47 protein-coding genes and 1 pseudogene (2 of these 48 cut by a window edge) are annotated in these 57,671 nt (G+C 56.4%); 24 read left to right on the forward strand and 24 right to left on the reverse strand.

From position 1 onward, the window contains the following. Together ACT3TC_RS09195 and ACT3TC_RS09200 are read right to left on the reverse strand one after the other, a co-directional pair. On the reverse strand, positions 1-242 hold the 5' portion of the coding sequence (locus ACT3TC_RS09195; protein WP_172116917.1) for a Na+/H+ antiporter subunit C. Its footprint begins 100 nt before the window's first position; 242 of the gene's 342 nt are visible here — the first part of the coding sequence; its start codon is at positions 240-242; the stop codon falls past the left edge of the window. Beyond that, positions 242-3,148: a monovalent cation/H+ antiporter subunit A gene (locus tag ACT3TC_RS09200; RefSeq protein ID WP_444639809.1), complete on the reverse strand. Its 2,907-nt coding sequence runs from the start codon at positions 3,146-3,148 to the stop codon at positions 242-244. The genes ACT3TC_RS09195 and ACT3TC_RS09200 overlap by 1 nt, the downstream gene beginning before the upstream one ends. 260 nt (positions 3,149-3,408) lie before the next feature. Between ACT3TC_RS09200 and ribA the strand changes: the two genes are divergently transcribed. The 4 genes from ribA (at position 3,409) to trhA (ending at position 6,737) form a co-directional block, all read left to right on the forward strand. Continuing rightward, positions 3,409-4,044: a GTP cyclohydrolase II gene (gene ribA / locus ACT3TC_RS09205; protein WP_172116919.1), complete on the forward strand. Its 636-nt coding sequence runs from the start codon at positions 3,409-3,411 to the stop codon at positions 4,042-4,044. Positions 4,045-4,203: 159 nt separating this feature from the next. After that, on the forward strand, positions 4,204-5,373 hold the full coding sequence (locus tag ACT3TC_RS09210) for a zinc-dependent alcohol dehydrogenase (RefSeq protein WP_444639810.1): 1,170 nt from the start codon (positions 4,204-4,206) through the stop codon (positions 5,371-5,373). A 22-nt stretch (positions 5,374-5,395) separates the two neighbouring features. Then, positions 5,396-5,932 carry a hypothetical protein gene (locus ACT3TC_RS09215; protein WP_444639812.1) on the forward strand — a complete coding sequence of 179 codons (537 nt, stop codon included), beginning with the start codon at positions 5,396-5,398 and terminating at the stop codon, positions 5,930-5,932. 133 nt (positions 5,933-6,065) lie between these two features. Then, positions 6,066-6,737: a PAQR family membrane homeostasis protein TrhA gene (gene trhA / locus ACT3TC_RS09220; RefSeq protein ID WP_444631472.1), complete on the forward strand. Its 672-nt coding sequence runs from the start codon at positions 6,066-6,068 to the stop codon at positions 6,735-6,737. A gap of 14 nt (positions 6,738-6,751) precedes the next feature. Here trhA and ACT3TC_RS09225 read toward each other — a convergent pair whose 3' ends face one another. After that, positions 6,752-7,372: a glutathione S-transferase family protein gene (locus ACT3TC_RS09225; protein WP_172116921.1), complete on the reverse strand. Its 621-nt coding sequence runs from the start codon at positions 7,370-7,372 to the stop codon at positions 6,752-6,754. 153 nt (positions 7,373-7,525) lie between these two features. After that, positions 7,526-8,293, reverse strand: coding sequence for a co-chaperone DjlA (gene djlA / locus ACT3TC_RS09230; protein ID WP_172116922.1), 768 nt, complete (start codon positions 8,291-8,293; stop codon positions 7,526-7,528). A gap of 660 nt (positions 8,294-8,953) precedes the next feature. Here djlA and cheZ point away from each other — a divergent pair. Then, positions 8,954-9,637, forward strand: coding sequence for a protein phosphatase CheZ (cheZ, locus tag ACT3TC_RS09235; RefSeq protein ID WP_192527760.1), 684 nt, complete (start codon positions 8,954-8,956; stop codon positions 9,635-9,637). Between the two features lie 125 nt (positions 9,638-9,762). On the opposite strand, the gene dxs is transcribed toward cheZ, so the two are convergent. From dxs to ACT3TC_RS09250, 3 genes are read right to left on the reverse strand one after another with little or no spacing between them, the layout of a single operon-like run. Further along, complete coding sequence (gene dxs / locus ACT3TC_RS09240; RefSeq protein WP_172116924.1) at positions 9,763-11,685, reverse strand: 1-deoxy-D-xylulose-5-phosphate synthase; 1,923 nt, start codon at positions 11,683-11,685, stop codon at positions 9,763-9,765. After that, positions 11,686-12,576, reverse strand: coding sequence for a (2E,6E)-farnesyl diphosphate synthase (gene ispA, locus ACT3TC_RS09245; protein ID WP_192527759.1), 891 nt, complete (start codon positions 12,574-12,576; stop codon positions 11,686-11,688). It lies immediately after the preceding gene. After that, complete coding sequence (locus ACT3TC_RS09250; RefSeq protein ID WP_172116926.1) at positions 12,570-12,857, reverse strand: exodeoxyribonuclease VII small subunit; 288 nt, start codon at positions 12,855-12,857, stop codon at positions 12,570-12,572. The genes ispA and ACT3TC_RS09250 overlap by 7 nt, the downstream gene beginning before the upstream one ends. Positions 12,858-13,120: 263 nt before the next feature. Between ACT3TC_RS09250 and serA the strand changes: the two genes are divergently transcribed. Next, complete coding sequence (serA, locus tag ACT3TC_RS09255; protein ID WP_192527758.1) at positions 13,121-14,365, forward strand: phosphoglycerate dehydrogenase; 1,245 nt, start codon at positions 13,121-13,123, stop codon at positions 14,363-14,365. A gap of 120 nt (positions 14,366-14,485) precedes the next feature. Here serA and ACT3TC_RS09260 read toward each other — a convergent pair whose 3' ends face one another. Continuing rightward, positions 14,486-15,175 (reverse strand): pirin family protein, encoded by a 690-nt coding sequence (locus tag ACT3TC_RS09260; RefSeq protein ID WP_172116928.1) that lies wholly within the window; start codon positions 15,173-15,175, stop codon positions 14,486-14,488. Between the two features lie 240 nt (positions 15,176-15,415). Between ACT3TC_RS09260 and trhO the strand changes: the two genes are divergently transcribed. The 4 genes from trhO (at position 15,416) to ybiO (ending at position 20,389) form a co-directional block, all read left to right on the forward strand. After that, positions 15,416-16,375: an oxygen-dependent tRNA uridine(34) hydroxylase TrhO gene (trhO, locus tag ACT3TC_RS09265; protein ID WP_172116929.1), complete on the forward strand. Its 960-nt coding sequence runs from the start codon at positions 15,416-15,418 to the stop codon at positions 16,373-16,375. 177 nt (positions 16,376-16,552) lie between these two features. After that, positions 16,553-17,374, forward strand: a complete 822-nt coding sequence (locus tag ACT3TC_RS09270) for an IclR family transcriptional regulator (protein WP_172116930.1) — start codon at positions 16,553-16,555, stop codon at positions 17,372-17,374. Positions 17,375-17,392: 18 nt separating this feature from the next. Next, positions 17,393-17,827 carry a YqaA family protein gene (locus ACT3TC_RS09275; protein WP_172116931.1) on the forward strand — a complete coding sequence of 145 codons (435 nt, stop codon included), beginning with the start codon at positions 17,393-17,395 and terminating at the stop codon, positions 17,825-17,827. A gap of 216 nt (positions 17,828-18,043) precedes the next feature. Continuing rightward, positions 18,044-20,389 carry a mechanosensitive channel protein gene (gene ybiO / locus ACT3TC_RS09280; protein ID WP_216657992.1) on the forward strand — a complete coding sequence of 782 codons (2,346 nt, stop codon included), beginning with the start codon at positions 18,044-18,046 and terminating at the stop codon, positions 20,387-20,389. A gap of 107 nt (positions 20,390-20,496) precedes the next feature. Here the strand turns inward: ybiO and ACT3TC_RS09285 are convergent, their stop codons facing one another. Beyond that, positions 20,497-21,243, reverse strand: coding sequence for an SDR family oxidoreductase (locus ACT3TC_RS09285; RefSeq protein ID WP_192527757.1), 747 nt, complete (start codon positions 21,241-21,243; stop codon positions 20,497-20,499). A gap of 160 nt (positions 21,244-21,403) precedes the next feature. Here ACT3TC_RS09285 and folK point away from each other — a divergent pair, with 160 nt between their 5' ends. The 3 genes and pseudogenes from folK to hglS all read left to right on the forward strand — a co-directional run bounded on the left by folK (position 21,404) and on the right by hglS (position 23,771). Then, positions 21,404-21,850, forward strand: coding sequence for a 2-amino-4-hydroxy-6-hydroxymethyldihydropteridine diphosphokinase (gene folK / locus ACT3TC_RS09290; protein ID WP_192527756.1), 447 nt, complete (start codon positions 21,404-21,406; stop codon positions 21,848-21,850). Positions 21,851-21,920: 70 nt separating this feature from the next. Then, positions 21,921-22,151, forward strand: a pseudogene (locus ACT3TC_RS09295) (flagellin); the annotation flags it as partial. A 258-nt stretch (positions 22,152-22,409) separates the two neighbouring features. Next, the gene (gene hglS, locus ACT3TC_RS09300; protein ID WP_192527755.1) at positions 22,410-23,771 is read left to right on the forward strand and encodes a 2-oxoadipate dioxygenase/decarboxylase HglS; all 1,362 of its coding nucleotides are present in this window, start codon (positions 22,410-22,412) and stop codon (positions 23,769-23,771) included. Between the two features lie 56 nt (positions 23,772-23,827). Here the strand turns inward: hglS and ACT3TC_RS09305 are convergent, their stop codons facing one another. From ACT3TC_RS09305 to ACT3TC_RS09315, 3 genes are all read right to left on the reverse strand, one after another. Beyond that, positions 23,828-24,724: a LysR substrate-binding domain-containing protein gene (locus ACT3TC_RS09305; protein ID WP_441678046.1), complete on the reverse strand. Its 897-nt coding sequence runs from the start codon at positions 24,722-24,724 to the stop codon at positions 23,828-23,830. 92 nt (positions 24,725-24,816) lie between these two features. Then, complete coding sequence (locus tag ACT3TC_RS09310) at positions 24,817-26,370, reverse strand: BCCT family transporter (protein WP_444639814.1); 1,554 nt, start codon at positions 26,368-26,370, stop codon at positions 24,817-24,819. A 259-nt stretch (positions 26,371-26,629) separates the two neighbouring features. Then, positions 26,630-27,364: a DUF481 domain-containing protein gene (locus tag ACT3TC_RS09315; protein WP_087111262.1), complete on the reverse strand. Its 735-nt coding sequence runs from the start codon at positions 27,362-27,364 to the stop codon at positions 26,630-26,632. A gap of 133 nt (positions 27,365-27,497) precedes the next feature. Between ACT3TC_RS09315 and ACT3TC_RS09320 the strand changes: the two genes are divergently transcribed. The 5 genes from ACT3TC_RS09320 (at position 27,498) to ACT3TC_RS09340 (ending at position 33,280) form a co-directional block, all read left to right on the forward strand. Continuing rightward, positions 27,498-29,189, forward strand: coding sequence for an ATP-binding protein (locus tag ACT3TC_RS09320; protein ID WP_087110665.1), 1,692 nt, complete (start codon positions 27,498-27,500; stop codon positions 29,187-29,189). A 26-nt stretch (positions 29,190-29,215) separates the two neighbouring features. Further along, entirely contained in the window at positions 29,216-29,947 is a 732-nt protein-coding gene (locus ACT3TC_RS09325; RefSeq protein WP_087110667.1) for a response regulator, read from the forward strand. A gap of 173 nt (positions 29,948-30,120) precedes the next feature. Continuing rightward, positions 30,121-31,119: a Bug family tripartite tricarboxylate transporter substrate binding protein gene (locus ACT3TC_RS09330; protein ID WP_087110669.1), complete on the forward strand. Its 999-nt coding sequence runs from the start codon at positions 30,121-30,123 to the stop codon at positions 31,117-31,119. 100 nt (positions 31,120-31,219) lie between these two features. After that, positions 31,220-31,702 carry a tripartite tricarboxylate transporter TctB family protein gene (locus tag ACT3TC_RS09335; RefSeq protein WP_087110671.1) on the forward strand — a complete coding sequence of 161 codons (483 nt, stop codon included), beginning with the start codon at positions 31,220-31,222 and terminating at the stop codon, positions 31,700-31,702. Positions 31,703-31,786: 84 nt separating this feature from the next. Next, entirely contained in the window at positions 31,787-33,280 is a 1,494-nt protein-coding gene (locus tag ACT3TC_RS09340) for a tripartite tricarboxylate transporter permease (protein ID WP_087110673.1), read from the forward strand. 65 nt (positions 33,281-33,345) lie between these two features. On the opposite strand, the gene ACT3TC_RS09345 is transcribed toward ACT3TC_RS09340, so the two are convergent. The 3 genes from ACT3TC_RS09345 to atzF all read right to left on the reverse strand — a co-directional run bounded on the left by ACT3TC_RS09345 (position 33,346) and on the right by atzF (position 39,597). Next, positions 33,346-34,041: a GntR family transcriptional regulator gene (locus tag ACT3TC_RS09345; RefSeq protein WP_087110675.1), complete on the reverse strand. Its 696-nt coding sequence runs from the start codon at positions 34,039-34,041 to the stop codon at positions 33,346-33,348. 67 nt (positions 34,042-34,108) lie between these two features. Further along, entirely contained in the window at positions 34,109-37,741 is a 3,633-nt protein-coding gene (uca, locus tag ACT3TC_RS09350; protein ID WP_087110677.1) for an urea carboxylase, read from the reverse strand. 14 nt (positions 37,742-37,755) lie between these two features. Beyond that, positions 37,756-39,597 (reverse strand): allophanate hydrolase, encoded by a 1,842-nt coding sequence (gene atzF, locus ACT3TC_RS09355; RefSeq protein WP_087110679.1) that lies wholly within the window; start codon positions 39,595-39,597, stop codon positions 37,756-37,758. A 371-nt stretch (positions 39,598-39,968) separates the two neighbouring features. On the opposite strand from atzF, the gene urtA reads away from it, so the two are divergent. The 5 genes from urtA to urtE all read left to right on the forward strand — a co-directional run bounded on the left by urtA (position 39,969) and on the right by urtE (position 45,675). After that, a complete protein-coding gene (urtA, locus tag ACT3TC_RS09360; RefSeq protein WP_140398999.1) occupies positions 39,969-41,288 on the forward strand; it encodes an urea ABC transporter substrate-binding protein in 1,320 nt (439 codons plus the stop codon). Between the two features lie 84 nt (positions 41,289-41,372). Continuing rightward, entirely contained in the window at positions 41,373-42,983 is a 1,611-nt protein-coding gene (gene urtB / locus ACT3TC_RS09365; protein WP_087110683.1) for an urea ABC transporter permease subunit UrtB, read from the forward strand. 3 nt (positions 42,984-42,986) lie between these two features. Beyond that, positions 42,987-44,135, forward strand: coding sequence for an urea ABC transporter permease subunit UrtC (gene urtC / locus ACT3TC_RS09370; RefSeq protein WP_444639816.1), 1,149 nt, complete (start codon positions 42,987-42,989; stop codon positions 44,133-44,135). After that, on the forward strand, positions 44,132-44,968 hold the full coding sequence (urtD, locus tag ACT3TC_RS09375; RefSeq protein WP_087110687.1) for an urea ABC transporter ATP-binding protein UrtD: 837 nt from the start codon (positions 44,132-44,134) through the stop codon (positions 44,966-44,968). Before urtC ends, urtD begins: the two co-directional genes overlap by 4 nt. Next, positions 44,968-45,675: an urea ABC transporter ATP-binding subunit UrtE gene (gene urtE, locus ACT3TC_RS09380; protein ID WP_087110689.1), complete on the forward strand. Its 708-nt coding sequence runs from the start codon at positions 44,968-44,970 to the stop codon at positions 45,673-45,675. Before urtD ends, urtE begins: the two co-directional genes overlap by 1 nt. A 107-nt stretch (positions 45,676-45,782) precedes the next feature. On the opposite strand, the gene ACT3TC_RS09385 is transcribed toward urtE, so the two are convergent. From ACT3TC_RS09385 to ACT3TC_RS09415, 7 genes are all read right to left on the reverse strand, one after another. Then, entirely contained in the window at positions 45,783-47,885 is a 2,103-nt protein-coding gene (locus ACT3TC_RS09385; protein WP_303393867.1) for a TonB-dependent receptor, read from the reverse strand. Positions 47,886-48,133: 248 nt separating this feature from the next. Continuing rightward, positions 48,134-49,105 carry a siderophore ABC transporter substrate-binding protein gene (locus tag ACT3TC_RS09390; protein WP_172116955.1) on the reverse strand — a complete coding sequence of 324 codons (972 nt, stop codon included), beginning with the start codon at positions 49,103-49,105 and terminating at the stop codon, positions 48,134-48,136. After that, a complete protein-coding gene (locus ACT3TC_RS09395; RefSeq protein ID WP_087110694.1) occupies positions 49,102-49,878 on the reverse strand; it encodes an iron ABC transporter ATP-binding protein in 777 nt (258 codons plus the stop codon). Before ACT3TC_RS09395 ends, ACT3TC_RS09390 begins: the two co-directional genes overlap by 4 nt. Continuing rightward, a complete protein-coding gene (locus ACT3TC_RS09400; RefSeq protein WP_087110697.1) occupies positions 49,875-50,822 on the reverse strand; it encodes an iron chelate uptake ABC transporter family permease subunit in 948 nt (315 codons plus the stop codon). The genes ACT3TC_RS09395 and ACT3TC_RS09400 overlap by 4 nt, the downstream gene beginning before the upstream one ends. Next, positions 50,822-51,763, reverse strand: coding sequence for an ABC transporter permease (locus ACT3TC_RS09405; protein WP_087110699.1), 942 nt, complete (start codon positions 51,761-51,763; stop codon positions 50,822-50,824). The genes ACT3TC_RS09400 and ACT3TC_RS09405 overlap by 1 nt, the downstream gene beginning before the upstream one ends. Continuing rightward, positions 51,763-53,523: an ABC transporter ATP-binding protein gene (locus tag ACT3TC_RS09410; protein ID WP_225733845.1), complete on the reverse strand. Its 1,761-nt coding sequence runs from the start codon at positions 53,521-53,523 to the stop codon at positions 51,763-51,765. Before ACT3TC_RS09410 ends, ACT3TC_RS09405 begins: the two co-directional genes overlap by 1 nt. Before the next feature lie 2 nt (positions 53,524-53,525). Beyond that, positions 53,526-55,328: an ABC transporter ATP-binding protein gene (locus ACT3TC_RS09415; RefSeq protein ID WP_087110703.1), complete on the reverse strand. Its 1,803-nt coding sequence runs from the start codon at positions 55,326-55,328 to the stop codon at positions 53,526-53,528. 201 nt (positions 55,329-55,529) lie between these two features. On the opposite strand from ACT3TC_RS09415, the gene ACT3TC_RS09420 reads away from it, so the two are divergent. Further along, positions 55,530-56,147: a TetR/AcrR family transcriptional regulator gene (locus ACT3TC_RS09420; RefSeq protein WP_087110705.1), complete on the forward strand. Its 618-nt coding sequence runs from the start codon at positions 55,530-55,532 to the stop codon at positions 56,145-56,147. A gap of 63 nt (positions 56,148-56,210) precedes the next feature. On the opposite strand, the gene ACT3TC_RS09425 is transcribed toward ACT3TC_RS09420, so the two are convergent. Further along, positions 56,211-57,131 carry a metal ABC transporter permease gene (locus ACT3TC_RS09425; RefSeq protein ID WP_087110707.1) on the reverse strand — a complete coding sequence of 307 codons (921 nt, stop codon included), beginning with the start codon at positions 57,129-57,131 and terminating at the stop codon, positions 56,211-56,213. Further along, positions 57,128-57,671, reverse strand: the end of a protein-coding gene (locus ACT3TC_RS09430; RefSeq protein ID WP_087110709.1) for a metal ABC transporter permease. The gene runs 548 nt beyond the window's last position; only the last 544 of its 1,092 coding nucleotides appear in the window; the start codon falls outside the window, past its right edge — the gene reads right to left on this strand; its stop codon occupies positions 57,128-57,130. The genes ACT3TC_RS09425 and ACT3TC_RS09430 overlap by 4 nt, the downstream gene beginning before the upstream one ends.

The following is a 57,671-nucleotide window of genomic DNA, read 5'->3' on the forward strand; positions in this document are numbered from 1 at the left end:
ATAGCCGTTAAGACCAGCGCCTGGGGCATCGGGTCGGCATACAAAGCGGGGTCAATAGTGCCCTCGGCAAGCGTTAAGGGGGGCTGGTTGATGGAGAGACGCCCCATGATGAAGATAAATAGATTAACGGCATACGAAATAAGCAATAAGCCCGTAATGACCTGAAAGGTACGTGGACGCAGCAGCAGCCACACCCCGGAGCCAAACATGATGCCCATTGCCATGGCCATAACAGCTTCCATTAGCGGGTCTCCTGTTGAGGGTTGAGGGGCGTTGGCGCCGTGGTAGCGGGTAAGCGGTGGCTGCGTACAGATTGGTGTGCCAGCGCCACAAGCATCAGTATCGAGGAACCAACGACCACGCCAAAGACGCCTAAATCAAACAGGAATGCACTCGGCAGGTGTACCTCGCCAAGCACAGGAAGCGTGAAGTGTGCGGTGTGGGTGGTCAGGAAAGGATAACCCAGCAGCCACGCGCCCAGGCCCGTTGCGCAGGCCGTCAGTAGGCCAAATGCAATCCAGCGGTGAGGGCGAAGGCGTAGATGCGTTTCCACCCACTGCGTACCGGCCAGCATGTATTGAACAATAATCGCAACCGCAAAGATCAAACCGGCAACGAAACCGCCGCCGGGCAGGTTATGGCCCCGAATAAAGAAGTAGGCCGCGATGACGCCCATCACGGGCAGCAGCAAGCGTAAATAAACGCTGGGGATTTTGAGGTAACCTGTTGTCACTTGCTGGATAGGTGTTTGTCCTGCCGCAGGATCAACGCTGTTGGTCTGCTGAGCGGGAATGGGCAGGCTTTCAGGCGCGGGTCGAAAGCGCCGCAGCAGTGCGTAAACGGTCAAGGCGACAATGGCCAACACCGCAATTTCGCCCAGCGTATCGAAATTACGGAAGTCGACCAGCAGCACATTGACCACGTTACTTCCCCCGCCTTCACTTAAGGCATGGGTAAGGAAAAAGTCAGAAATACCGCCTTCTGAAGGCGTGCGTAGCAGTGCCGTATAGCTGATTAAGGCCATTGCCAGCCCCGCACACACCGCAATGACGATATCGCGTGAGCGACGAAATAGTGCGCGTTTAGTGGCGGTAATGTTCAATTCTCGCGGCGTGATACGCGGGGGAAGCCAGCGTAGTCCCAGCAGGATCAGCACCGTGGTAATGGTTTCCACCATTAGTTGGGTAAGCGCCAGGTCGGGCGCCGATAGCCACAAAAACGACAGGCTGGTAATAATGCCCACACCGCCCACTAGGCTAAGTGCTGCCAGGCGATGGTATTTTGCCTGCCAGGCCGCCGCGACAGCGCAAATCGCCCCCATCAGCCATAGCCCGGCAAAGAGCCAGGAGAATTCCCCATTGGCAGGCAGAGCAAGCAGCGAGATAGGGCGTATCAGCAAAATGGGCACCGCCAGAAGCATCACCACCATAAGCAAGAGCTGAGGCTGCAAGCGCCGTGTGCTGAGTATTTTTTCCAGCAAAGAGGCGATGGATGAGATCCGCAGCATGGTGTTTTCGTAGGCTTGCTTGCCGTTAAAGCGCCCCAGCAACGGAACATGGGTGGCTTGAATTAGCCCATAGCGGACACGCAGCCAAATATACAACGCCACACCGCCGATTAACGCGACGAAACTCATTGCCAAAGGTAGGTTGAAACCGTGCCAAACGGCGAGACTGTAGTAGGGCGTTGCCTCGCCTAATACCGAGGTGACGGCAGCGTGCAAGAAGGGGCCGATACTCAGGCCTGGAATAATGCCCACCACCAGGCAGCAAAGCACTAAAAACTCAACAGGAAAGCGCATCCAGCGTGGTGGCTCATGCGGTTGGCGAGGCAAGTCATCAGGCAGCTTGCCGAAGAAGACGTAGGTAAAACGAAGCGAATACGTAACGCCAAAGACCCCCATCAACACCGCCGCAATGGACATCCCCCAGTTTTGCGCGGAGCCAACGCTTAGCGCTTCGGCAAAGAACATCTCCTTGGAAATAAACCCGTTAAGAAACGGGACGCCGGCCATCGCCGCACTGGCGACGATTGCCAGCGTGGACGTGTAGGGTAGCGCTTTATAAAGGCCGCGCAGGTGGCGCATATCTCGGGTGCCCGTCTCATGGTCAATAATGCCTGCGGCCATGAAAAGCGAGGCTTTAAACGTGGCATGGTTAACGGTATGGAAAATCGCGGCTACCAGTGCCAAGGGGGTGCCAATGCCCAGCAGTACGGTAATCAACCCCAGATGGCTGATGGTTGAGTAGGCCAGCAGGCCTTTCAAATCGTGTTGGAAAATAGCGGTGAAGGCACCAATCAACATGGTGCATACGCCAGCCCCCATGATGATCCAGCTCCACTCAGGCGTTCCTGACAGCGATGGCCAAAGCCGCATGAGTAAAAAAAGGCCCGCCTTGACCATGGTGGCGGAGTGCAAAAACGCCGATACCGGTGTTGGCGCTGCCATGGCATGCGGCAACCAGAAGTGAAAAGGGAACTGCGCGCTTTTGGTCAGCGCCCCTAACGCGACCAATAGCAGCATGGGCCGATAAAGCGCGTGATTACGGATGAGGTCACCCGAGGCCAACACAACATCAAGCGAGTAGCTGCCTACCATATGGCCAAGCATCAAGACACCGACCAGCAGACAAAGCCCCCCGGTTGCTGTCACGGTGAACGCCATGCGTGCGCCGCGGCGGGCGTCGGCGCGATGATGCCAATAGCCAATCAACAAAAACGAGGTGATGCTGGTTAACTCCCAGAACAGCACCAGCTGTATGAGGTTGCCCGATAGCACCACCCCCAGCATTGAACCCATAAACGCGAGCAGAAACGAAAAAAAGCGAGGTACGGGATCAGCAGGCGACATGTAGTAGCGGGCATAGATAATCACCAGCAAACCGATACCCTGGATCAGCATGGCAAATAACCAGGCCAGGCCATCCATACGCAATACGACGTTTAGGCCGACACTGGGTAGCCAGCCAAATTCACTCCGTACAACCTCCCCGGCGCCTACCTGGGTATAGAGAAAACCGGTAATCAGCAGCCCTAAAAGCGTTACGCCACCCGCCAGCCACGCTTCCCGATTACGGGCATTGGCGGGCATTAATGCGGCCATTATGCTGGCGATAAAAGGCGCTGTGATAAGTATAAGTAGCAGCATAATGTTCCGTCAGATGGTGAAAATTCTGGTGTCTCAGCGGTTATCACGCTGCGGGTAAACGGCTTGTCTGTGGAGTAGTACTATCTTAATCCACGCGCGGTAAATGTATATGCCTGAACAGGGTGAGCCACGCTTGCTCTTCTCTGCTTTAATTTTAGCGAGTAACAGCCGTGAGGCATAGCTCGCTTCCTGATAAACTACCCGCCCACTTTGCTCATACTGTTGTGGTTAACTGGTTTGGTTAATCTGCGAGGTAACCTGTGACCATTCGCTTCATTGCTGCTTCCCAACTGCCCACTCCCTGGGCCACGTTCACCATGCACGGTTTCGAAGACAACGCGACCGGTAAGGATCATATCGCCCTGACGCTGGGCGACCTCACGGGGGACGCGCCGGTACTGGGGCGTGTTCATTCCGAATGCCTGACCGGTGATGCGCTGTTCTCCATGCGTTGCGACTGTGGCTATCAACTGCAGGAAGCGCTTAAGCGTATCGCCGAAGAGGGCCGCGGCGTACTGCTTTACCTGCGCCAGGAAGGCCGCGGCATCGGGCTGCTCAACAAGATTCGCGCCTACCACCTACAAGACCAAGGGGCGGATACGGTAGAAGCCAACGAACAGCTCGGGTTTGGCGCTGATATGCGCCGCTATGACCTGTGCGTACCGATGCTCAACCACCTGGGCGTCACCGCGCTTAAGCTGATGACCAATAATCCGCGTAAAGTGGATGCGCTGACCCGGGATGGCGTTAATGTGGTCGAACGGCTGCCCATCACTACCGGTTTAAATCCACACAATGAACAGTACCTTGCCACCAAGGCAGGCAAGCTTGGCCATATGATGGCGCTGGGTGATTTTACTCAGGCAAGCGATGTCGATATTGAAAGAAAGGGCTGAAATAACGCTTTATTGCCGCTAAAACCTCGAAAAATTGCTTTTTCTTAAACTTTTTTGCCTAGCGTCTGAGCTATGTTGATACAAACCGATATTGGTACAGATCGGTGTTGATACATAGCAGGATGCTAATTATCTGTAAAAGAGTAAGGAGGAGCAATCATGAAAGCACTTTGCTGGCACGGCAAAAACGACGTGCGCTACGACACAGTTCCTGATCCCGAAATAGAACACCCCCGCGACGCGATTATCAATGTAAGCAGCTGCGCCATCTGCGGCTCCGACCTTCATCTTTACGATCACTTTATCCCCGGTATGCAATGTGGTGACGTGCTTGGTCATGAGTTTATGGGCGAAGTCATGGAGGTGGGCAGCGCTAACAAGAAGCTTAAAGTTGGCGACCGCGTGGTGGTGCCGTTTACTATTTTCTGCGGCGAATGCGAGCAGTGCCAGCGCGGCAACTACTCGGTTTGCGAGCGCTCTAACCGTAATAAATCCTTGGCTGATAAGGCTTTTGGCCACGGCGGTGCCGGGCTGTTTGGTTACTCACATTTAACCGGCGGCTACGCAGGCGGCCAGGCGGAGTTTGTCCGCGTGCCGTTTGCCGATACCACGCATATCAAGGTTCCCGATACGCTCACCGACGAGCAGGTACTGTTTTTAGGGGATATTTTCCCGACCGGTTGGCAGGCGGCCGTACAGTGCGATATTCAGCCCACTGATACGGTCGTTATTTGGGGAGTGGGGCCGGTTGGCCAGTTCTGTATTCGCAGTGCCGTTTTGCTGGGCGCCCGCCAGGTCGTGGTCATCGACAATGTGCCTGAACGTCTCTCCATGGCCCAAGCGGGCGGGGCAATCGTCATTAATTTTGATCATGAGAGCGTGCTTGGCCGCCTGCAGGAACTTACCAACGGCAAAGGCCCGGAAAAGTGTATTGATGCGGTCGGCCTTGAAGCGCATACCACGCGCTCGCTGGACTCCGCCTATGACCGAGTCAAACAAACGCTGATGATGGAGACGGACCGCGCCCACGTGTTGCGTGAAATGATCTATGTATGCCGCCCGGCGGGCACTCTCTCTATCCCCGGTGTATACGGCGGCCTGGTCGATAAAATTCCCATGGGCGCGCTGATGAACAAGGGGCTCACCGTGCGGACTGGCCAGACCCACGTCAAACGCTGGACGGATGATCTGCTGCGGCGAATCGATGAGGGGCAAGTTGATCCCTCTTTTGTGATTACGCACTCAATGAGCCTGGACCAGGGCCCCGAAATGTATAAAACCTTCCGCGATAAACAGGATGGTTGCGTCAAGGTGATTCTCAAGCCTTGAACAACACGCCATGGAGGTAGCCATGCATCATCAATATCATCAATCAAACAACATGACCCGCTCACTCAGCACGGCCGACAAGGTCGCCCGTGGAATTGGCTGGCTCAGCTTGGGCTTGGGCCTTTACCAGCTGTTGGCACCGCATAAGCTAGGTGAACAGTTGGGGTTGCGCGGGCATGAAAATAAAATGCGCGCCTGTGGCGCTCGGGAAGTGATCAGCGCCATAGGCGCACTTTCCGACAACCCCGCACCGTCGATCTGGAGCCGGGTAGGCGGTGATATACTTGACCTTGCCGCACTCACCTATGTCTTGCAGGATCGGCATAATCCCAAGCGCGCCAACGTTTGTTGGGCATTGACAGCCGTCGGCATGATGACCACCGTGGATATCTGCTGCGCCCAAGCCTTAACCAAGCGGCATGCCTACCAGGCGGGTATCACGCCGGATTACAGCCACCGTAGCGGCTTTCCCCAAGGCTTGGAAAGCGCTCGTGGAGCCGCCGCAGGGTTTGAAGCGCCCCGTGGAATTGAAAACGCGCTGCCCTATCCACCTATTTGACATGCTCCATACAAACCCCAAGCGCTCTATTTTCTGCGTTTGGGTTTTGTCATATTTCAGCGCTATGGTGATTATCCAGGTTAGCTGCGTTGTTCGCTGCTACTCATGACCGTTAACACTCGGTGGAGGGGATATGAGCCACACAGCCAGCGTCAAGTCTGAAGAGTTCAGCGCGTTAGAAGAGCGCTTACACAGTATTAGCCACGGGGTGGGCGCATTGTTAAGCGTCGTTGGGGCAGTGGTGCTGCTGGTCATGGCGAGTATTGCCGCTCAGGTAGACCCATGGAAACTGACAAGCCTTGGCTTGTACGGCATGACGCTGGTATTGCTATATACCGCCTCTACGCTTTATCACGGCATCCCGCATCGGCTGTGGAAGCAGCGCTTTCAGCTGTTGGATCACTGCGCGATTTACTTGCTGATTGCAGGTACCTATACGCCTTTCTTACTGGTGAATATGCGTGGCCCGACGGGCTGGACACTGTTTGCCGCCGTGTGGTCGCTGGCGCTGATAGGTATTACCTGCAAGCTGCTATGGCCACAGCGGCTGTCGATTTTCCGCGTGGTTATTTATTTGCTGATGGGGTGGATGATCCTGCTGGCATCAGAAGAAATGGCGGCGAAGCTCTCGGTAACCGGCATCGCCTTGCTGGCCGCGGGCGGCATCACGTATACGGTGGGCGTCATCTTCTATGCCGTGCGTGCGATTCCCTACAATCACGCTATTTGGCATCTCTTTGTGGTGGGAGGAAGCATCTGCCACTACTTTGCAGTAGTAGCAGCGGTACTGCCTCATACGGTGTAAAACGCGGTGCTGGCTTACTGAGCGGCAGCTTGTTCGCGCTCACCGGCTTTTGCCAGGCCCGGGCGCTGCGTATGGCGTTTGTGGTAGATCAAGAACGGCTCGGGCAGGCGATGCTGCATGCCAATGGCCCAGGAAAGCGTATGGGTGAGAAACAGGTCGGCCAAGGTGAAATCGCCGCCAAGCAGCGTTTCCTGGCCCTGAAAGCGGCGTTCAAGAGCGCCCAATGCGCGCTGAAACTCCCACTCTGCGGTAGGAATCACGGCCGGTACGCGTTTGTCTTCAGGTAGCGCAAAGGTGTGCTTGGCTTGGGTCCAGAGCGGCTGTTCGACTTCGGTCACAATAAAGCTTAACCACTGGTCGACCTGGGCACGCTCGGCGGCGTTAGTCGGCAGTAGTTTGCCGTTACCGTAGTGCTCGGCCAGGTAGCGGCAAATGGCCGATGATTCAAACAGGGTAAGTTCGCCATCCTCCAGCACCGGTACTTTGCCATCCGGATGACGTGCCAGATACGCCGAGGTTTGGCCTCCCCCTTTCTCCAACGCAACATGCTGGCACTGGTATTCAAGGCCCAGCTCTTCAAGCGTCCAGGCGGCACGTAGCGAGCGTGAGCGGGGGTAGGTGTATAGCGTGATCATGGCGCGCTCCTGACAAGGTGCCAGCCGAGGCTGGCGAAAAGAAGACGCTTTCAATTTAGCGGGCTGGTGTCAGGATGTCGATATTGGCAGGATGATGGACGCGGCCTTTGCGGGGCCGCGTGCTCTTGGACTGACCTTCATCTTATAAGCAGCTTACGCTTGGTTATCGCGCGCCTTGCGAATGCGTTCGTAGGCATTGCCGATTTCACTGGTGCGCGCCTGAGCCACTTCACGCATGCTTTCAGGCAAGCCTTTACCGGCCAGCTTATCCGGATGGTTTTGGCTCATTAAGCGACGGTAGGCTTTCTTGATCTCGGCATCGCTTGCCTCTTCACTCACACCCAGCACGCGGTAGGCGTCCTTAAGTGCCTCTTCACTGGCTCCTTGGGAGTTGGCGGCTGCACCATGCAGCATGGCTTCAATCTGCTGTACCTCTGCTTCACTACAGCCAATGCCACGCGCTACCCGCACGATCATTTCATGCTCTTCAGGATGCAAGACACCGTCAGCGGCGATAGCCGATAGCTGAACCTGTAAAAACACTTGGCGCATAACCGGTTGATGGCGGGTTAGACGCCCGACGTTGGCAAGCTCAGCGTCCAGATCAAAGTTATCCGCACGGCCTCGCTCAAAGGCAGCGCGTGCCTTGGCCCGCTGCGCCCCCTGCAAATGCATCTGGTCAAACAGCTTTTCGGCAACGCTAAGCTCGCCTTCGGTCACTTTGCCATCGGCCTGGCAAAGGCAGCCCATAACGGAAAAAATCGACTCTAAAAAGCCTTCCTGAAGGCGCATGCGCGCCTCTCTTAACCGCTTGGCGAGGCGTCGTGCTAGCCACCAGCCCAGTACACCGCCAATTAACAGGCCAGTGGCGCCGCCGATGGCATAACCCACCAGGGCAAAAAATATAATCAGTAGTAACATGGCTCTCTCTAAGCGTCAGAAGTCGTGGGTTTGCAGCTGAGGGCGGCATTTTCAGCTATTGTCGCTTGACCAAACGGCGTTTTTCGCTGCGTAAGGCGGTAAAAGAAAGCGTGCTAACTTTTGTTGCCAGGCTTTCTGCCCTTTTGTTTGGAGAAGCGCAATGCCCTCGTTCCACCCGAGTGCCCCAAAAAAACTCTACGGTACACGATCTCAGGGTTTTTGAGTATCACAACCCGGCAGGCGGCCAACGCCCGTGCCCGTTCACTGTTTAAACTCAATCAGCCCGATGGGTTCGATTGCCCCGGCTGCACATAGGGCGACCCTGATATATAACTCCTGGTTTGAGATCTTCGAGAACGGGGTAAAAGCCGCTTGAGATGCTGCATAACGGCAGCCATGGGATCACCTCGCACTACTTCTTTCCCAAGCTGGGTGGCGCGTGCTAGCGCTGCGTGAGTGATCCCATCCGTTGAATAGGTCTAAAAGCGCCAGACAAGGGCTTTCAAATAAAGCAAACGCTCAAGTTTTAGGAGGGTACGCCGAAGATAGTTAACGGGCTTTAACGCTTGTCTGTCTGAAAACCATAGCGGATACGTATATTGATGGTGACCAGATCATCAACAGCGACATTCAACAAGTTTTTTCCACAAGAGGATTGTCATGAGCACTGTTAACAACGCCCACGACACGACCATGCCGTCGGTGCTGGGTAAAAAAGACAGTAATGATGAGATGGTGCATCGTATAGGCCACTTGACCCGCCTGCTGCGGGATAGCATGAAGGAGCTGGGCCTGGATCAGCAGATCAGCCAGGCAGCGCAGGCCATACCCGATGCCAATGACCGGCTCAACTATGTGGCCTCAATGACGGAACAGGCGGCTGAGCGGGCACTGAATGCCGTTGAACGTGCGCAACCCGTGCAAGACAAGCTTGAGGAGGAGGGCGCCGCGCTTAATACGCGCTGGCAGGCAGCGGCGGCTCTAGCCGTTGTAGAAAGCGACCCATCGCTTATCAAGGACACGCAGCTCTATTTGAGTGATTCGCTTCCGACCGCCACGGGGTCTACGCAGAAAGAGCTGCTTGAAATCATGATGGCTCAGGACTTCCAGGATCTAACCGGCCAGGTGATCAAGAAGATGATGGAGGTCATCCAGCTAATTGAAGAGCAGCTTGTTCAAGTGTTGGTCGACAATGTTCCTAACGTCACCGATGGGGTGAACATTGATGATAATCGCGATGAGCATGCCAAACTGCGCAATGGCCCGCAGGTAAGTGAAGGCAAGGTAGATGCCGTGTCAGGGCAGGACCAGGTAGATGATTTGCTGGATGAACTCGGTTTTTAAACCAGCATCTCTTTCCCGGTGGCTTGGCGCCCATTGTCTGGCACTTGCTTTGCGATGGCCGCCCGTAATAGGGCGGCGCTTATCTCGCTAATGAGGGTGCTTGTCGATCAGTCACGGTGTTGCTTTTAACTTGAGAGTGAAGGCAGCCGCTGGCGAATGGCGGCTTCGATGCCCTCTGCGTCCAGACCACAGTCCCGCAGCAATTCATCCGGCGTGCCGTGCTCTACAAATGCGTCGGGCAGGCCGAGATTGAGCACTTCTACCTGCACACCTTCAGCGTTGAGCAGTTCGTTAACAGCGCTTCCCGCGCCACCCGCAACGACGTTCTCTTCAAGCGTTATTAGAAGCTCATGCTCGTCGGCCGCGTGGAGGACCGTGTCGCGGTCCAGCGGCTTGATAGAGCGCATGTTGATATGCGTGGTGTTGAGCTTTTCGGCAACTTCAGCGGCTGCGGTGTTCAGGCTACCAAACGCGAGTAGCGCAATGCGCACGCCATCGCTTTGTGACTGACGGCGTACCTCCGCCTTGCCAATCGGAAGCGATTCCAGGTGCTCAGGGATTTCCACGCCGGGGCCAGTGCCGCGCGGGTAACGCACTGCCGCAGGGCCGGGATGATGATAGGCCGCACTCAACATGGCGCGACACTCGGCTTCATCGGCAGGTGCCAGGATGACCATGCCGGGTACGCAGCGTAAAAAGGACAAATCCATGCTGCCGTGGTGAGTGGGGCCGTCTTCACCCACAAGCCCTGCCCGGTCGATGGCAAAGGTGACGTCCAGCTCCTGCACCGCTACGTCATGAATGAGCTGGTCATAGCCGCGCTGCAAAAATGTTGAGTAGATGGCCACCACCGGCTTCATGCCTTCGCAGGCCATGCCCGCCGCGAGCGTCACGGCGTGCTGTTCGGCAATGGCTACATCAAAGTAGCGCGCTGGGTACTCTTTGGAGAAACGAATCAGGTCGGAGCCTTCGCGCATGGCGGGAGTAATCCCTATCAGGCGTGAATCGCTTGCGGCCATATCGCACAGCCAGTCGCCGAATACGTTGCAGTACTTTCTCTTGGGGGCGGATGGCGCTTTGAAGGGTGGGGCGGGCGCCACGCTGGCTTTCTCAAGTTTGGTGATGGCGTGGTAGCCAATCTGGTCCGCCTCGGCGGGTAAAAAGCCTTTGCCTTTGCAGGTTTTGATATGCAGAAACTGCGGGCCGTCCAGCTCGCGCAGGTTACGCAGCGTCTCGGTCAGTGCCTCAAGGTCGTGCCCGTCAATCGGGCCGATGTAGTGAAAACCCATTTCCTCGAACAGCGTGGCGGGGCTGACCATGCCTTTCATGTGCTCTTCGGTGCGCTTGGCAATTTCCAATGCGCCTGGCAGATGAGAAAGTACTTTTTTGCCCTCTTCGCGCATTTTTAGATAGGGTTTGCTCGACATCATCCGGGCGAGGTACGTCGCCAGGCCACCGACGTTTTCCGAGATCGACATCTCGTTGTCGTTGAGCACGACCAGCATGTTGGCGTTGACGTGGCCGGCATGGGCCAGCGCTTCAAAAGCCATGCCCGCCGTGAGCGCGCCATCACCAATAATCGCACAGACGCGGCGATTATCGCCTTTGGCCTGAGCAGCCAACGCCATGCCGAGCGCTGCGGAAATCGAGGTGCTCGAGTGGCCCACGCCAAAGGTGTCGTATTCGGATTCAGCACGGCGCGGAAATGCCGCCAGGCCGCCGTGCTGGCGAATGCTGAGCATCGCTTCACGGCGGCCGGTGAGAATCTTGTGTGGATAGGCCTGATGGCCTACGTCCCACACCAGGCGATCCTTGGGCGTATGAAAGGCGTGGTGCAGGGCCACGCTCAGCTCTACTACCCCCAAGCCTGCGCCAAAGTGGCCGCCGGAAACGCCCACGCTATAAAGCAGGTAGGCACGCAGCTCGTCAGCCAGTTGGGCAAGCTGCTGGGTATTCATGGCCCGCAGCGCAGCGGGATGATCAAAAGAGTCGAGCAGCGGCGTTGCCGGACGCTCGCGGGGAATCTCGTCGAACAGCTTCATGGGCATCTAGTGGTCGCGCTCGATCATATAGTGGGCTAATTCGGCCAAGGGGGCGGCTTGCTCGCCTAATGGGGCGAGAGCGGCAATGGCCTCGTCAATCAGGGTGCGCGCTTTTTGTTGCGCGCCTTCCAGCCCCAACAGGCTGGGATACGTCGGCTTGGCGCGTGCAGCGTCAGCGCCGGATATTTTGCCGAGTGTCATGGTGTCACCCGTCACATCAAGGACATCATCATGAATCTGGAAGGCTAGACCAATGGCGCGCGCGTAGCGAGTCAGGGCATTTATACGCGGGTCGCTCTCGTCAACGGCAATCAGCCCGCCCATACGCACCGCCGCCACAATCAGCGCACCGGTTTTATGAGCGTGCATGTGCGCCAGGGCGTCCACGTCAGGGTGGCCGCCGATAGCCGCCAAGTCCAGTGCTTGGCCTGCCACCATGCCCTCACGGCCAGACGCCGTGGTAAGCGTCGTGATCAGGCTGCCAAGCCGCGGGTGAGCGGTGCGTGCCAGCACGTCAAAGGCCAGGGTTTGTAGCGCGTCGCCTGCCAGAATCGCGGTCGCTTCGTCATAGGCGATATGCACGGTGGGCTGGCCTCGGCGCAGATCATCGTCATCCATGGCGGGCAAGTCGTCATGAATCAATGAGTAGGCGTGGATGAGCTCAATGGCGGCGGCCGGGGCGTCGAGGTCTTTATCGCGTGCCCCCAGCGCCTGCCCAGCAAGATAAACAAGCAGCGGGCGCAAGCGCTTGCCGCCGACTAAAAGACCGTGGCGCATGGCGTTATCAAGCCGCGGTACCACGGCGCGCTCGTCAAAAAGCGCGTTTAGCGTGGCATCTACCCGGGCATTGCTGGCCTGACGTAAGGCGGTCAATGAGGGGGCGTTGGTCGCTACCATGGGGGCGTCTCCTTACCCTCGTCAGTGGCATCCTTGGGCGATTCACTATCAGCAAACGGCGTGACGTTTAAACGGCCTTCGCTATCTTCGCTCAGCGCGCGGACTTTTAGCTCGGCACTGTCCAGGCGTTGCTGGGCGTCGCGCGTCAACCGGACGCCCTGCTCAAAGGCGCCCAGCGCATCTTCCAATGACAGCTCGCCTGACTCCAGGCGTTCTACGATGGTTTCCAGCTGGTCAACCGTGGCCGCAAAATCCTGCGGTGAAGGTGTGGTATCGCTCATTGGTCAATGCCTACTGTTTTCTGGCGCCCCATCAAAAAGGCTGCGCGTGTGCCTGCCATGACAAACGCACAGTATACACCGAGGGCAGGGGGTGGCGTCTGCCCCAGGCCGCTTTGTGCGTATGACTTGCACTGTTTTCATCTTGATAACGCACACATTTCATCAGTTCGTATCGGCCTGATGGGCGTGCGGTATGCTACTATACGGCCTTTTCGTGAACCGATACACGGCGCACGCCGCCGACCATAGAGGTTGATTCAGCCATGGCTAAAACGTCCCTGGAAAAGAGCAAGATCAAGATCCTGCTACTCGAGGGCGTCCACCAAAGTGCGGTGGACAATTTTCAAAATGCCGGATATGAAAATATCGAGCATCTGCCGACATCGCTAGATGAAGCATCGTTGATCGAAAAGATCCGTGATGTACATTTCATCGGTATTCGCTCGCGTACCCAGCTTAATGAGCGCGTATTTGCAGCGGCAGAGAAGCTGGTCGGCGTTGGCTGCTTCTGTATCGGAACCAACCAGGTGGACCTGAATGCGGCGCTAAAGCGTGGTATTGCCGTGTTCAACGCGCCTTACTCCAATACTCGTTCGGTCGCTGAGCTGGTATTGGCAGAAGCGATCATGCTGTTGCGTGGCATCCCTGAAAAAAATGCCCGTGCTCATCAGGGCGGCTGGCTGAAATCAGCCAAAAACTCGCACGAAGCACGCGGTAAAACGCTGGGTATTGTTGGCTACGGCAGCATCGGCGCGCAGCTTTCTGTGCTGGCCGAGTCGCTGGGCTTTAACGTTATCTACTACGATATCATCACCAAACTCGGCATGGGTAATGCAAGCCAGGTCACCAGCCTTGAAGAGCTGTTAAACCGCTCGGATGTGGTGAGCTTGCACGTACCGGACTTGCCCTCTACCCGCTGGATGGTTGGCGCGAAAGAGATTGCTGCGATGAAACCAGGCGCCATCTTCATCAATGCCTCACGCGGCAGTGTCGTGGAAATTGAACCCTTGGCGGATGCCATCAAAGCAGGCCATCTCAACGGCGCTGCGGTGGATGTGTTCCCGGTGGAGCCCAAGGGTAACGATGAAGAGTTTGAAAGCCCGTTACGTGGTTTGGAAAATGTGATCCTGACCCCGCATGTGGGTGGTTCTACGCTCGAAGCCCAGGAAAATATCGGTATTGAAGTTGCCGAAAAGCTGACGACCTACTCGGATAACGGCACCACGATCACCTCGGTCAACTTCCCCGAAGTGGCGCTGCCTGCCCACCCCGATAAGCACCGCTTGCTGCATATTCATGACAACGTGCCGGGCGTACTGTCGGAAATTAACCGCGTGCTGTCCGAAAACGGCATTAACATCTCGGGCCAGTACCTGCAGACCAACGATAAGGTCGGCTATGTGGTCATTGATGTCGACAAAGCTTACGGTCCGCAAGCGCTGGAAGCATTGAGGCAGGTAGAGCACACGCTGAAAATCCGTGCACTTTACTCAGCGCACAATAGCTAGGATTGATTGGCAGCTGCGAGGCTTGGTGACAACGCAAAACACTGGGCTGATGGCGTAAAAAAACGGCTCCCGAAAGGGGGCCGTTTGGGTTGTTAAGGCGGGTAGCACTGAGTAAAAGGGCTAAGCAAGATCAAACAGCAGTACTTCGCTTGTATCCTGGCCGGTCACGCTGATCGCGTCGCCAGGCTCAAACGCAGCGGCATCGCCGGTACTGAGCTGTTCACCATTGACCTCGACCGCGCCCTTTACCACGTGCAGCCAGGCATAGCGCGTAGCCGGTGTCTTGACGCTGTCGCCTGCATCAAATGAGCCTGCATAAAGATTAACGTCCTGGTTCAGGCTCACTGAGCCTTCACGGCCCTGCTGTGATGCTACCAGGCGCCACTGGTTTTGGCGGCCTGCGGCTGGAAATGCTTTCTGCTCGTAGCTGGGCTTAATGCCAAGCGCTTTGGGCTCAATCCAGATCTGCAGGAAGTGCAGTCCGTTCTCTTTGGAGTGATTAAACTCGCTGTGCACAACGCCGGTGCCCGCTGACATGCGCTGTACATCGCCCGGGCGCATGACCTCGCCATTGCCCATGTTGTCCTTGTGCTCCATTTCGCCTTCCAGCACGTAGGAAATAATCTCCATGTCCCGGTGCGGGTGGGCACCAAAGCCATGACCACCGGCGACGCGGTCTTCGTTGATCACCCGTAGGGCGCGAAAGCCCATATGCTTGGGGTCATGGTAATTGGCAAACGAGAACGTATGGTACGAACGCAGCCAGCCGTGGTCTGCATAGCCCCGCTCATCCGCGCGACGAATTTTCATGGTGTGCTCCCAGTTGTGTTGAAGGAGTAGCTGTTGAAGGAATGCGCTCAATATACGCCTGAAACCGCACGGCGTGGGGTGAAGGTTTCTGCACGATAACGTCGATTAAATCGACGAATTTTTAAACCGCGAGTGACCTGCGTCAATCTGGCAGGATTCAAGCGCTGCGCCGTTTGCGCTAGACTATGCGCGTTTATTAACCCGGTCCGCCCTTTACGAGGGTGACTACTGGAGCTTGTTATGTCTGCACCTGTTTCTGAAGCTGGCGATATGCCGCGTATTGTCGTGGCAGCATTGTATAAATTCGTTACGTTAAATGACTTTGAAGCGCTGCGTGAGCCGCTGCGCCAAGCCATGGTCGATCATGATGTTAAAGGCACGCTGCTGCTCGCTAAAGAGGGCATCAATGGCACCGTCGCGGGGACTCGCGAAGGTATTGATGCACTGCTTGGCTGGCTGACCGCTGACCCGCGCTTGACCGATATCGACCATAAAGAGTCTTACTGCGACGAAACCCCGTTCTATCGCACCAAGGTTAAGCTCAAAAAAGAGATCGTGACGCTGGGCGTACCAGGCATTGATCCTAACAACACCGTTGGTACCTATGTTGAGCCTGAAAACTGGAACGAGGTGATTTCAGACCCCGAAGTGCTGGTGATCGACACTCGCAATGATTACGAAGTGGCGATTGGCAGCTTCGAAGGCGCGGTTGACCCAAAAACCACCACGTTCCGTGAGTTTCCCGACTACGTGCGTGAGCATTACGACCCAGAGAAGCATAAAAAAGTCGCCATGTTCTGCACCGGCGGTATTCGCTGTGAAAAAGCCTCCAGCTTTATGCTCAAAGAGGGGTTTGACGAGGTCTACCACCTCAAGGGCGGCGTTTTGAACTATCTGGAGAAAGTCCCGGAAGAGCAGTCGTTATGGCGTGGCGAGTGCTTTGTGTTCGATAACCGCGTTACCGTGCGTCACGACCTGAGTGAAGGCCTGTTCGAACAGTGCCACGCCTGTCGTATGCCGATTTCCGAAGACGACATGCAGTCATCAGCCTACGAGCCTGGGATTAGCTGCCCACACTGCATCAACTCGCTGCCCGAGAAAACTCGCGCCGCCGCCCGTGAGCGTCAGCGCCAAATTGATCTTGCCAAAGAGCGTGGCCAGCCCCATCCGCTGGGTTATAACCATCGCGAGAAGGCCTGATAGCGGCGCCAAGGAGTGGCGTAATGTCGGCGGCCACGCCTGTGGCCGTTTTCTATCTATAGCGATGTTCTGCCATTCGCTAGCTTCCTCCATTAGTGGAATTCGTTTCCGTAAACGCGACAGCGGCCTTTGCGGCACGTTATCCTGTTACTCTTTACGCCTTTAGGAGAGAGCAGGGTGAGTGAAGCCAAGCGTAGGACGGTCGGGCGTCCGGCAAATGCCGCTAAAGCGAGTGGCGGGCATAGCCAGTCGCTGGTACGCGGCTTAACGTTACTGGAGTTTTTAGCGGCAAGCCCACTAGGGCTTGCGCTGTCAGACGTGGCTGAAAAAGCCGAGTTAGCACCTTCTACCACCCACCGCTTGCTCCAGGCTCTGCAAAGCCAGGGGTTTGTTAGCCAGGAGAACGAGCAGGGCTTATGGCGTATTGACGTCAAAACCTTCCGTATCGGTAACAGCTTTTTAGAAGCTCGCGATGTGGTGGCATCAAGCCGCCCCTTTCTACGCCGCTTAACCGCTGAAACCGGCGAGACTGCCAATTTAGGGATCCGCGATGGGGATACGGCGGTATTTCTGGCCCAGCACGAATCGCCTCAAATGATGCGCATGATTACCCGCTTGGGCTCACGCGCCCCGCTGCATGCCTCTGGCGTGGGTAAAGCGCTGTTGGCATGGATGCCCACTGACGAACGCGCTCGCTTTTTGGATAACCGTGAACTCACCCGTGTTACCGACAATACACTGTGCAGTCCAGACGCACTGACCGCCGAAATGCACCAGGTGTGTGATCAAGGTTTTGCCTGTGACCGCGAGGAGCACGCCATTGGCCTGCATTGCGTCGCGGCCTGTATCTTCGACGAGCACGCCACGCCGCTGGCGGCTATTTCTGTTTCAGGCCCCATGGCGCGTATCCCTGAAGCACGCCTGCTGGCGCTGGGTAAGCTGGTGCGCCAGGTCGCCGATGAAATTACCGCTCAACTTGGGGGCCAGGTGCCGCAGTAACGTTCGGCCACCCGTTGCATGCTGAGTCTTTTCCTTGTTGCGTTTGTTAGTGCGACCCTGCTGCCTGGCGGCTCTGAAGTTTGGCTTGCCAGACTTTGGTGTTTGGGGGAGCCGGCTATTTTACTCTGGGCGGTAGCAACGGCGGGTAATACGCTGGGCAGTCTGGTCAATGTGGCGATGGGCCGCTATGCACGTCAGTTTCAGGATCGCCGGTGGTTCCCTGCATCGCCCAAACGCCTTGCCCAGGCCGAGCGCTGGTATCACAAGCTTGGCGAGGCCAGCCTACTGCTTTCCTGGCTGCCGGTGGTGGGCGACCCACTGACGGTACTGGCCGGATTGTTTCGGCTTCCCTGGTGGCGTGCTTTTTTGTGGATTGTGGTTGCCAAGGGCGTACGCTATGGCGTGGTGCTGGGCCTTGCAAATCAGTGGCTGTTACCGCTTTGTCAGAATTGAGCGTCACGCGATCACGGGTTAGTTGCGTCAAGTTAACGGCCAGACCTTATTATGTTCCCATGTTACGCTGTACGCTTTATACGTTATCAGCCTGCTTGGTGCGTGCATTTGTAGTTGCATAAAGCAGGCTAGCAATTAAATTTAAGAAAGCATTTCTCTAACGGAGGTACAGGCGTGACGTCAATACGTATATTTCCCTGGCTAGGTATTTGGCTAATGACACTGCTTGTGTTTTTTGCCACGCCGGTATTAGCCCAAACGACGACGGTCGAAAGTGATCGTGCATCGCCTCCAGCGGAAGTGCCCGCTTCTTACGAAGCACTTGCTGATCTCCTCGAAAATGAGCAGTCGCGCCAAGAGCTAATTGATGTATTACGTCAACAGGCATCCGCGTTGCCCGCCGGTTTAGAGGCTGAGTTATCCCCTGAAGCCGCCGCTCAAGGAAGCGATTTGGCTCCAGAGGATGTCTCATTGCCGCGCCAGTTGGCGGAGCTGACAAGCGATGTTGTCAGTAATATTGGCCTGCAGATTGAGCAAGCTTTTTCCATCATGGGTAACCTGTTTACCGGGCAAGGCGCGAGTGCTTTTGATTCGTCAGCTTTCGTCCAGGCCGCGATTAATCTGGGCCTCGTGATCGTTGCGACCTTCGTGATTTTCTTCGCACTACGTCGGATGGCCAGGTCTGCCTTTACGCGGGTGAGCAAATGGTCGCTCAATGGCGCCGGAATGACGCCAGTGCTGCGCTTGATTTGCTGCGTCATTATTGCGGCACTTATTGACTTTATATTGGTAGGGCTTGCGTACGTGGGCGGTAACCTGGTGGCCACGTTCGCGATTGGTGAAACGGGCGAGCTTTCCACGAGGGCTTCGCTGTTTCTCAATGCCTTTCTGGTCATTGAGTTGATGAAAGCAGTGATGCGGATGCTGTTTTCCTCACACTACGAAGGCCTGCGATTGTTGCCAATTTCAACCGGTGAAGCCTCCTACTGGAACCGTTGGATAGCACGTCTTATCGGCATGGTCGGTTACGGACTAATGGTTGCCGTGCCGCTGATCAATTTCTACCTGGCTGCCAGCGTAGGCCAAGCGGTTGGCACATTAATTATGATTGTGGCCTTTGTTTATGCGGTCAGTGTGGTGCTCAAGAACCGTATTCGCATCCGAGGGCACTTGAATGATGCGGCGGCCAATACGTCGATGGTGGCAAGCCGTGTATCGCTTCAGCTCTTTGCACGTACCTGGCACTTTTTTGCGCTGATCTACTTCTTAATGGTCTTCGTTTTGATACTGACGCGCCCTGGCGATGCACTGCCTTTCGTGCTTTTTGCAACACTGAAAACATTGGCTGCGGTGGTTATAGGGCTTCTGGTATCGACCTTCCTGACCCAAACGATTGGGCATCGCATTCGCCTGTCGGACGATTTGCGTCGTAAGTTGCCGCTGCTTGAGCCGCGTCTTAACAGCTACGTTCCCAACGCGCTGCGTGTGCTACGCACCATCATCCTGGTCGTCGTTATCATGGTGGTGCTGGATGCCTGGGGTGCGTTCAATCTAGCCAATTGGTACGCTTCTGAACGCGGAACGATGCTGGTAGGGCGACTGGTCAGCATTGTCTTGATTCTGATTGTTGCGCTGGGCGTGTGGTTAGGACTTGCGAGCCTGATTGAGCATAAGCTCAATCCGGAAACCGGCGGTGGTGAGCCCTCTCCTCGAGCTAAAACGCTATTGAGCCTGTTCCGCAACGCGCTGGCTATCGCCATGCTCACGATTACCGGGATGATCCTACTGTCCGAAATCGGCATTAACATCGGCCCGCTGATTGCCGGTGCCGGGGTGCTGGGTTTAGCTATTGGTTTCGGTGCGCAGAGGCTGGTACAGGATGTTATTACCGGGGTCTTCATTCAGATCGAGAATGCCATGAATACAGGCGATGTGGTAACGCTGGGTGGCATCACCGGGACTGCAGAACGATTAAGCATTCGTTCGGTAGGCATTCGGGATCTTTCGGGCACCTATCACATCATTCCCTTCTCAAGCGTTGACACCGTTTCTAACTACATGCGCGACTACGGTAACCATGTCGGTGAGTACGGCATTGCTTATCGTGAGAGCATTGATGATGCGATTGAGCAGCTCCAGCTTGCCTTTAATGATCTGAAAGCCAGCGAAGAGTATGGCTATAAGATCCTTGCTGATCTGACGGTCGCCGGTGTTATAAGCCTGGGCGACAGCGCCGTCAATATTCGTGTGGTTATCAAAACCACGCCGGGCGATCAGTGGGGTGTTGGTCGGGCGTATAATCGTCTGGTCAAGCTGCGCTTTGATCAGGCGGGCATTGAGATACCGTTCCCGCATACCACGATGTACTTCGGTCAGGACAAGTCCGGTTCAGCGCCGCCTGCCAACCTGCGCATTATGCAGCAGGACTTCACTATCGATGGTAGCCCTGCTGGGCAGCCAAAGGCAGGTGAAAGTGAGGTAGATGACCGTTTTTCACCTCGCCGGAAAGATAAGTCTAGTGAGACGACTGAGCAAAATCTACCCACGGGTGACGATGTCTAATGCTTAGGCGTTAGCACACCTACTTTGCGTTTTGGGGCCGCCTTTGGGCGGCCCCACTGCGTTCTACGTTGTTAGAAATGTTCTTGGAACGGCTGTTAATTTGGTTGTTACTCTAGATAGTTCTCCGAATGCCTGCCTTCCAGGTAGATCGACTCACCTCCATCGACACATAACACTTGGCCGGTAACAAAATCGTTTTCCAGCAGGTAGTACAGCGCCTTTGTTAAGTGGGCGGGCGTTCCCTGCCGGTTAAGGGGGATGCCTTCCAGACGCCATGCAATATAGTCGTGGCTACGCTGGGAAGTGGGCAGTACTACGCCGGGAGAAATACCATTGACCCGGATACGCGGTGCGAATTCGAGTGCGGCCATTTGGGTCATCTCTTTCAGCCCCTTTTTAGACAACAAATACGCCGCATAAGGGTATTGATGATAGGCCACTTTATTGTCAATGATATTCACCACACAGCCGTTAGACACCGCGTTAGCAAAATGTTGAATTAACAACAGCGGGGTAAATAGGTTGACGCGAAACTGCGTCTCCAGGAGTGCCATGTCCGTTTGAGCAATGGGTGCGGCTTGGTAAGTGGAGGCGCTATTAACCAGCACATCTAAATGCGGAAAGCGCCGTATGGCGGCTTCAATCAGTGTATCCAGCGGATCGTGCAAAAAATCACAGGGCAGTATTTCGCACTCGCGCCCTTTGTTGCGGATAGTGCATGCTACCTCTTCAGCTTCATCTCGTGAGCTATTAACGTGGAGTGCAATATCATAACCTGCATCTGCTAACGCTTCTGAAAAATGCCGTCCCAAACGGGTAGCGCCCCCGGTCACTAATGCTGCTTTAGTCGTCATTGTTATCCCTGTCTTTAATCATTATATGGCGTGCTTCGTTTATCTTGCGTTTGTTATTAGTTGTTTGGTTGCTTGCACACTTAGAGCATAGCGCTAGTCTGAGGTATGATCATTACAGTGATTAAGAATATTTCGACTTCTCTCTAGTTGAGTAATCGTTATGTCAACAACGGCGTTACGAGCCGGGCGAGATACACGGCTGCATGAATGCCTCATCTCGATAGGCTCGAATATTGAACCTGAGATGAATGTCACACGAGCGTTGTCTCTTTTAAACAGCGAATGCGACCTGGTCACGCACTCTCAGCCAATCCGTACCTCCCCTGTTGGCTTTTTACAGCAGGCCGATTTTCTCAATGCCGCGCTATTGGTGCGCACGCCGCTTCCCTATGCAGCATTTCGGCTGTATTTAAAAGCGGTCGAGAACCGCTTGGGTCGCGTACGAGGTCTGAATAAATCAGGCCCACGAACCATGGATCTGGATATTGTGGCGTGGAATGGCGAGTTAATGGATCAGGGATACCTTGAGTATGATTACGTCAGGCTCCCTATCGATGAAGTGTTGGCCGCTAGTGGGCGCTCATTAACAATAAAGCATGAGCGGTAAAAATAATTAATGCTTTACCCGTTCAGGCCGATAAATACGTCACTGACGTTGTTATTGGCAAGTCGCCGGGCAGCGTAGTTACTTTGGCGCGATGCAAAACCGCTTTGAAAGCGTCATCGACGGGCTCAACAACAATATCGTCAATCTATCAGCGGCCCAGTCGCGCATCCAGGATGCAGATTACGCCCGGGAAGTTTCCAACTTGATCCGCGCACAAATTCTCCAGCAGGCGGGCATGGCGATTCTTGCCCAAGCTAACCAGCAGCCGCAGATGATCCTGCGTTTGCTGGAGATCCTGTAGCGTTGCTCTGCTATTTCATAACTGTTATCCATTCCTTTTTTTGACCTGCCTTTCGATATGACGGTTTAGAGTGCGTGCTTCTCTGCTTATGCATTCCAATTTGGCATGCGTTAAGCGTTTTTTTTCGTTTGTGGTCTTGTCTGGTAATTTGCTTTGATAACGCCATTCACCCCTGAACGGCAGGAAAATAATGGCAATGAACCTTCCCTTGTCGGCCATGGGGTCCATACTGAATTGGATGTCACAGAGAGCTGTAAAATGACTCAGTCTTCGTTTTTAGCCACCAATGTTATTCGTGATCGCTTCTCCAGCGCCATGTCGGCGATGTACCAAACGGAAGTCCCTCAATACGGCACGCTGCTAACGTTGGTTGAGCAGGTCAATCAGGAGACGCTTCGCCAGCAGCCAGAGTTACGCCGTCGCCTGGAGGCTCAGGGCGAGCTTGCGCGCCTGAGCGTAGAGCGCCACGGAGCGATTCGCGTGGGTTCAGCCGCAGAGCTATCCACGCTGCGCCGCCTGTTTGCCGTGATGGGCATGTATCCGGTGGGCTATTACGATCTTTCTGAAGCTGGGGTGCCGGTTCACTCCACCGCGTTTCGCCCTATTGAGGATGATGCGCTGGCCTGTAACCCGTTCCGTATTTTTACCTCGCTGCTGCGCCTGGAACTTATCGATAGTGCGCTGCTGCGCCAGCGTGCTGAGGAAATCCTCGCCCAACGAAATATTTTTACCCCCAAAGTGCGTGAGCTGATTGAACGCTTTGAGTCACAAGGCGGGTTAACCTCAGAGGAAGCAGGTCAGTTTGTTACAGAGGCCTTGGAAACGTTTCGTTGGCACCAGGATGCCACGGTCGATCTGGATACTTATCAAGCGCTGAGCGATGAACACCGCCTGATCGCCGATGTGGTGTGTTTTCGTGGACCGCATATCAACCATTTAACGCCGCGCACGTTGGATATCGATGAAGTGCAGCGCCGCATGCCAAGCGTCGGTATGAACCCGAAGGCTGTCATCGAAGGCCCGCCGCGCCGTGAAGCGCCCATTTTGCTGCGTCAGACAAGCTTTAAAGCGTTAGAGGAGTCGATCCGCTTTGCAGGCGATAACCAAGGCACGCACACTGCTCGCTTTGGCGAAATTGAGCAGCGTGGCATGGCGCTAACGCCGAAAGGACGCGCGCTTTATGACCAACTGCTGAATGAAGGTCGTCAACAAACGGCGGGACTTGATAACAACGCTCACCAAGCCGTTATGGATAAGGTCTTTACCACCATGCCGGACAGCGATGAGGCAATGCGCCGCGAAGGTCTGGCCTACTTCCACTATCACCTCACAGAAGCCGGAAAAGTTGCTACAGGCGATGCCAGTACCGATATGGACGCCCTAATTGCCAAAGGCCTGGTGGAAGCACAGCCGATTACCTATGAAGACTTCTTGCCGGTCAGTGCGGCGGGTATCTTTCAGTCAAACCTAGGCGGCGGCGAAAACGAAGCCTATGCGGGCAATGCCAATCGTGAAGCGTTTGAAGAGGCGCTCGGCGCCCCGGTGACTGATGAGTTGGCGCTTTATGCCGAAAGGGAGCAGGCTTCTAAGCAGCGTGTGCTGGCGTCATTAGCGGTTTAATCCACTTTCCAGCATGCGGTTGATACTCAGGCTGCCTAGCAGGCAGCCTGAGTTGTTTATACGCGGCATTCGGCACTCGCCGTTATATGCGCCACAAACCGACGTACTTTGCCCAGCTCGCCCAGGTGCTCAGGGTAGACAAGATAATACGCACTTTCGCTGTACAACCGATGCGGCCATGCGAGCACAAGGCGTTCGGCGGCCAGCTCTTCATCCACGGTAAAATGAGGCACTAAGGCAACGCCGCCGCCGGCCATGGCGGTGCGTACTAGCATGGGAAAGGTTTCAAAGCGGGTACCGTGGTAGCTGCGATCAGTGGTGATCTTTTGACCTGCAAACCAGTGGTGCCAGGCATCCGGGCGGGTAGATAGGTGAAGTAGTGGCAACTGGGCCAAGTCGCTCGCAGTATGGATGGGGTGCCGAGCCAGAAGCGATGGGGCGGCAACCGCGACCATCTCCTCATTCACCAGCTTATGGCAGGCAAGGTTAGGCCAACTACCGTGACCGTAAAACAACGCAATATCAATATCCTGTTGCTCAAGATCAAAGTCTTCCACCCGGTCGTGAAACTCCAGACTAATGCCCGGATTGGCGGCTAAAAAGGGGGGAAGCTTGTCCGCTAGCCAGCGGCTGCCAAAGCTTGGCAGAGTGGCTACTTTAAGTACTTCACTGTTGCCGCTATAAGTCATGATGGTGTGGGTCGACATCTCAATCTGGGCGAGTACCTTGCGCACGTCGCTTAAAAAGATGGCGCCCTCTGGCGTGAGCACAAGCGTGCGTCTTACGCGGCGAAACAGCTTATGTTGCAACGCTGATTCAAGGTGGGCGACCTGCTTGCTGACGGCACTTTGGGTCAGGCTTAGCTCATCGGCCGCCCGGGTAAAACTCATATGGCGCGCTGCCGCCTCAAAGCACTGCATAGCGGCGGTTGAAGGAAGGTTGCGTGAGGCCAAAGGGGATGCTCCTGATCACCTGTTCATCATGGTGATCATAGCGTATGAGGCGATCAGATTCGCCTCATACGCAGCAGGTGCTGGGCTAGCGGTTAGTCAATAATCCCCTGCTCACGCGCCATGGCAAACGCTGCCTTGGGGCCATCCCAGAGTGAGGGCAGCAGAATCAGCGATACCGGCACGGCGGTAATCACGATAAACTGCTGCAGCGCGGCGATCTGGCCTTCACGCATGGCCAGCAGTACCGCGGCCATGATCGTCATGGTCACGCCCCAGAAGGCGCGTAGAAACGGGCTGGGCTCGTCGTGGCCCGCACCGACCATGGCAATGGAGTAACTCATGGAGTCGCCGGTGGTGGCCACGAAGATGGTCGTCAGCAGCAGGATCGCCAGCGCCATCCAGGTGCCGCCGGGCAATGCCTGGGCCAAGGCGAGCGTGGCGATGTCGAACTGAAAGTTTGTCAGCGCATCGGTCAGATCGATCACGCCGGTCAGTTGGTAGTAAATGCCCGAGCCGCCCAGCAGCGTGAACCAGACCGTGGTGGCGATGGGAGCGATGACCGCCACGGCCAGGATCATCTCGCGAATGGTGCGCCCGCGGGAGATACGCGCCACGAAGATCGCCATCAAGGGCGCAAAGGCGATGAACCAAGCGTAGAAGAACACGATCCACCACTGCATCCAATCCGCCGGTGCGGTTTCCGCGGTGGTGGTGACCATCTTGAAGAAGTCGTCCAGATACGTGCCCATGCCGGCAAAGTAGCTGTTGAACAGAAACAGTGTCGGCCCGAACAAAAAGATGACCGCGCCGATGCCCAGCGCCAGCATGACATTGAAGCGGCTCAAGAGCTGCATGCCCTTGTGCACACCGCTGACCGCGGAAAGCACGTACACCATGCCCAGGGTCGCCAGAACCAAAAGCCGGGTAACGAAGGTGTTGGGCAGCCCAAACAGCACCTCGAGGCCATGGCTGACCTGGGTAGCCAGAAAACCGACCGGCCCGACGGTGCCCGCTACTACCGCCAGTACGCAGCAGGTATCCACCACGCCACCCAACGGACCACGCATCACGCGCTCGCCGAATAACGGGTAGAGCAGGGTGCGCGGTTGCAGTGGCTGGCCTTTCACGTAGTGGGCGTGGGCCAGCACAATCGCGGTGAGCGAACCCAGTATCGCCCAGCCGACGAAGCCCCAGTGAGTGAACGACTGCGCCAGTGCCCCGGGCACCGCGGCGGCCACGCCCGGGTCGGTGTCGAAGGTAGGCGGTACGTTCACGAAGTGATAGATCGGCTCACCGGCGGCGAAAAAGACGCCCCCACCGCCCAGTAGCGTACACAGGATAATCGAAAGCCACTTGAAGGTACTCAGCTCTGGTTTATCCAGGTTGCCGATCTTGGCGTTGCCGGCTGGGGTCAGCACAAGTCCGATGGCGATAAAGAACGTCAACAGCATCAGAAACTGGAAGTAGGTGCCGAAGGTCAGCGCGCTCCAGGCAAAACCCTGGCTGATCGAGTCGGCGACAAGGTCCAGGTCGTAAAAGGAAAGTGATAGAAAAAGCACGATAAATCCGATGCTTAGCGTGAGTACGATGGGATCGCCAAGCGATGGGTGCTTAGGGCTTTCAGCACCGGAGGTTGGTTGGTTCATCAATAAGAACACCTTGGGTGGAACATGAGGAAACAGCGCAAATGCGGAAAGCGCAGCAAAAAAAAAGCGCCATTCATTGAATGGCGCGAGGACAGGAAACTGGCGCTAGTATATCGTGCCACTAGACCAAAGTCGAACGCGATTAAAGGGGAGGCTTAAAATGAAGGCTGGAAAACAGGCCAATGCTCCCTATTGAAGCACTGCGAAAACAGCGACAGTGCTTCTACTGGCGGGCCATTCGCACCCATCGCCGCTTTTGCTACCAGTGGTACAGCAACGAGGCGCTGGTGGTGTTATCGGTACGTTCGCTGGCATCATCCGGCGGTTGAGAGTTGTGCTTAACCTCATGCGACAAGCGTAACGACATGCGAGAGTTGAGCCGTGCGGTGAGCGCGGTTAGCGATCTGCCTGTGGTGTTTTTATCGGTATATTCCACCGACATTTCCTGATCAATATCGGCGTAATCCGAAAACCCCCAGTGATAGACCAGAGCGGTATAGGCAACCGCGAGCTGTTCATTCTCAGCTTCCCGCAAGCGGTCATTACGGTAACCAGGACCGGCCTCAAGCGAGAGTGAATGGCGCGAGCCTTCTAACAGCTGACGCCCATACCCGCCAATCACGGAAAGCTGTTGGTCGTAGCCCGCAAAGCGATCTTTCTCCCAGCGGGCGAATCCAAAGACATAGTGCGGGCCTTTAAAATCGTAGCGCTCGCGGGCAGCGAGCAAATATTGTTCGGCGCTGGTTTCGCCATCCTTGCTCACGTTGCGCACCTCGCCGCGCAGCGAGTGAATAAAATTGCCGGTTAGCCAGGTCAGGCGGGTTTTGCCAATTAGCGTCTGGCTATTGGTGTTGCCGGAAAGGTGCGTAAAGCCAAGTTCAGCATCGCCACTAAAAACCGGCGCGTCGTCGGTAGGCGGCGGAGGTGCATAAAAAGGGTTAGCGACCGCGGGGCTGACAAGCACAACGCTTAAAAAAGCAGTACTGGCAAACAGGTAACTGCTCGACGAAATAACGCGTTTAAATATGCTGAACACCCAGCGCCTCCCTAATGACATAAAAGATGGCGATTAACGCCCCCTTACCGCGCATGTCATAATGACGCTGTCACGCACTTTGAGTTCCACCATGACTAATTCCCGCCCCCGTACCTTAGCTGAATTACAGCGCTGGCGCCGTACGCGTACTAAACGGCGTTGGTATAAACGCAGTTTCCGTTTGCAAGTGATGTTGTTGGTGGGGTTGCTGCTGGCCGGCATGCTACTGGCTCAGGGGGCATATCTCAATCATCGTAAGGCCGATATCATCAACCATCAAATGGGTGAGCGGGCGTTGGCGGTGGCGAAAACAGTGGCCGGTATGCCCCAAATCGTTAGCGCCTTCGCGACTCCCGAGCCGGCGATGATTATTCAGCCACTGGCAGAACGGGTGCGTATAGAAACCGGAGCGCGCTATGTGGTCGTGGGTAATGCGCAGTCGATCCGCTATTCACACCCCGTGCCTGAGCGCCTTGGCGAGGCGATGGTGGGCGGCGATAACGACCAGGCGCTGATTTATGGGCAGTCCTACGTGTCCGAGGCGACCGGCACGTTAGGCACCGCCATGCGCGGAAAAACGCCCGTTTGGGATGAAGAGGGCAATATTATCGGGCTCGTTTCCGTCGGCTTTATGATGGATCGGGTCGAGATGGATGTTGCCCGTTACACAAGCTTTGGTTGGGCACTGGTCGGGCTGATGATTGTGCTGGGGTTTGCCGGGGCATACTGGCTTTCCCAGCACCTTAAAAAGGTCATTTTGGGGCTGGAGCCTTATGAAATCGCCCGCTTGGCGATGGAAAAAGAAGCGATTCTGCAGTCCATTCACGAGGGTATTCTGGCGGTTAATCGGGATGGCCACATCACGCTGGTCAACCAGCAGGCCAAACGCTTTCTTAACCTGCCCGATGAGCACGTCATACTGGGGCTGCCGATTCAGGACGTGGTGCCTAACACCCGTTTACTGGAAGTGCTGAAGCACGGTGAGCAGGAGTTTGACCAGCAGATGTGGCTGGGCGATCACCCGGCCATCGTCAATCGGGTGCCCATTCTGCATGAGGGTGAAATTGAAGGAGCAGTGGCCACGTTTCGTAGCCGCCGCGAAATTGTCGACCTTTCCCAAGCGCTTACCCAGGCAAGCCGCGATGTGGATATGCTGCGCGCCCAGGCGCATGAGTTCTCCAATAAGCTCTATACCATTTCAGGGCTTCTCCAGCTTGAGCGCATCGATGAAGCGCTGGCGCTGATTCATCAGGAAACCGAGCGGACTCAGGCGCAAATGAGTTTTTTGATGCGCCATGTTGCCGACACAGTGCTCAGCGGCACGTTGCTGGGTAAGCTTACCAGGGCGCGCGAGCTGGGCGTAACGCTTGAGATCGACGAGCAGAGCTCGCTCTCCTGCCCACTAACGCCCACTGGACAAGAAGTCATGATGAGCGTGGTCGGTAATCTACTGGATAATGCCTGCCATGCCGCGCTTAATGGCCCCAATAGCAGTATGCCCAGCGTGCGGCTGTTTTTCACCGACCTGGGGGAGCAATTGCTGCTCGAAGTAGAGGATAATGGCCCAGGCGTGCTCCCTGAACATGCTGAATCGATATTCGAGGAAGGCTTTTCTACCAAAACGGGCAAGCACAGCGGTATCGGCCTGGCGCTGGTGGCAAGGTTGTGTCGCCAGCATGGCGGAGCCATCACGCTTGAGGAGAGCGAACTGGGCGGAGCCTGCTTTATTGCGGTGCTGGACCGCTCGCTATGCGCTGAACCTGATACGCACGACTCACCATAATAATGACGACCGTAAGAGGAGTGAGCATGCCTGCAGCTCAATACGGCATTCTGATTGTCGAAGATGATTTTCGCATTGCCGATATTCATAAAGCGTTTGTTGAACAGGACGAAGGCTTTTATATCGCAGGCGTTGCCCGTAACGGTAGCGAAGCCAAGGCGTTAATGGCGGAACAGGCTGCCGCTATCCACCTGGTATTGCTGGACGCCTATCTGCCTGATGTGGAAGGGCTGGAGCTTCTATGGGCGATCAGGCGTGACTATACCCATGTGGATATTGTGATGGTCACCGCTGCCCGTGAGGTAGAAACCATCAGCGAGGCGCTGCGTGGGGGCGTATTTGATTATCTGATCAAACCGATTGAAGCTGCCCGCATGGGGCAGATGCTGGCGCGTTTTCGTCGTGAGCGCGAGGCGCTTTCAGGGCGTAATGAGATGAACCAGGACGAGCTGGATCACGTGTTTAAAAGACTGCAGCCAGGCGAGGCGCCGCGCCCGACGTCCAGCGCGCTGCCCAAAGGCATCGACCGGCTAACGCTGCGCCGAGTGGGGGAGGCCATGGCCGCCGAGGCGGCGCCGCTAACCGCCATGCAGGTTGCCCGCATTATGGGTGCTAGCCGCTCAACCGCTCGACGTTACCTGGAGTTTTTGGTGGCTGAACAAAGAGTCAGTGCTGAACTTGGCTACGGCGATGTGGGGCGGCCAGAGCGGCGCTATCAACTGCTTGAGGCAGCCCATAGCTGGCTCAAGTCGCTTTAGGTTAGCTGGTTGGCGTGCTCTGTGAACAAAATGAACAAAATGCCCACAAAGAACATTTTGTTTTTTATGTTCACAAGCTTGTCGTAAAGGCCCGGCGCTTCTAACGTTCGCGGCGTAACCACGACATAATAACAGTGGACCACACAACAACATTTATATGTGGAGAACGCCAAATGACCGTACTTTCCTTGAAGCGCTTAGCCGTGATCGCTCTACCGATGGCTGCCCTGGCAGGCATGACGACCTCTGTTCAGGCACAAGAGTGGACACCGAGCAAATCGGTTGAGTTCGTGGCACCCGCCAATCCGGGTGGCGGCTGGGATACGCTGGTACGCACTGTATCGCGCGTTATTCAGCAAGAAGGGCTTGCTGACGAGAACTATGCTGCTATCAACGTACCAGGCGGCGGCGGTGCCGTGGCTTGGGCGCAAATCGCTCGTGATAGCGGCAATCCGCACAAGCTGTTTGCCACCAGCCCGCCGATCATTCTGGTGCCTCTGGCCGGTGCCTCACGCTATGACCACACTGATTTCACGCCGGTTGCTCGCCTGATTACTGACTACTCCATTGTACTGGTGTCGGCAGACTCTGAGTACGAGACGATCAACGACCTGTTTGATGCACTCAAGGAAAATCCTGGCTTAAGTGTAGGCGGCGGCAGTGCGCCTGGCTCCATGGACCATATCTCTATTGCGGGTCTGGCATCCGCAGCGGGCCTTGAGGCTTCAAGTGTCAACTACATTCCGTTCTCCGGCGGCGGCGATGCCATGACCAACCTGATGGGCGGTCATATTGAAGCGGTGATTACCGGTGCCGGTGAGTCGGTGGGGCAGCTGGGTGAAGGCAGCCAGATCCGTGCGCTAGGTGTCTCTTCACCGGAGCGCCTGGGTGGCGGTCTGGCCGAAGTGCCGACTTATCAAGAGCAGGGTGTGGATTACACTTTCGATATTTGGCGCGGCATAATGGGCACCCCGGATATGCCGGAAGAAGCAGTGACCTACTATCAGGACCTGTTTGCCGAAATGCTCGAAACTGATGGTTGGCAGGAAGCTCGCGACCAGTTGGGCTGGATCGATGCCTACCAGAACAGTGAAGAGTCCGGTGTCTTCCTTGATGAGCAGCAAGCGCAGTTCAGCGGCGTGTTAAGCGAATTGGGCCTACTGCGTCAATAAATAACCTATAGTGCTATAGCGTGTTATCCCGGTGGCCTCGTTGTGCCGCCGGGAATGCCTGTTCGTGACGATTAGGTACGTGCTCCTCGGAGAAACTCCAATGACGAAATTAAATACCAATCAGTGGTTAGCGCTGGTGTTGGCATTAGTGGCGGCTGCGTATATCGCCATGGCATGGCAAATCCCTACCTTTCCCTTGCCGCGGCCGGTCGACTCTGACCTGTTCCCTAAAGTGCTCGGCTTTTCGCTGCTGATTCTCTCCGTGTTTCTGTTTTTCGAGAAACCCTCACCGCTTGCCGGTGCCGATGAGATTGATCACGACGCGCAACAAGGCCCGCTGCTGATGACGCCATGGGGACGCGTGATTGTTACGTCACTGGCCATTGCCGCGTATGCGCTACTGCTGGTGCCATTGGGGTTTGTACTGGCCTCAACGCTTTTGTGCACGGGGTTAACGGCTTACTACGGCTATCGTCGTCATGTGGTCAATCTGGTGACATCGCTAGGGGTGGTGCTGGCGCTGTATCTGACGATGACACAGGTGATGGACGTTTACTTGCCGACCGGTGTTATCCCTTTCTAACGCCGACTTGCTAATGCCTCCTGCGCCGTTTCTGGGCTGGTTTTTAAGCTGGTTTTTAAGCTAGTTTTTAAGAGAGTAGATCCCATGGATGCCTTAAATAATTTGATGTACGGCTTCGGCATCGCGCTTGAGCCTATCAATATCGCTTACGTATTTGCCGGTGTGTTTGCCGGTACGATTATCGGCATGCTGCCCGGCCTTGGGCCGATCAGCGCGCTGGCTTTAATGATTCCTATCACCTTTGCCATGGAGCCTTCATCCGGCTTGATCCTAATGGCAGGGGTGTACTATGGCGCCATTTTCGGTGGTTCCACCTCCTCTATCCTGCTCAATGCCCCGGGCGTTGCAGGTACGGTCGCCACGTCTTTTGATGGCTACCCAATGGCCAAAAAAGGCATGGCGGGTAAAGCGCTGGCCATTGCCGCCTACTCCTCGTTTGTGGGGGGGACCATCTCGGTTATCTTCTTGATGCTGGTCGCGCCCTTGCTCTCCAAGGTAGCGGTCAGCTTTGGCCCTGCTGAGTACTTTGCATTAATGGTGCTGGGCTTAACCGCCGTGGTCTCATTGTCGGATAAGTCGCTGATCAAAGGCCTCATCGCCGCTGTGGTCGGGGTGATCATCTCGATTGTGGGCATCGACCTGCAAACCGGTACCGAGCGCTTTACCTTTGGCTCTATTCAACTGCTGGATGGCATCGACTTCCTGGTCGTGGCATTGGGTATCTTTGCGTTAGCCGAAGTGTTCTACATGCTGCTGCGCGGCGGTGGCGGTAAAGAAGCCCCGCGTAATGCCATTGGTTCGTTAAAACTCACTCGAAGTGAAGTAAAAGAGATTGCAGGCCCTGTCAGCCGTAGCTCTGTACTTGGGTTCTTTACTGGCGTACTGCCGGGCGCGGGGGCGACGATTGGCTCGTTTCTGGGCTACAGCATGGAAAAGCGTCTTGCCAAAGACGGTGACACCTTCGGTAAGGGTAATATTAAAGGCGTTGCGGCGCCGGAAGCAGCCAACAACGCGGCGTGTACCGGCTCGTTTGTACCGCTTTTAACCTTGGGTGTACCGGGCTCGGGCACCACGGCGGTACTGCTGGGTGCGCTACTGGTGATGGGCGTTACACCAGGCCCGATGATGCTTGAGCAACGCCCGGATGTGTTCTGGGGTGTGGTAGCCAGTATGTATATCGGCAACATCTTCCTGCTGGTCTTGAACCTGCCGCTGATCCCGCTGATTGCCAAAATCCTCGACCTGCCCAAGCCGCTGCTGCTCTCACTGATTCTGATTTTCTGCATGATCGGCGTGTATGGCATGAGCTTTAGCGTGTTTGATCTGTTGCTGCTGTTGGGCTTTGGCCTGTTGGGCTTGGGCATGCGTCTGTTTGGCTTCCCGGCGGCGCCGCTGATCCTGGCGTTGATTCTGGGCAATATCATGGAAGAATCCATGCGCCGTGCGCTGCAGATCTCTGGCGGTGACTGGATGACGTTTATTGATAAGCCAATCTCGCTCTCTCTGCTGCTGATTGCCCTGCTGTCGCTGGGTCTGCCGCTGCTGAAGAAGCGTCGCAAGCGCGCTATTGCCGAGTAGACGGTATCGTCTCAACATTGGACGCGTGGCTGATAAGCGCCCTGGGTTAACCTAGGGCGCTTTTTTTAAGCGCTAGCGCTGCGTTGGCGCTGCTCTTCGGCAGCTTCACGAAGGCGCTCCATGGTGATTTCCTGAACGGCGCCATGGCTGCTTCGGATATGCGACCCCAGGCGTTGGGCGGCGAGCTGAGCATCGTTTTCGTCAAGAGCCGTCAGAATGGCGGCGTGTTCGCGATAGGTGGCATCAACCCGGTCATCGCGGGTGAAGTCCAAGCGTCGAATGACGCGCAGGCGCTCGGTAATTTCACGATGAATACGGCTCATCTCCTGATTGCCAGCGGCCACCACTAAATCGCCATGGAAACTTTCATCCAGTGCACGAACCGTACTGCCCACCGCCCGATCAGCGTGGCTGGCGGGATTCCAGATATCGCGTAAAGTTCGCAGCACCAGCGGCTTTTCAGGCAGGGCACAAAGCTTGTGAACGGCCGCCTGTTCCAGAGTAATGCGTAGGTCGTAGAGTTCAGCGATCTTCTGGAAGTCCAGCGGCTTCACCTGCCAGCCGCTGCGAAAGAGCACATCGACATACCCCTCTCGCTGGAGCTGAAAAAGCGCTTGGCGCACCGGGGTTCGGCTTGCCTCCAGCCGGTCACCGATATCGCCTTCGCTAAATTTATCGCCGGGAAGAAGGCGAAACTCGAAAATATCGTCTTTCAACGCATCGTAGACACGGTCAGCGATGGATGATTTACGCAACGCCATGGCAATAGGCCTTATTGAGAGAGGCCGCCGCATGATGCGGCGGCACGCCAGCAGCAATGTGAATGCCTTAAACTTCAATACTCAGCAGCGGCTCCCCTGGCGTTACCGCTCGGCCCGTGGTGACGTGCATAGCGCTTATTGTGCCAGAGTGTGTCGCCATGACTTCAAATTCCATCTTCATGGCTTCAACAATCACTAACGGATCGCCTTTGATGACGTTATCGCCGGGTTGCACAAGGCACTTCCAGATATTGCCCGCAATCTCGGCACTGATCAGCTCGCCATAGCCAGCCAGGTCATCCGCCTCTGCGGGGGGCGGTGCTTTGGCCAAACGGTCCAGAGCCTTCTCTTCGCTTTCACGCCATAGCGCCACCTCTTTCGCGTAGGCATCCTGTTGAAGGGCGCGAAATTCGGCGATGGCCTGCTGGTTGACATCTAAAAATGCCTGGTGTGATTTCAGGTCAAACGTATCTTCCTCGATCTCGATAGCTAGCTTACCCGCCCTAAACTGATCGCGCAGGTTATCCAGTTCATCCTCGCTGACCGGGTAGTAGCACACTTGATCGAAAAAGCGCAGTAGCCAGGGAGCGCCTTCTGAAAACTGTTTGTTTTTTAGATGCTTGTTCCAGATGGGCAGAGTGCGCCCCACCAGCTGATAGCCACCGGGCGAGTCCATGCCGTAAATACACATATAAATGCCGCCGATGCCGACGGTGCCTTCGGCAGTATAGGTGCGCGCCGGGTTGTATTTGGAGGTCAGCAGCCGATGTCGAGGGTCCAAGGGCACGGCGCAGGGCGCTCCCAAATACACATCGCCTAGCCCCAACACTAAATAACGCGCCGAATAGAGCACATCCTTGACCTCGTCACGGTTGGCGAGGCCATTGATGCGCTGCATGAAATCGACGTTGTTAGGCAGCCAAGGGGCGGTGTCGCGCACCGATTGACGATACTTTTCCACCGCTTCCAGCGTCGCGCTATCTTCAAACGCCATGGGAAGATGAATCACCCGGCTGCGCACCTTCAGCTCGTCGGTCGGTGGCAGGGTGGCTTCCAGGTCGAGCAGGTAGGTCATCAATGCCTGCTGGGTCAGCGTCAGCGGGTCGTAGCGCAGTTGAAGCGAACGCACGCCGGGGGAAAGCTCAAGCAGACCACGCGGCTGGATATCGGCAATCGCCTCCATCAGTGCGTGGAGGCGCATACGCGCGCCTAAATCCAGCACATTAGGACCGTATTCCAGCAAAATGTACTGATCGCCTGCCTGACGGTAGGTAACTTCCGGGCGCTCCTGCATCGCCTCAAGGTGGGCCAACACAGTGGCGGAGAGGCCGTTGAACGGCGCCAGGTCGGCGCTGTTTAGGGTCACGGCAGGTGGCGCGGACAGGTACTTGACGGCCAGCTCCTGGCGTTCTGCGAGCTTGACGGCGGTGGCGTTGTCGATGGCGACAAAGCGGATAGTATCGCCGGGTTTGACCTGACCCACTTTCCACAGCTCGGCCTTGGCGATGGTAACCGGGCAGACAAACCCACCCAAGCTGGGGCCATCTCGGGTCAGAATAACTGGCATATCACCCGTGAAGTTAATCGAGCCGATCGCATATTCGCAGTCATGAATATTTGAAGGGTGTAGCCCCGCTTCACCGCCATCTGCCCGGCTGAATTCAGGTTTAGGGCCATTCAGGCGAATGCCCAACCGGTTGGAGTTGTAATGGACTTCCCAGTCCTGTTGAAAGAAGTGCTCGATGGAGTCTTCGGTAAAGAAGTCGGGCGCGCCGTGCGGGCCGTAGAGCACGCCTATTTCCCAGTGGCTCGGGTAATTCGGGATGAGCGCCGGGTCAACGGGGGCAGGGTCGTGGGTGGGCGCTGGCGTGGTGCAGGCAGGTAACCCCGGCTGGCTGATGCCGAGCAGATCGCCTGGGCGCAGCGGTCGCCCGCCGTGACCGCCAAACTGGCCAAGGGCAAAGGTAGCGCGGCTGCCAAGATACACTGGTACATCAAATCCACCACGCACAGCAAGGTAAGTGCGACACCCTCGGTTGGCTTTGCCCACCACGAGCGTTTGGCCGGCGGTGACGTGGATAGGCGTCCAGAAATCCACCGGAGTATCGTCGAGTGTGGCGTCGGTGACGGCGCCGGTCAGCGCCACGACGGTCGCCTGATGAAACGTAAGGCTTGGACCTATCAGCGTGGCTTCCAGCCCGGCAGCCTCTGGGTGGTTGCCGACAATCCGGTTGGCGATGCGAAAGGCGAAGTCATCCATCGGGCCGCTGGGCGGCACGCCGATGTTCCAGTAGCCGACCCGTCCCGGGAAGTCTTGCACCGTGGTGTAAGTACCTGGATAGACTACCTCGGCAACGCAGGGTTGAAAGTGAAAGCTTTCCAAAGCGCGGGTCGAGACCTTGCCTTCGGCAAAACTCGCTTGGGCGACCACCTGACGCAAGTAGTCAAGGTTGGTGGCAATACCCATCAGGCGGGTTTCATCCAGTGCTTTACGCAGCTTGGCCAGAGCATCCGCGCGGTCGTTACCATGCACGATCAGCTTGGCGATCATGGGGTCGTAGTGAGCGGATACCTGGCTGCCATTTTCGACCCAGGTGTCGATACGCACGCCATCACCGGGCCAGTGTACGTCGGTTAATTCACCGGGCGAGGGCTGAAAATCCTTTAACGGGTTTTCGGCATAGATGCGCACTTCCATGGCCGCACCGCTCAAGCTGAGCGTAAAATTAGCCAGGTCCAGGTGGTCGCCCGCGGCGATCTTGAGCATCCATTCGATCAGGTCAAGGCCGGTCACGGCTTCGGTGATTGGGTGCTCTACCTGCAGTCGGGTGTTGACCTCCAGAAAGTAGAACTCATCACGCTCGGCGTCGTAGATGTACTCAACGGTACCCGCTGAACGGTAGTTGACCGATTCACCCAGCGCCACGGCCGCATCCAGCATCCTTTGACGGGTGGCCGTGGGCAGGCTGGGGGCCGGCGTCTCTTCCACGACTTTCTGATTGCGGCGTTGCAGTGAGCAGTCACGCTCACCTAATGCCACTACGTTGCCGTGGCCATCGCCGATAATCTGGACTTCCACGTGGCGGGCACGGGCGATAAAGCGCTCAAGAAAGACGCCGCTGTCGTTAAAGAAATTTTTGCCCTGGCGTTGAACGGTTTCAAAGGCGTCTTGCAGCTCTTTGGCACTATTGCAGCGGGTCAGTCCGATTCCGCCGCCGCCTGCGGTGCTTTTGAGCATGACCGGGTAACCCAGGCGTTCAGCGGTGGTCAGTGCCTCTTCCACGCTGTCGAGCAGCCCACTGCCTGGGGCTAGCGGCACGCCTGCTGCTTCGGCCAGCTCACGGGCACGGTGCTTTAACCCGAACTCGCGCATCTGTGTGGGCGTGGGGCCGATAAAGACGATGCCCTCACGCTCACAGGTTTCGGCGAAGTCGGCATTTTCAGACAGAAAGCCGTAGCCGGGGATAATGGCCTGCGCACCGGTCTTTCGGGCGGCATCCAGAATCTGGCGTTTATCCAGGTAAGTTTCGCTGGCGCCATTGCCTGTAAGGGTCACGGCTTCGCTGGCGCTTTCCACATGCAGGCTGTGGCGGTCTTCATGGGAATAGACAGCAACGCTGCCGACACTGAGCGCCTTTAAGGTGCGGTTGGTACGTACGGCGATTTCACCGCGATTGGCAACTAATACTTTATTGAACATGGGTCGTAGCCTCGTTATGCGTGGGAGGTTTGCGCCTTGATGTAGGCACGCCAGCCACCAAACTCGGTGACATCCTGAGCATCTGTGATTCCATGCCCTTCGCAGATAAAGCCGTTGATCCAGCGGCCGTCGGCAAGCTCGACACTGCCGATACCCAGCGGCGCGGGGATCAGGTCGACAAACGAGCCAAATTCCGACGCGGCCATTTCCCATACTTCAACAATGATGGCGGCACCGTTTTCGTGAACGCGCTGCAGGCCGGGCTTGGGCGGTACGGTGTTGGGCAGGGCAAACAAGCGGTAATTGGCGGACGTTGTCGTGGACGCCACGCGCCAGGCATGGCGCTCGGTCAGTTGGGTATTCAGCGGCATGCCGGAAAGATGAGCGCCTACCACAGCGACCTGAACGGTGGGGACGGCAAGGGTGGTATGAACGGTTTCCGGCGGGCGTGCCTGGTCAGTGGCACCCAGCGGCGTCGGGTGGGCATTTAGCCAGCGGCTGGCCAGGGTCTGCAGTTCCCGATCCTTCCAGGCGCCGCTCACCAGGGTAACGCCAAAAGGCAGTCCATCGTCGCGGAACCCGGCGGGTACCGCCAATGCGCAAAAATCGGCCAGGTTAACGAAGTTGGTATAGGTGCCGAGCTGGCTATTGAGCGTTAACGGGTCAGCATTAACCGCTTCGATAGTGGGCGCGGTAGGGGCGGTGGGGACTAACAGGCCATCGATATCATCCAAAAGATTATCGATCACCCTAACCAGCTCTTCCTTGCGGTATTGCGCCTTGAACGTATCGGTGGCGCTGTATTTACCCGCGTTACTAATAATGCCGCGCACCACGTCATTCATGTTCTGGGCATGTTCGGCCATGAAGGTTTCCACGGCGGCGTGGCGCTCTGCTACCCACGGCCCTTCATAAAGCAGGGCGGCCAGTTCAAGCATGGGGGCAAAATCAAGTTCGACGAGCGTTACCCCTTCAAGCTTTTGCCATTTTTCCACGGCCGTTTGCCATGCCTTTTCAGCCACCACGTCGCCGAAGAACTGGGGCGACTGGGGAATGGCAAGCCTGGCTAGCGGGCCAGGACGGCGTATGGCCGGGGCATCCAGGGGGAGGGCGCTTGGCGCCTTGCGTGAGAAAGCGTCGGCAGGCTCGAAGCCGGCCATTAGCTCGGCGATCTGCCCGGCATCATTGACAGTCAACGAGAAGATGGAGACGCAGTCCAGCGAGCGGCACGCCGGTACTACACCATCAATGCTGAACAGGCCTTTGGTGGGTTTAAGCCCGACCAGGTTATTTAAGCCAGCGGGCACGCGACCGGAGCCTGCCGTGTCGGTACCCAGTGAGAATGGCACTAGCCCGCGTGCCACCACGGACGCCGACCCAGAACTCGAGCCGCCGCTCACCACTTCAGGATTGAAGCTATTGGCCACGGCACCAAACGGCGAGCGGGTACCCACCAGGCCGGTGGCAAACTGATCCAGATTGGTCTTGCCGATGAGTACTGCGCCCGCGGCGCGCAGCTTGTCAATCAGAGCAGCGTCACGGGTGGGTTGATAGGCGTAGGCCGGGCAGCCCGCCGTGGTGGCAAACCCGGTGGCATCAATGTTGTCTTTCGCCGCAAACGGAATGCCGTAAAGCGGCAACTTGTCTATCTTGCCGTCTGCCTCGTCCAGACGTGTTTGAAGTGCTGCCAGGGCATGAGCCAGCCCCTCCTGGTCGAGAAGTGAAATCCAGGTATTGTCGGCACTATCAAGTTTGGCCAGTTGCGTGATCAATTCACCGAGTAAGGCTCCCGGGGTTGCGCCCTCGTTATATGCCTGCCGCCATTGTTCGAGTGTCCAGCCGCGTGTGGTCATCATGTTTGGCCCTTGGTTATCCATGGTCTTGTATACAAGTCATTTTGCAAACCACAGGCCAAGAAAATGCTAAATGTTTTAAAAACAGAAGCTTGGCGATAAAAGGATAAAAATGGACAGTTTTTATGCACTTTTATCGTGCGAATCAGACCGCTTTAGCACCAATGAAGTGCTTTAAGACCCTGAATCAAAGATGGAAAACTCCTGTAAAACAACTTGTATACTTTTTATATGGTTGAATTTTTTATGTTTTTTTAAAGTGTGGAACGCATCGTGCAATGTGCAGGACGAGTTACAGGCGCTTTCAGGCAATTGAGTACACCTGATTAATGACAAATATCTAGCTGCCCGCTTGCAGCTTGGGGATGCGAAACATGAACTTGAAAAAACAGGCACTGCTGGGTCTTTCTGCACTGGCCCTTTCGGTATCGTTTCATGCGTCAGCCAATGATGACCCTATCAAAGTGGGTATCCTTCACTCCCTTTCTGGCACCATGGCTATCAGTGAGTCGACGTTAAAAGACACTGTTGAAATGCTGATCCAGCAGCAGAACGAAGCCGGTGGTCTGCTGGGTCGTCAGCTGGAAGCCGTGGTAGTGGACCCGGCCTCCAACTGGCCGCTGTTTGCCGAACGCGCCCGCGAGCTGCTGGCCCAGTATGAGGTAGACGTGGTGTTCGGCAACTGGACATCGGTATCACGTAAAGCGGTGCTGCCGGTGTTTGAAGAACTCAATGGTCTGTTGTTCTACCCGGTGCAGTACGAGGGAGAAGAGTCGTCTGCAAACGTCTTCTATACCGGTGCCGCGCCCAACCAACAGGCGATTCCCGCTGTCGAGTATTTGATTAACGAAGTCGGCATTGAGCGCTTTGCTCTGGTGGGTACCGACTATGTCTATCCGCGCACCACCAACCGCATTCTCGAAGCGTTTCTGAAAGATGAGCACGGCGTGGCAGGCGACGACATCATGGTCAACTACACGCCCTTCGGCCACTCCGACTGGCAGAACATCGTCTCCGAGATTCGTCGCTTCGGTGAAGAGGGCAAGTCTACCGCGGTGATCTCGACCATCAACGGCGACGCCAACGTGCCGTTCTACCGCGAGCTTGCCAACCAGGGTATTGATGCCGCTGATATTCCAGTGATTGCGTTTTCGGTAGGTGAGCAGGAGCTTTCCGGTATCGACACTGCGCCGCTCGTTGGCCATCTGGCTGCCTGGAACTACTTCATGAGCGTGGATACCGATGACAACTACGACTTTATCGACGCCTGGATTGAGCACACCGGTAATGAAGAAGCGGTCACCAACGACCCAATGGAAGCCCATTACATCGGTTTCAACATGTGGGCCGAGGCGGTGCGTAAAGCGGGTACCACCGATGTAGGCGCGGTGAAGGATGCCATTATCGGCGTGAGTGTGCCCAATCTCTCGGGTGGCTATGCGGCGATGATGCCCAACCACCACATCACTAAGCCGGTACTGATTGGCGAAGTGCAGGACAATGGCCAGTTCGATATCGTCTGGCAAACGCCCTCAACCGTTGCCGGCGATGCCTGGTCCGACTACTTGCCCGGCTCGCGCGACCTGATTGCCGATTGGCGCAAGCCCATGGAGTGCGGCAACTTCAACGTTGTGAACGGCTCATGCGGTGGCAGCACCGCTACTGAAGAAGCCGAAGCGGCGCTCGCCGAATAATACTGGCCACCCCTTGCCGCCCGCCTGATCGGGCGGCAAGGGAGCACGCTAACTCTCCACCTTGACCACCAAAGGAACAACCCCATGAGGCGTTTCCTTTCCTGGGGGTTTTTGTGCGCTGTGTTGTTGGGCATAACACTCAACGTACAGGCACAGACAGGCCCCGATACTTCTGATAATGACGCCGCGCTTGAGCTTCTTGAGGCGCTGGATGTCGATTCCTACCGCGATAAAGGCGAGGCGATTACCGCCATATTGCAAAGCGACGACGAGCGCGCCCGTGATTGGCTGCAGGCTCTGCTGGATGGCCGCTTGCAGCGTGCCGACGATGGTCAGTTTGTTGTCGTACTCGATAACAGTGGCCGAGAGTGGCCGGTGGCCGACGCCTTGACGAATGAACCGCTGGGTGAGATGTCACGCCGCGACCTGGACCGCGTGGGCATCAATAACGCCCTGCGAAACCAGCTGCGCAGCGCGATTGCTGTGGTGGACCTTTACTCGCCCAATCTGGATCGCCGCCGTATCTCTGCCGAACGTTTGCTGGGTGAAGTCGATGGTGAGCTGCTTGAACCCATCAATGCGCTCATTCTGGAAGAAAAGGATAGCCAGGTACGTTATCGGCTGAGCCAAGCGGTCGCCATTTACCGTGCTGAGCAGGGTGAAATGGCGGGTATCGAAGCGCTAACCGGAAGCCTTCATCCACGCGCTAGAGTTGCGCTAAGTCGTGCGGCCAATGGCGACGACACCGTAGCTGCGGATGCCGCCCGCGCCGCGCTTGCCAGCGTGGAACAGAACCTGAAAATCAACCGTGGGGTTGAAACGCTCTACTTTGGCTTGAGCCTGGGGTCAGTGCTGGTACTGGCCGCCATTGGTCTTGCGATTACCTTTGGCGTGATGGGCGTCATCAACATGGCCCACGGTGAGCTGATGATGCTGGGCGCCTACACTACCTGGATGATGCAACAGCTGTTGCCCGGCCAGCCGGGGCTGGCGTTGATTCTCTCTATTCCGGCAGGTTTTCTGGTCGCCGCATTGGTGGGGGTTGCCATTGAGCGCAGCGTGATTCAGTTTTTGAAAGGCCGCCCGCTGGAGACGCTCCTCGCCACCTTCGGTATCAGTCTGATCCTGCAGCAGCTGGTGCGTACGGTGATCTCGCCGCTCAACCGCACGGTAATTACTCCGGAGTGGATGAGCGGGTCGCTCATTATCAATGACGCGCTGTCGCTGACCATAAACCGCATGGTGGTACTGGGTTTTGCGCTGGTGGTGTTTGCCGGTTTGATGCTGATCATGCGCCGCACCCGCCTGGGCCTTGAAGTACGCGCCGTGACCCAGAACCGCGCTATGGCACGCTCCATGGGAATTCGCGCGACCCGTGTGGATATCCTGACCTTTGCACTCGGCTCTGGTGTAGCCGGCCTAGCCGGCGTGGCGCTTTCCCAGCTTACCAATGTCGGCCCGAACCTCGGCCAGAACTACATCATCGACTCGTTCATGGTGGTGGTGTTCGGCGGTGTGGGCAATCTCTGGGGGACGCTCGTGGCCGGGCTGTCATTGGGGGTGATCAATCAGGTGCTGGAACCTTGGGCGGGCGCGGTACTCGCCAAGATTATCGTGCTGGTGTTTATCATCCTGTTCATTCAAAAACGCCCGCGTGGACTCTTCCCGCAGAAGGGCCGGGCTGCGGAGGGCTAACCCATGATGTCACAACTACCTTCAAGCCAGTTTTGGCTAACCCGCCCGTTTGGTGAGCGTGCCACACAGGTCTTTCTAGGAGTACTGTTCGCAGCGCTGCTGATCGTCACCGTGCTGCATGTGGCAGTGCCTCAAGGCAGCCCGCTGCATGTGAACGCTTACACGGTGAACCTGTTTGGCAAGTACCTAAGCTACGCGCTGCTGGCCGTGGCGGTGGATCTGGTGTGGGGATATCTCGGCATTCTTAGCCTGGGCCACGGGGCGTTTTTTGCGATTGGCGGTTACGCCATGGGCATGTACCTGATGCGCCAGATTGGTGACCGGGGCACTTACGGCCACCCGGTGCTGCCGGACTTCATGGTGTTCCTAAACTGGGAAAGTCTGCCCTGGTACTGGCAGGGCTTTGATATGGCCTGGTTCGCCTTTGCCATGGTGCTGCTGGCGCCGGGTATGCTGGCGCTGGTGTTCGGCTTTTTGGCGTTTCGCTCGCGGGTGACGGGGGTTTATCTCTCGATCATTACCCAGGCGTTGACCTTTGCGCTGATGCTGGCATTTTTCCGCAATGAGATGGGCTTTGGCGGCAATAACGGGCTGACCGACTTCCGCGAACTTTTGGGCTTCAACCTGCGCAGCAACGATACTCGTCTGGGACTTTTTCTGGCCACCGGCGTGGCGCTGGCGCTGGGTTATATCCTCTGCCGGGCGATCGTGACCAGCAAGCTGGGGCGGGTGTGCGTGGCCACTCGCGACGCCGAGGCGCGCACGCGCTTTATCGGCTACCGGGTAGAGCGCTTTCAACTCTTCGTGTTTGTGGTGTCCGCGATGCTCGCGGGCCTGGCAGGCGCGCTTTACGTACCTCAGGTGGGCATCATCAACCCTAGCGAATTCTCGCCGCTGTTCTCGATTGAGATCGTGCTATGGGTGGCGCTGGGTGGTCGGACCACGCTGTACGGCGCGGTGATCGGCGCAATTCTAGTCAACTATGCCAAAACTATTTTCACCGGTGTCATGCCTGATGCGTGGTTGTTTGCTTTGGGCGCAATGTTTGTACTCGTCACGGTACTGCTGCCCAAGGGCGTGGCGGGGCTGTTGCGCAAGCGCCGTCGCGCTGTTGAATCCGATAACGCAGGCACCAAGGAGGCTATTGCATGAGCTTGCTGCAGTCATTCAAAACCCGCGACCGGGTATTTGACTTTATAGCGCCAGCCGCCTCCCCGGTGGACGTACGCCACGGCCCGATTCTGTATATGGAAGACGTCACGGTGAGCTTTGATGGCTTTAAAGCGATCAACAAGCTGAATTTGACCATCGACGACGGCGAGCTGCGTTGCATTATTGGCCCCAACGGGGCGGGAAAGACCACCATGATGGATATTATCACCGGCAAGACGCGGCCCACTGAGGGCAGCGTATGGTTTGGCAGCCGTCATAACCTGCTCAATATGAACGAGCCGGAAATTGCCAGCCTCGGGATCGGGCGCAAGTTTCAAAAGCCCACGGTGTTTGAAGTACTGAGCGTGTTCGAAAACCTGGAGCTGGCCATGGCCGCCGACAAACGGATCTTTCCCACCCTGACTGCGCGTATGACCGGTGAGATCAAAGACCGCATCGACGAAGTGCTGGAGACCATTGGTTTGACTCAGTTGCGCTTTCAGCCTGCGGGCATTCTCTCTCATGGTCAGAAACAGTGGTTGGAAATCGGCATGCTGTTAATGCAGCGCCCACGGTTACTGCTGGTGGATGAGCCGGTCGCCGGTATGACCGAGCAGGAAATGGAGCGTACAGCCGAACTGCTGACCGGTTTGGCGGGTAAGCAGTCGGTGGTCGTCGTGGAACACGATATGGGCTTTGTGCGCTCAATTGCCCGCAAAGTGACCGTGCTTCACCAAGGCAGTGTGTTGGCCGAAGGCAGCATGGATCAGGTCTCAAGCGACCCCAACGTAGTCGAAGTGTACCTGGGTGCTGACGATGAGGAGGCTGCCTGATGCTGGCAATTGAAAAGCTCAACCAGTTTTATGGGGAAAGCCATACACTTTGGGATCTGGACCTGGACGTACCCGCTGGCCAGTGCACCTGCGTGATGGGCCGCAACGGAGTGGGTAAAACCACGCTGATGAAAGCCATCATGGGTGAAGTGGCGGTAAAAAGTGGCCAGTTGCGCTACCAGTCGAGCAGCGAAGCGGTTGAGTTAACCCAAAAAGCCGTGGAAGCACGTTCACGGCTGGGCATTGGCTTTGTACCGCAAGGGCGGCAGATTTTCCCGCTACTCACCGTAGAAGAGAATCTGCGTACCGGCCTTGCTGCACGCAGTGACAAGCTGAAAAAAATCCCCGAGCGTATCTATGAACTGTTTCCAGTGCTCAAGGAGATGAAGCACCGCCGCGGCGGTGACTTATCCGGCGGGCAACAGCAGCAGCTTGCCATTGGCCGAGCGCTGGTAATCGAGCCCAAACTCTTGATTCTGGATGAGCCGGGGGAGGGCATTCAGCCCAATATCGTCGCGCAAATTGGCCAGGTGATTCGCCAGCTGATTGCCGAAGACGCCCTAACGGTGCTGCTGGTCGAGCAGAAGCTGCCCTTTGCGCGCAAATACGCCGACCGCTTTGTGATAATGGACCGCGGCCGCCCGGTGGCCAAAGGTGATATCAGCGAGCTTTCCAACGAGCTGATCAAGCAGCACCTAACGGTTTAAGTTATCCACACCTACGCCCGCTCGGCGAGCGTAGGTGGGGAGGTTTTACGGAGTTAGTAGTGAAAAATATTCGGTGTTATGGCATTAGCACCGCTTGTTACAGTCGTCTAGAAGTCCAGTGAGGCCGAAAACATAAAGGTGCGGGGGGCGCCTAATGCGAGGCTTGAGAGTTGTGGCATTGCCCAGTACGTTTTATCGGTCACATTGTTAACAGTGGCACGCAGTGTGAGTGGATAGCCGGAAAGGTTAGAGGCGTAGCGTGCTCCAACGTCATAAATAGTGTGTCCGGGTACTGATAGGGAGTTGTCACTATTAATGTACTGCTCTGACATCGCGGTGGCATTAGCGGTCAGTGTCAGCCCTGGTGCTACGGATAGATCCCATTCAGTGCCTAGCTTGGCTTGCAGGTCTGGTACGCCGGTTGCCTGATTGCCTTGTTCTTCATCGCTCGCGGCGCGCGTGATTTCTGGGTTTACATAAGCGATGCCCCCCATCAGGCGCAGGTTGCTGAGAGGACTGCCGAAGAAACTCCACTCCACTCCTCGGTTCCGCTGCTCGCCCCCAACCGAGAAGATATTGGTTGCCAGGTCGGTGTAGCTGCTGGGCCGCTTTATTTCATACAGGCTAAGCGTGTGTGAAAAATCACCCAGATCAAGTTTCACGCCAACCTCGCTCTGTTTGGTCTTGTAAGGCTCGAACACCTCACCAGCGTTGGCGGCAGTCATAGGTGCCGTGGCCCCCTGGCTGAGCCCCTCGATATAGTTGGCGTAGAGCGATACCTGGTCGGTCGCTTTGAAAAGTAGTGCTGCGGCGGGTGTGACCGCGCTTTCATCATAGCGGGAGATACGTGTGCCGGTCATCACGCTGTAGGTGTCGCTCACCACTTCCTGGCGTCGGGCGCCGAGCGTCAGCTGTATGCGATCATCGGCAAACGAGAGCGTGTCTGCCAAACCGTAGCTGTTCAAGCGTAGCTCTGTATGCATGATGTGCGGTGTAATGAAATCAGCGGCGGGGCCCCATTGCGGATTGTATAGGTTGGTGATCCAGTCCGCATCGGGAACGCTTCTGCGCCCGTAATCGTGCTGCTCGTGCTCATAATGGGTGGCATTGACGCTGATGTCGTGACTGACAGCGCCGGTCTGGAAGTGACCGCGAACCCCGACTTCCGCCGATGTTTTTTCGACATCGAAGGCAAGCTGACCAACGCTTGTGCGATAGTTGCCTTGATCATCAAGCACCTGGGCTGACATGGCACCGTTGTAGGTGTAATTGGTTTCGCTTTGACCTATTGACGCGTACCCCATGATCTCGTCGGTAAAGTCGAATTCGCCACGCAATATGGCCCCCTTGTCGCGCGTGTCGGCAAAGGCCCAGTCCGGGTTGATCAGTGTATCGGGGGCGGGAGGCGTCGGAACTGCCAGGCCGGGGGCCAGGTTGATACCTCGAGCGGGTCCATCAATATGGTCGTCCGCACTGTACAAGTCGGCTGATAGTCGAGCGTGATCACCGCGCCAGTCCAACCCCAGAGAGCCCATTTGAACCTTTGGTGTCTGGTTATCCACAGCCCCCTCGCCGTCGCGGTATACGCCGTTAACGCGAACGCCAAACTGCTGGTCGTCACCCAGGCGTCGGCCGACATCAAGGTGCCCGCCAATCTGGGCGTCGGACATATACGTGGTGGTGAAACGCGTCAACGGTTCATCGCCAGCCCGTTTGGGAACCAGGTTAATGGCACCGCCAACGGAGCCACCTGGCGGCATCCCGTTGAGTAGTGCCGAAGGCCCCTTGAGCACCTCGATACGCTCGAACATTTCTGGAGACGTACGGTAGTAGGGGGCCATCCCGGCCAGACCACCGAACGTGACGTCACGTGTGCTGGCGTCAAAACCACGGATCGAATAGGTTTCGCTCCAGGCACTGGTGACGCCGTTGCTGAAGACACTCGGATCCGTCGCTGCAATTACATCGGTAATACTCTGAGCTTGTTGATCCTGGATAAAGCGATCCGTATAGCTGATGGCATTGAAAGGCGTCTCCATGAAGTCTCTTTTCCCCAGGAAGCCCGCCCGGTTGCTGTAGGTGACTTGGCCGCCGGCATACGTATCGTTAACGGATGTCGCTTCTCCGTGTACGGTGATGGGTGCTAGGGCAGTAGTACTGCGGGTCTCGGTCTCCTGGGCCTGTGCGAGAGCTTGTGAAGACAGCAGCATGACAGCACTCGCGCTCAGAGCGAGCAGAAATGCGCTCCTGACGAGCGATAAAGGGTTTGAGCAAGAGGCGCAATGTAGTGCTCTCGTCGGCTGTAGGGGACGGTGGTGGCAATGTAAGGGCATGTCGATCTCCATTTTTAAACACAGAGGAACTACACCGCTTCAATTGAGCGCCTGTTAAAAGGCGCATTGAAGCAGTCGATGAAAGCGTTTTTTTAGGTGCTTTAGTGCTTTAGTGCTATGGTCTGCTAGTGCCGGTAGCCGTCGATAATGTCATCCGCGATGATCGCCAGAGCGCTGACGCTGGCGGCGGTGACATACCAGGCTTCGGGGTCGACAAAGACCACCCGGTCATTTCGCCAGGCGTTAGTTTGGCGTAATAGGGGGTTGGCCAGGCTGTCGGTACTCATGGTGGGCCGGTGCTCCATTACGGCAGTACGATCCACGACATAGATGATGTCGGGGTCGGCCTGCTGGATGAATTCGCTAGAAACCGGCTGGCCGTGCAGGCCGGTATCGATGTCGGGAGCGGCGGGGGCAACGCCGAATTCAGTGAAGATGAAGCCGTAGCGTGACTGCACGCCAAAGGAGTGGAAGGCCCCATTATTATGCAGCAGGATAAGGGCTTTCTCAGGGCGGCCTTGGGTAACACGCCGGACCTCCTCGACGGTATGAACCAGCTCGGCTGCCCGCTGACGGGCCAATTTCTGTTTGCCAAAGATCTGCCCAAGATCCATGAGATGATCCATGACAACGTCAATGTGGTTGGTCTGACTGTTGCGGTAATCCACGTCAAAGTGCAGCGTGGGTGCGATCTGAGTCAGCTCGTTATAGTCGTTGGCCTGTAACGACGTCATAAGAATGAGGTCAGGGTTAGCGCGATGCACTCGCTCAAGGTTAGGGCGTACGATAGCGCCCAGATCTTCAATCGTCGGGTCGTCTCGATACTTCTCCAGAAAATGGGGAATAAAGTCCTTTGGCATGCCCACCACCGGAACGTCCAACTGATCCAGAAAATCGACTTCATTCATGTCTAATGCCGCTACCCGGTGTGGACGGTGATCGATCACGGTGCTTCCCAGCGCGTGGTGAATCGTGATCGGTGTTATGGCCTCCTGTGCGGACATATTGTTGGCTGAGGGCTGATCGCACCCTTGTAGCAACGCCACCAAGGCGAGTGGGAGAAGGCGTGCCAAGCGGTTGTTTAGAGATCGTTTCATTCCAGGTTTCCTGAGGGCTTGAAGTAATTACATAGATAACCGCGTTCGTTATGGGCGATGTCGAACTTCAGTCCGTAAAGCTCACTCAAGCGCCGTTCGGTGATGACGTCGGTGACGTTGCCATCGCAGTGCACTTCCCCATCCTTCATGGCGACGATGTAATCGGAGTAGTTGGCGGCAAAGTTGATGTCATGAACGACCAGGATGACCGTTCGTCCATGCTCGTCGCAGAGACGGCGAAGAGCCTGCATGATCTGAACGGCATGTTTGATATCGAGGTTATTCAGTGGCTCGTCGAGCAGCAGGTAATCGGTTTGCTGTGCAATGGTCATGGCCAGGAACGCCATCTGGCGTTGGCCGCCGCTGAGCTCGTTCAGATAAGCACCGCGTAGTGCCGTCAGCGATAGAAACGACAGGGCGTCGTCAATCACACGATGGTCGTGCCGAGTGAGTGTGCCACGGCTATAGGGAAAGCGGCCAAAGGCGACCAACTCCTCGACGGTCAGGCGTAGGTTGAACTCAGGCGTCTGGCGTAGCGTGGCCACCTGCCTGGCATACTCGCTGATGGGAATGCGCGTTACCTGGGAGCCGTCGAGTCGAATATCCCCCCGAGAGGGCTTAAGTAGTCTCGCGAGCATCATCAGAAGCGTCGTCTTACCCGCGCCGTTGGGGCCCACCAGGGACGTCAACTGACCTGATGGAAAGCAGAGATTGATCGCCGATAGCACCGAACGGTCGCCGTAGGTTTTATGAAGGTCTTGAACCGTGATCATGCTGCGCCTCGCGTACGCACCATCAGCGACAGGAAGTAAGCCCCACATACGAGGTTGACGAGGATGCCGACGGTGGTTGTGTAGTTGAAGAGATGTTCGACCAGCAGTTGGGCGAGGATGAAAAGGGCGATGGCGAGGGCACAACCCACCGGTAGCGTGACCCGATGACGGTAAGTGCCTGCAAGCGCATAGGCCGTATTGGCCACGAAAATGCCCATGAACGCCGTGGGGCCAAGCAGGCTGGTCGATACAGCCACCAGCGAGGCGATCAGAAAGAGCTGGTGTTGCACGCAGCGTCGATAATCGATGCCAAGTGACATGGCCTGCTCTCTGCCCAGCAAGAGCACATCTAGCATTGGGAGGCTTTTCAGTCCCACCAGACAAATCGCGGCCACGATCAGTGTGGCGTATAGCAGTTGTGTGGTGCTGGCGTTACCGAAAGCGGCTTGGCTGTAACCCATCAGAATGGAAAACTCGCCTGGACTCATTTTGAGCTGAACGAACTGTGTGAAAGTGGTAATGACCATTGTCAGTACCAGTCCTACCAGCAGCAGGAAATAGACATTGTCTCTGCCGTCTCTAAACAGCCATCGATGCAGCGTCCAGGAGTAGCCAAGCATCAGCAGGACCGAGAGTGCGGCGTTGCCATGCTCGCCGAGCACCATCAGACTGTGGGTGCCCAGCACCAGCATCAACAGGGCCTGAAACAGCAGATAGACGGCCTCATAGCCCATGATGGCAGGCGTTAATATCCGGTTACCGGTAAGGCTCTGAAACGTAATGGCGGACCAGGCGACACAAATGCCACCGATCACCATGGTGGCCAAGCGCTCAAGTCGTTTCGGTATCACATACTCGAAGTCGAAACCGGAGCGTACAAAGACAAAAGCGAGCGCAAGAGCGATCACGGCCGCCCAAACGGTGTGGCGAGCTTTGATAGTCATCACTGTGCCCTCCTGACAATCAGGATCAGAAACAGCACGCCTCCGACACAAGCCGACGTTAAGCCGATGGGCACTTCAAAGGGATAGATCAGCAGGCGTCCCGCAATGTCGCAGACCAGCAGCAGTGTTGCCCCCGACAGTGCTACGGCGGGTAGGGTGCGAGCCAGGTTATCGCCGTAGTAGAGCGCTACCAGATTGGGAACCACTAATCCGACAAAGGGGATGGCGCCCACCGCGATGACCGTGACCGAGACAGTAATGGCCACCAGCATCAGCCCAATGGCGGAGGTGACGAGATAGTTCACGCCTAAACTCGTCGCCATGTCTTCGCCCATGCCCAGCACCGTGAAGCGATGAGCGTAGACGTAGGCGAGCACAACGACCGGCAGGATTAGGTAGATGATTTCGTAATGGCCCTGGACGATCTTTGAAAAATCTCCCAGCAGCCAGCCCTGCATGCTTTGCAGGATGTTATGGCGGTAGGCGTAGAACTCGGCTAGGGCGCTTAGCACGCCGCCGTACATCAAACCGATGACGGGAACCAGTACCGTGTTGGTGAACTTGATGCGGCGAACGATAGCGATAAAGACAACATTCGCAGCGAAGCAGAAGAGCAGGGCTGCAAGCATTCGTGATCCAGCGCCAGCCGTAGGCATTAGAGACAGCGATACGAGAATGCCCAGTTTGGCGGCATCAAGCCCACCCGAGGTGGCGGGCTCCACGAACTTATTGCGCACGATATGCTGCAAAATCACACCGCAAATCGCGAGGCCCACTCCGGTCAAGGACACCGTGATCAGGCGCGGCAGTCGGCTGGCCGTCAACGTCAACCAAGCATCATCTGACAGGGTGATAAGTTGGTACCCGCTTATCTGCCGCGCGCCTGTCAGTAATGACATCCCGCACAGCAATACAAACAGGAGAGGCAGATACACGCGCATCACTGTGAGGTTTCTCCCGTTTTATCCGGGGTGATGCGCCACCCTTTGGTGGTTTGGCGTTGGTCAAGAAACGTGGCGTATCGCCCCTGCTGAGCGAGCAGTTCATCGGGCGCGCCTTGCTCAATGATGCGTCCGTCATCTAGCACGATGATCTGATCAGCCATGCTCACCGTAGAGAGTTGGTGGGCGATCACCAATAGCGTACGTTGGCCTCTCAGTCGCACCAGCGCCTGGGTAATGATGGCTTGATTTTCCGCATCCAGTGCGGCAGTCGCTTCATCCACCAGCAGAATGGGCGCATTCTTAATGAGTGCTCGGGCGATGGCGATACGCTGCCGTTCGCCGCCGGAAAGGCGGGCGCCTCCCTCGCCCACTGGTGTGTCCAATCCTTGGGGCAGGCGTTCGACGATCTCGATGACACCGGCCAGACGCACGGCGTCCATCAGGTCGGCATCGCTGGCGTCGGGATGGCCAAAGCGAATATTGTCAGCAATGCTGCCGGCAAACAGGTAGCTCTCCTGGAAGATCTGGCTGACGTGATCCGCCAGCTGGGTACTAGACATATCGCGGACGTCCACGCCGCCGACGAGCACACTACCGTGATCTGCATCGAAAAATCTCGCGACCAGGCGCGCCAGAGTGGTCTTGCCTGAACCTGACTCACCGATCAATGCGGTCATGCTACCGGGCGTGATAGATAGGCTAACCCCGTTGAGCACGTCGGGCTCATGCGGCGCATAGCGAAAGCGGACGGCTCTCAATTCGATGGAGGCATCGCGCGGTGGCTGAGGGACCGTTGGCTCGGTTAGGGGGGCAGCGTCGAAAATCGCCTGGATCTCTTCGAGTTGCCCCCTTGCACTACGCAAAATGTCGCTGTGTTGAGCGATGTCCAGCAGCGGTTCGACGAACCGGCTTACCAGTACCAGCGCAATGATGACGCTTATAATGCTCGCTGCCGTCAGTGATCCTTCCAAAAGCGTATTGATCCACAGGGTTGTGACGATCAGCAGCACGGCAAAGACTGTCTGCACTGCCCAGGCATTGAGCAGCGCCGAAAGTGCCGATAGGCAAGCCAGCCTTGTTCCCGAGCGGTGCTGTTGTTCCATGGCCTGTTCTAAGAAGCGTGTGCTGTGGTTGTTCCCACTAAAGGCGCGTAAGACTGTCTGGGCACTGGCGAACTCGACCATGCGCTGACTGGTATCAGAAAAGTGTTGCTGGAAGGCCCTGTCGGCATGCTGGGCAAGCTTGGCGGTGAGTAATAAAACCCCCAAAAGTAGCGGCAGCGCGACCAGCGCCGCAATGCCCAGCGGTGCATGCAACACCAATAGCGCGGCAAGGAGAACGATAGGCGTGACAAGCCCGCTGATCACCGGTGTAAAGACGTGAGCAGGAAGCTGGGCCACCGCCATCATACCCTGCGTGGTTACATGGCTAAGGCGCGCGGTATTTGTCGCGGTAAACCAGCCAACCGGCAGATGGATCACGTGTTCGCCAAGGCGATGGCGGCCCGACTGCAAGATGGCGACGCCGACACGGACGCCTGCCTGCTCCACGTGCCATCGCACTCCCCAACAGATTAGGATGCCGAAAAGCAGCACTACTAGCCATGTGGTGGCCACACTGAGTTGGCCAATCAGGAGGTAATAGAGAAGAGGGATAAGGGCCAAGATGGTCAGACCGCTTAGCACACCATAGACAGTGACCAGACCGAGATAGCGACGCAAGAGCGCGGTGTCTTCGCCAAGCAGTTGATTGAGCATTTTCAGCACGCTGCCACCTTCGATTCCAGTGAGTTTGTTTTCTCTTCCAGTGCCCAAAGGCGAGCATAAAGGTCATTGCTGGCCAGTAGCTGGTCGTGATTGCCTTGCTCAGCAACCGTGCCGCCATCGAGTACCAGAATATGGTCGGCGTGGATGATCGACTTTAGGTGATGCGAAATAATCACAAGCGTCCGCCCCCGGGTTAAACGCGACAGAGCCTGCTGGATGGCCAGCTCATTGCTGGCGTCAACCGCTGCTGTCGGCTCGTCCAGCACCAATAGAGGCGGATCAAGTAACATGGCGCGGGCAATACTGACGCGCTGTTGCTCGCCACCTGACAGTTGAATATCCTCGCCAACCATCGATCGATAGCCGTTAGGGAGTGCGGCGATACGTTCGTGAATATTCGCCGCGCGAGCGGCATCCTCGATTTCCTGTTGGCTGGCCGAAGGGCGGCCCAACGCAATGTTGTCTCGAATGCTGGCATGGATCAGACGCACGTCCTGCAGAACAAAACCAATCCGCTGGTAGAGCGTTGACATCTCAAGATGGCGCAGATCCACCCCGCCTAACGTAATGCGCCCATGGGTGGGGTCAAAAAAGCGCAGCATCAGGCGTGCCAGGGTGGATTTGCCTGCCCCCGAAGGGCCAACAATCGCCGTAACGCTGCCAGGTGCAAGAGTAAAGTGCAGGTTCGATAGCCCGTTTTGGGCATTGTTATAGACGTAACTGACATTTTCAAAGCGAACTTCATGATCGTTGGGGAGCTGGCACTCACTGGAGGGGATTGATGGCAATACCGGCGTTTCAAGCAGTGCCATGACGCGTTGGGCGGCGCCAACGGCACTGCCTAAGTCGTGCAGCAAGGTATGCAGCAGCAGTAACGGAGCACAGATACCGGGGGCTACTAGAATGAATGGCAACAGATCGACCGGTTCTGACCAGCCGTTGGCGACGCAAAATATGCCAACCGTGAGCGCCAGTCCCAATATCGTCACCGTTGTCACCATCGCATGAACATGTGCCATAGAAGCGACCAGAGGGCGGGTAAATTGCTCAAATGCATGGGCAAAGCTATCCACTGCTGCTTGGTAGCCACGATAGGCTTGTCCGGTCGTACCGAAGGCCTTGACGACGGGAATGCCGCAGACAAATTCATTAATGGCGTTATTCATGCGCTCAAGCTGGGCAATAAACTCACCCATATTGGCTTTGCTGGCTTGCATGAGTCGGCGCAGGAAAAGAAAGAAACCGGGAAGAGGCAGTAACGTAATAACGGCGATTTTCCAATCCAGCATGATCAGGTAGACCACCGAGATCAGTAAGGCGCCAAACGCGCGTCCTACCGCCGTGTAAAAGTGCGCGGTCAGGCTGTGCAGCGTCGCAATATCGTCTTGCATCGCCTGTTTTACGTCGCCGGATGCGCGGCTGGTAAACCAGCCAAGCGGTGCTTGGGACAAGCGTCGCATAACAGCCAAGCGTAGCTGGTAGGTGAGTTTGTTATCCGCCAGGTGCGCTACCAGCTCGCCGAGAAACATGCACCCCATGCCGACAAAGAGGCTCACGATGCTGGCTGCTACCACCCAGCCGATTTCACGCATGCTGGCGGTTGATAACTCCCAGGCGGCGCCTGGATCAGACACAAGAATCTTGGCGATATGTGCCATACCGGCAAGCGGCACCATCGTTAATATCGTGCCGATGCCCGCCAGCATTGCCGCGGCAAAAAGCCGTGTGCGTATAGGGGCCAACACTTGGCTGATGGGGCTCTTACCTTGGGATCTCGATGTATCGTGCGTGCTCATGAAGCGTTATGACTCGGCCATAGGGGATTATCGAACCTGCATAGCAGTAGTTTGTAACGAGAATTAGTCGCGTTTAAATAGGCTAATAGATAATTAGTTTCATGGCAATAAACTAATTAATATAATTGCATGCCAATCAACTAATTGACCCTAAAGTGAGTGAGTGGCTAGATAAGGAACGTCAGCGATTAAGGATGCAATATGACCACGCAACAGCCAGTTAAAGCACGCGGGCGGCCGCCTACCATCACGCTTGAGCGTATTGCGAATGCGGGTATCGAAATCGGCCTACCCAACATCACCTTTGTCGGGGTGGCCAGCGCGCTAGGCATCAGCCATATGGCGCTTTATAAGCATGTGCCCAATTTAAAGGCGCTGAAATGCTTAGTGGCCGAAGAAATATTTCAACGTTGGAATATTCCACGAGCTTCCAATGATGCGCCCGGGGAATTGAAAGAGTATCTATCCACTTTTGCCGCATCGATAAGCGAGTTTGTCAAAGCTCACCCAGGATTAACGCCCTATGTGATCCGTCGCTTGGCTGCCACTCAGCCCATGATTGAAAAAATTCGTGCACATCAAAACCATATTGCTGAGGTTTATGATATCTCCCAGGAGCAAGCTCGCTGGCTTCTGGCGACTATAGCTTTTCAATGCTTTTCCGTCGCCGATACGATTTATTCGGTAGTGGGGAAAGAGCCTGTCGAGGGGGCGAGCCGCGGCCTGGAGGAGGCCGAAATGGAGGCGGAATTAGAGGAAGGTATGCGAGCGCTTATTACTGGTGCGCTAGTAATACTGAACGAGCGCTCACGTGGATAGGGCCTTTATAAAAGCGTGCGTCTTCGTCGTTGCAAGTGGCGCCCTGGTCTGGCGTTTAGCCTTTCAAAACAATGAAGGCGGCTCCATCGGCGCCTGCCGCGCCCGGCGGCGCTTCAGCATTTGGGTAATCAGCCCGTAGCGCGGCCCGCCCAAAAAGGCCAGTATCAGAAATACGCCGGTCATTACCGCCATCATGCCACCGATGGAGACGTTGAAATGCACCGCGAGGAAATAGCCGGAAATGCTCGAGGCGATCGAGATCAGCGCGCCGAAAATGAACATCATCCACAGGCGGTCAGTCAGCAAATAGGCGGCGGAGGCGGGAACAATGGCAAAGGCGATGAACAGCACCGCCCCCACGGCGTCGAAGGCCGCCACGGCGGTGGAGCTGGTCAGCATCAAAAGTACATAGAACAGGATCGTCGGCATGAAGCCAAAGGTTTTGGCCAGCGCGGGATCGAAGGTGGCGAGCTTCAGCTCTTTATAGAAGAGCCCGATAAACGCGTAGTTGAGCAGCGTCATTACGCTCATCGAGACCAGCGCCTGGGGAATCGGCAGGCCGAAAAGCTCGACGGTATCCAGCCAGACAAACCCGATTTCACCCAACAGCACGGTGTGGGTGTCGATATGCACGTCGTGGGCGTAGATATTGAGTAGTAACACGCCAATGGAGAAGAGTGCTGGGAACACCAGTCCGATGGCGGCGTCCTGCTTCACCCGCTTGGTATTGGCCAGCGCCTCGGTGAGAAATACTGTCAAAAGCCCGGTCAGCGCGGCGCCGATGAGCTGCACCGGCCCGCTCTGCTGCTTGGTCAGTATCCAGACGATCACGATGCCGAACACGATCGAATGGCTGATGGCATCCGACAGCATGCTGTTGCCGCGCAGCACCAAAAACGTGCCCACCGCTGATGAGGCGATACCCACCATGGCGCCGACCAGAATGATGGGAAGCGCGGTACTGTTGAGAAGCTCTGCGATCATGGCGCGACCTCCTCGAACGTGGCGACCACCTGGCGCGCTTTTGCCTGCCCTGTTGTCGTCAGCCCCCAGTCCGCTTCACCTTGTGAGCGGGTCAGGTAGCCTTGGCGTTTTAACAGGGCAAGGGTGAGCCGTGCGCTCAGCGATAAACGCCGTGATGCAGGCCGGGCCGGGTGTTTATATAGCGTGTAGAGAAGCTGGCGTTTTTGAAGCTCGGCTTTCTGGAGGTAGTGTTTCATGATGCCCCATAAAAGCCCGCGCCCTGGCGCCAGCGCCAGCGACAGCAGCACGATGGCCGTGGCGGTTAGTACGATCAGCGGGCCGGTAGCAAGCCCGCGCGACAGCGTGCTGATCGTCGCGCCGGAGACTCCGCTGACGATACCCACGCCCGCCGCGATGGCAAGCATGGTGCCCAGGTGGCGGCTCCACTGGCGCGCGGCCGCCGCCGGGGCAACGATCATCGCCGCCATCAAAATGACGCCGACCATCTGCAAGCCGACCACCACCGCCAGTGCGACCATGGCGGTCAGTGTCGCCTCGATG

Source organism: Halomonas sp. AOP27-A1-41 (genome assembly GCF_052378605.1).
Lineage (GTDB): Bacteria > Pseudomonadota > Gammaproteobacteria > Pseudomonadales > Halomonadaceae > Vreelandella > Vreelandella citrativorans.

Excerpts from the sequence above, each read along its gene's own strand:
- ACT3TC_RS09335 (WP_087110671.1), top strand. The coding sequence starts at position 31,220 with ATGACGAAATTAAATACCAATCAGTGGTTAGCGCTGGTGTTGGCATTA.
- trhA (WP_444631472.1), top strand. The coding sequence starts at position 6,066 with ATGAGCCACACAGCCAGCGTCAAGTCTGAAGAGTTCAGCGCGTTAGAA.
- ACT3TC_RS09210 (WP_444639810.1), top strand. The coding sequence starts at position 4,204 with ATGAAAGCACTTTGCTGGCACGGCAAAAACGACGTGCGCTACGACACA.
- ispA (WP_192527759.1), bottom strand. The coding sequence starts at position 12,576 with ATGGTAGCGACCAACGCCCCCTCATTGACCGCCTTACGTCAGGCCAGC.
- folK (WP_192527756.1), top strand. The coding sequence starts at position 21,404 with ATGTCAACAACGGCGTTACGAGCCGGGCGAGATACACGGCTGCATGAA.
- urtD (WP_087110687.1), top strand. The coding sequence starts at position 44,132 with ATGAGCTTGCTGCAGTCATTCAAAACCCGCGACCGGGTATTTGACTTT.
- ACT3TC_RS09385 (WP_303393867.1), bottom strand. The coding sequence starts at position 47,885 with ATGCTGCTGTCTTCACAAGCTCTCGCACAGGCCCAGGAGACCGAGACC.
- ACT3TC_RS09260 (WP_172116928.1), bottom strand. The coding sequence starts at position 15,175 with ATGAAAATTCGTCGCGCGGATGAGCGGGGCTATGCAGACCACGGCTGG.
- ACT3TC_RS09415 (WP_087110703.1), bottom strand. The coding sequence starts at position 55,328 with ATGAGCACGCACGATACATCGAGATCCCAAGGTAAGAGCCCCATCAGC.
- ACT3TC_RS09420 (WP_087110705.1), top strand. The coding sequence starts at position 55,530 with ATGACCACGCAACAGCCAGTTAAAGCACGCGGGCGGCCGCCTACCATC.
- hglS (WP_192527755.1), top strand. The coding sequence starts at position 22,410 with ATGACTCAGTCTTCGTTTTTAGCCACCAATGTTATTCGTGATCGCTTC.
- cheZ (WP_192527760.1), top strand. The coding sequence starts at position 8,954 with ATGAGCACTGTTAACAACGCCCACGACACGACCATGCCGTCGGTGCTG.
- ACT3TC_RS09425 (WP_087110707.1), bottom strand. The coding sequence starts at position 57,131 with ATGATCGCAGAGCTTCTCAACAGTACCGCGCTTCCCATCATTCTGGTC.
- ACT3TC_RS09320 (WP_087110665.1), top strand. The coding sequence starts at position 27,498 with ATGACTAATTCCCGCCCCCGTACCTTAGCTGAATTACAGCGCTGGCGC.
- ACT3TC_RS09390 (WP_172116955.1), bottom strand. The coding sequence starts at position 49,105 with ATGAAACGATCTCTAAACAACCGCTTGGCACGCCTTCTCCCACTCGCC.
- trhO (WP_172116929.1), top strand. The coding sequence starts at position 15,416 with ATGTCTGCACCTGTTTCTGAAGCTGGCGATATGCCGCGTATTGTCGTG.
- serA (WP_192527758.1), top strand. The coding sequence starts at position 13,121 with ATGGCTAAAACGTCCCTGGAAAAGAGCAAGATCAAGATCCTGCTACTC.
- ACT3TC_RS09325 (WP_087110667.1), top strand. The coding sequence starts at position 29,216 with ATGCCTGCAGCTCAATACGGCATTCTGATTGTCGAAGATGATTTTCGC.
- ACT3TC_RS09330 (WP_087110669.1), top strand. The coding sequence starts at position 30,121 with ATGACCGTACTTTCCTTGAAGCGCTTAGCCGTGATCGCTCTACCGATG.
- ybiO (WP_216657992.1), top strand. The coding sequence starts at position 18,044 with ATGACACTGCTTGTGTTTTTTGCCACGCCGGTATTAGCCCAAACGACG.
- ACT3TC_RS09345 (WP_087110675.1), bottom strand. The coding sequence starts at position 34,041 with ATGGCGTTGCGTAAATCATCCATCGCTGACCGTGTCTACGATGCGTTG.
- urtB (WP_087110683.1), top strand. The coding sequence starts at position 41,373 with ATGAGGCGTTTCCTTTCCTGGGGGTTTTTGTGCGCTGTGTTGTTGGGC.
- ACT3TC_RS09275 (WP_172116931.1), top strand. The coding sequence starts at position 17,393 with ATGCTGAGTCTTTTCCTTGTTGCGTTTGTTAGTGCGACCCTGCTGCCT.
- ACT3TC_RS09285 (WP_192527757.1), bottom strand. The coding sequence starts at position 21,243 with ATGACGACTAAAGCAGCATTAGTGACCGGGGGCGCTACCCGTTTGGGA.
- urtA (WP_140398999.1), top strand. The coding sequence starts at position 39,969 with ATGAACTTGAAAAAACAGGCACTGCTGGGTCTTTCTGCACTGGCCCTT.
- ACT3TC_RS09215 (WP_444639812.1), top strand. The coding sequence starts at position 5,396 with ATGCATCATCAATATCATCAATCAAACAACATGACCCGCTCACTCAGC.
- ACT3TC_RS09340 (WP_087110673.1), top strand. The coding sequence starts at position 31,787 with ATGGATGCCTTAAATAATTTGATGTACGGCTTCGGCATCGCGCTTGAG.
- ACT3TC_RS09200 (WP_444639809.1), bottom strand. The coding sequence starts at position 3,148 with ATGCTGCTACTTATACTTATCACAGCGCCTTTTATCGCCAGCATAATG.
- atzF (WP_087110679.1), bottom strand. The coding sequence starts at position 39,597 with ATGATGACCACACGCGGCTGGACACTCGAACAATGGCGGCAGGCATAT.
- ACT3TC_RS09400 (WP_087110697.1), bottom strand. The coding sequence starts at position 50,822 with ATGACTATCAAAGCTCGCCACACCGTTTGGGCGGCCGTGATCGCTCTT.
- ACT3TC_RS09405 (WP_087110699.1), bottom strand. The coding sequence starts at position 51,763 with ATGCGCGTGTATCTGCCTCTCCTGTTTGTATTGCTGTGCGGGATGTCA.
- ACT3TC_RS09410 (WP_225733845.1), bottom strand. The coding sequence starts at position 53,523 with ATGCTCAATCAACTGCTTGGCGAAGACACCGCGCTCTTGCGTCGCTAT.
- ACT3TC_RS09395 (WP_087110694.1), bottom strand. The coding sequence starts at position 49,878 with ATGATCACGGTTCAAGACCTTCATAAAACCTACGGCGACCGTTCGGTG.
- urtC (WP_444639816.1), top strand. The coding sequence starts at position 42,987 with ATGATGTCACAACTACCTTCAAGCCAGTTTTGGCTAACCCGCCCGTTT.
- urtE (WP_087110689.1), top strand. The coding sequence starts at position 44,968 with ATGCTGGCAATTGAAAAGCTCAACCAGTTTTATGGGGAAAGCCATACA.
- dxs (WP_172116924.1), bottom strand. The coding sequence starts at position 11,685 with ATGCCCATGAAGCTGTTCGACGAGATTCCCCGCGAGCGTCCGGCAACG.
- ACT3TC_RS09310 (WP_444639814.1), bottom strand. The coding sequence starts at position 26,370 with ATGAACCAACCAACCTCCGGTGCTGAAAGCCCTAAGCACCCATCGCTT.
- ACT3TC_RS09250 (WP_172116926.1), bottom strand. The coding sequence starts at position 12,857 with ATGAGCGATACCACACCTTCACCGCAGGATTTTGCGGCCACGGTTGAC.
- djlA (WP_172116922.1), bottom strand. The coding sequence starts at position 8,293 with ATGTTACTACTGATTATATTTTTTGCCCTGGTGGGTTATGCCATCGGC.
- ACT3TC_RS09225 (WP_172116921.1), bottom strand. The coding sequence starts at position 7,372 with ATGATCACGCTATACACCTACCCCCGCTCACGCTCGCTACGTGCCGCC.
- uca (WP_087110677.1), bottom strand. The coding sequence starts at position 37,741 with ATGTTCAATAAAGTATTAGTTGCCAATCGCGGTGAAATCGCCGTACGT.